Below are 57088 nucleotides of genomic sequence, written 5' to 3' on the forward strand. Positions count from 1 at the left end.
CGCCGACGTCCCGGCCGTCCGACCCGTCCGCGACGACCGCGCTCGACGAGTCCGCGACCGCCACGACCTCGTGGCCGTACTCGCTCGCGAGGTCGACGACCGAGCGCCCGACCGCGCCCGCGCCGACGACGGCGATTCTCACGCCTCCACCCCCGTGAGCGGCTCGACCAGCCGTAGCTCCTTCTGGTCCGCTAACTCGCGGACCGCCGTGAGCGCCGCCTCCGTTTCGCCGGCGCGGGCCTCCAGGCGAAGCCGAGCGCTCGACGACTGCTCGGTCCCCTGCGGCGCCGCCAGCGACACGTCGGCGACCGAGGCCGACTCGCAGGCCTCGATCCGCGAGAGCGTGTCCGACAGGTCGGTGTCGATGAGATGGCCGAAGAGGAGCAGCGTCACCTCCTCGGCGTATCGCTCCGTCCCCGCCTGCATCACGTTCACGCCCTCGGTCCGGAGGGACTCGACGATCCCCTCGAAGTGTTCCTGCGTCGCTTCGAAGTCGACCTCAACCGGGATCCGGCCGCGCGGGGTCTTGTTCCCGCGCTCGTGGTAGATCGAGAGGAGGTTCCCTCCGTTGTCGGCGATCGGGTGGAGGGCCGCGAGCAGCTGTCCGGGCTCGTCGACGAGTTCGAGCCGCACCGTGTGCGTCGACGGCGTCGCCGAGGCGTGGCCGCCGTCCGGGGTCGCGTCCTCGCCGTCTGCCGCCTCCTCGGGAACGCCGTCGCGGTGGTCGCTCACGCCGCCACCTCCGCGAGGTCCACCGGACCGGCGCCGGCGGTGATCGGTGGCAGAGTCGCGGTCGGCACTGTAGTCGCGGTCCGGCACGGCTCTGTCGGCGGCGCGGAGCGACCGCTTGCTGGCTCCGTCGCGATACGCCGAGCGGGAGTCGTGCCCGTCTGCATATCCGAAGCGAATCGTGGGAGCCGGTATAACCCTTCGGCGATGGCAGGCGTTGCCTCGCTTTCGATCGTGTGAACTCGCGGCACGGAACGAATGCGACCGGCAATGCGTCGAGTGGGGGCCGACGGTACGAGAAACGGAAAACGGAGATCGAAGGGAATCCGGCGCAGACGCGACCGGAGCTACGACCGCAGACGCGACCGCAGCGACCGACTCAGAAGTAGTCGATCGACTGCGGCAGTTCCAGCTTCATGCCCTTGCGCTCGCGGATCTCCATGATCTTCTCGCGCTGGAGGTTGTCGACGAGCACGCGGAAGCCCGCGTTCTCGGTGTTCCACGAGGCGCGGCCCTCGGTGGCCGAGCGGATGTCGGAGGAGAACCCGATCATCTCCTCGACGGGCGCGATGCCCTCGACGACCATGAGGTCGCCCTCCTGGTACATGTCGTCGACGCGGCCGCGGCGGCCCTGGATCTCGCCGGACGCCGCGCCCATGTGCTCCGAGGGCACGTCGATCCGGACGTCCTGGATCGGCTCCAGCAGGCGGACCTCGCCGTCGATAAGCGAGCGGTGGACCGCGTCGCGGACCGCGGGGATGACCTGCGCGGGACCGCGGTGGATGGTGTCCTCGTGGAGCTTCGCGTCGTGCAGCCGGAACAGCGACCCCTGGACCGGCTCGGCGGCGAGCGGCCCGTCGTCGAGCGCCTCCTGCAGCCCTTCGAGGACGAGTTCCATCGTCTCGTTGAGGTGCTGGATCCCCTTCGTGTCGTCGATGAGGATGTTGGTCCGGTGGATGTCCTCGACGTTCTGAGAGGTGTCCTTGTCCATGCCGGCCTCCTGGAGCGCCTCGCGGCGCTCCAGTTCGGGCATGTCCATCGAGACCTCGCCGAGCTGGATGGCGTCGACGATGTCCTGGTCCATCGGCTCGACGGTGAGGTAGAACTTGTTGTGGCGGTTCGGCGACTGCCCCTCGACCTCGCGGGACGCCTCCTGGGGCTGCTCGCGGAAGACCACGATCGGCTCGCCGGTGATGACCGGGATGCCCTGGTTGTCGCGGATCCGCTGGGTGATCACTTCGAGGTGGAGCTCGCCCTGCCCGCTGATGAGGTGCTCGCCCGTGTCCTCGTTGATCTCGATCTGGATCGTCGGGTCCTCCTTGGCGACCTGCTGGAGCGTCTCGATGAGCTTCGGCAGGTCGTCCATGTTCTGGGCCTCGACGGACTTCGTGATGACCGGCTCGGAGATGTGCTCGATCGACTCGAACGGCGTCATCTCCACGGAGGAGACGGTGGAGCCGGCGATGGCGTCGCGCAGTCCGGTGACGGACGCGATGTTCCCGGCCGGGACGCGGTCCACCTCCTCGCGTTCGGACCCCATGAAGAGCCCGACGCTCTGGATCCGGTTTTTGCCGGCTGTCCCGGAGACGTACAGCTCCTGGCCCTTCTCCAGCGTCCCGGAGAAGACGCGGCCAGTCGCGATCTCGCCCGCGTGCGGGTCCATGGAGATGTCGGTGACCATGAAGACGACCTCGCCGTCCTCGTTGACCATCCGCATCGTGTCGGCCAGCTCGCTCTCCGCGTCGCCGCGCCAGATGCGCGGGACACGACGGGGCTGGGCGTCGACCGGGTTCGGGAAGTGCTCACAGACCATGTCGAGCACGACGTCCGACAGGGGCGTCCGCTCGTGGAGCTCCTCGCGCTTGTCGTTCCGTTCGAGGTCCATGATGTCGCCGAAGTCCATGCCGGTCCGCTGCATCGACGGCATCGAGACGCCCCACTTGTACAGGGCGGAGCCGAACCCGACCGTGCCGTCCTCGACGGAGACGGTCCAGTCCTCGGGGATGTCGTCCATGTTCTCGGCCATCCCGCGGATGAGCTCGTTGACGTCGGCGATGACGGACATCAGCCGCTCTTGCATCTCCTCGGGGCCCTCCTGAAGCTCGGAGATGAGGCGGTCGACCTTGTTGATGAACAGCGCAGGCTTCACGCCCTCGCGGAGCGCCTGCCGGAGCACCGTCTCCGTCTGGGGCATCGCGCCCTCGACGGCGTCGACGACCACCAGCGCGCCGTCGACCGCGCGCATCGCGCGGGTGACGTCGCCCCCGAAGTCCACGTGGCCCGGAGTGTCGATGAGGTTGATGAGGTGGTTGGTGTCCTCGTACTCGTGGGTCATCGAGACGTTCGCCGCGTCGATGGTGATGCCGCGCTCCTGCTCGTCCTCCTTCGTGTCCATCGCGAGCTGCTCGCCCGCGGTGTCCTCGGAGATCATGCCGGCGCCGGCCAGCAGGTTGTCGGAGAGCGTCGTCTTCCCGTGGTCGACGTGGGCGGCGATGGCGATGTTCCGGATGTGCTCCGGGTTGTCCATCAGCCGCTCACACTCTTGAACGATCTTCTTGCGTCGGCCCATTATACCGCTTGTTACCGATAGGAGGGTCAAAAGGGTAGTGTTTCGTCTCGGCCGTTTCGACCGGATCGGCCCGCGATCGCCGCCGTTTTCGTGCCGATCGGTCGCACGATCGGGGGAGCCCGGCCGGGAACCGATCCTCCGTGCGCATCCGCGCCTATTTAAGTGATCGCTCGGAAACGGGAGCGTATGAACGAGACGCTCTCACGGATCGTCGACAGCGGCGTCGTCGCGGTGCTGCGCGGGGTCGAGGCCGACCAGCTGATCGGGATCACGGAGGCGCTACGCGAGGGCGGCGTCACCGCCGTCGAGATCACCGCGGACACGCCCGACGTCGCGGAGAAGCTCGGCGAGGTCGCCGGCTCCTTCGACGACGAGGTCGTCGTGGGCACCGGAACCGTCCTCGACAGCGAGACCGCCCGGACCACCCTGATGGCCGGCGCGGAGTTCGTCGTCTCGCCGAGCCTCCACGAGGACGTGATCGAGACGTGCAACCGCTACGGCGCCGTCAGCGCGCCCGGCGTGATGACCCCGACCGAGGCGATCCGCGGCTACGAGGCCGGCGCCGACTTCGTGAAGGTGTTCCCCGCGAAGACCGTCGGCCCGGCCCACCTCGGCGCCATGAAGGGGCCGCTCGGCCAGATCCCGATGATGCCGACCGGCGGCGTCGGCCCCGACAACGCAGCGGACTACATCGACGCGGGCGCGTTCGCGGTCGGCGCGGGCGGGGCCCTCGTCGACTACGACGCCGCCGAGCGCGGCGACTACGAGGCGATCACCGAGACCGCCCGCGAGTTCGTGCGGGTGGTCGAGGACGCGCGCGACGACTGAGAGTCGACAGCGACGATCTCCTTCTGAGCCGAAATAGGACGGCAGCAGCGGCGGCGCGCGCCTCCGAGTGGCCGACAGGCCACGAGGAGCGCTGCGCGAGGGACGCGGCGAGCGACCGGGCGACCGAAGGGAGCCCCGAGCGAGCCGCGAGGCTGGGGAGGTGTGAGGCTGCGGTTACGGGGCGGACGGGTGGGACTCAAAGGGGCAGCCGCGAGGACGGCGCAGGCGACGTAAGCACCGCAGCGAAGGAGCGGTAGCGACTGAGTGAGGAGCGCAGCGAGGGTGCGCCGTCCTCGCGGCTGGGGCTTTGGAGGTCGTCACCGCCGTCGATCCGTCCTTCGCCACTTATAAACGAGCGGCTGGGGCTTTGGAGGTCGTCACCGTCAGAACAAGATCGATCACGTATAAACGACCGACGACACCAATTACTACTCAGAAACCCGCAGAAAGCGCCTAGCAAGCCCGATCATCTACATAAAGTCCGCGATGCCGGACTGCTTGTTCGTGTCGTCTTCGAAGATCGACTCCAGCGACTGGTCTAACACCTTCAGCCGCTGTTTCGTGTAGGGCCGACAGCCGAACCGGTCGGCGACCTCGATCGCCGTGTCGACGTACTTGCTCACCGACCCCTCGTGGACGGTGAGGTTCACCCGGCCGCCGCACTCGCGACAGTCGCCCGACAGCGGCATCCGGCGGTACTTCTCGCCACAGTCGAGACACCGCGTCTCCTGTCGGGAGAACGCCCGGAGGTTCCCAATGATGTCCGGCAGGAAGTGGTACTCAATCACGCGCTCGGCCACGTCGGTCTCGTCGACCGCACGGAGTTTCCGGGCGAGTTCCAGTTGGGCGTCCATCTTCTCCATCATGTCGCCGAGCGTCTTGTACGCCGACAGATCGGGTCCCATCGCGATGTCCGTCGTGTCGTGGGTGTGACCGAACCCGTGGTACTCCTCGTCGGTCCCGAGCGTGTCCTCGCCGATCCGGATCAGGTCCTCGACCGACTCCGGATCGGCCATCTCCAGCGTCGCGTCGTAGAACTCGCGCGGGTACTCCCGCGCGATGTCGACGTTGTGCGCCTCGTCGTCGATCTCGGAGGGATCGATCCGCGAGGACATCACGAGCGGCGCGTCCATGCGACCGCCGCGCTGGTCGGGGAGAAACGTTTTCGAGAAGTTGAGAAGTCCGTCCATTAACAGCATCACGCAATCCTCGTCGCCATCACATTGCTTAGAATACAAATTATTCGTAACAAGTGTATGGGTCTCGGCGACAGTCACACAGTACGTGTGGTCAACATCGCTAGCGACGGGTTCGACGGTACTGATCTCGTCAGTCACGACCCCACCGTCAGCGAGAGCAGTCGTCTCGCCCGTAACAGATGACGGATCGGCACTGGCGGGACACGGGATATCGTCTCCAGCAGACAGTTCGCTTGCCCTGACATCCCGGAGCCCATCGGAATCGACTCGGAGCATTGTGTGATCAGGAGTCACGCGGATCGATCTACCACCGGCCGTTCGGACCTCGACGAGGTGATCCTGGCTTCGGTGTTTCGAGACGGCTGTTACGGGCTGTACGGTGGGTTCACCGTGTTCGTCAATCGAGCGGACATAAACGTCCGCGTCAAGTTCGTCGACGAGCGTTCCGAAGTCATCAGTCGCGGGATCGTCCAACCGATCCTGGACGAATTCTTCGATGGTCTCGCGGTGCCAACCCGCGTCGTCTCGGTACTCGATCTCCGTCTCCGGGTGGAAGCAGTTCCGCCGTTTCGCGGCGTGAAAGTACGGATGAGCGTATCCCACGGCGGCCGACGTGAACCCGACCACCCTCCCGACAGTCGCGGCGCTCGTGTGCGGCGCCATCCCGAAGACGAGCTCGCCGACGAGGTCGTCGCGTTCGTTCACCTCGTAGAAGCGGTCGAGCCCGTAGTACTGCTCCAAGAGGTCGTCGACGAAGTCCGCGGTCTTCAGCATGTGCTCCGCGGCGCCGTCGGAGAGGACGATGTCCTGCACCCGGAGCTCCACGAGCTGGTCGTCGTGGCGCAGCGGCTCGCCGTCGATGTCGGTCTCGTAGCCGATCTCCCGGAGGTGGTCCGCGGTGACGTCGAGTTCCTCCGGCCGGACCGACGTGACGGGGAGGTCTGTCATGTCGTACCGGACCGTCCCGTCCTTGAACGACGTGACGCCGTTCTTCGCGCGGAGGATCCCCTTCTCGATCGGCTCGGGGGTCTTGTTCCGCGAGGTGAGCCCCTGGACCCCTTTGAGGATCTCGAAGGAGGCCTCGCGCTCGCCGACGGTCTCCAGCGCGGAGCGGTACGCGTCGTTGAGGTCGACTTCCCGGTAGGTCGCCGCGGTCACCTCCCACTCGCAGCGCGGGCACTCGACGCGGCCGGCCTCGTCGGGCTCGCAGACGGTGCCGCAGTCGCCGCACTCGTAGTGGAGGTCGGTGTGGACCTCGCAGTCCGGGCACTGTGCCCGGTAGGTGTGCTCGCCGCACTCGGGACAGACGCGGTCGGAGACCTCTACCTCCAGCCGGCCTCGATGACCCGAGTCGTCCATGACGCTCGCGGCCTCCGCCACGTCGCGCTGGGGGCCGCCGGCCTCGTTGATCGGGAACAGCGTGTGGACCGCCGGCGAGAGGTCGCGGCTCTCCGACTTCTCCGGGCGGCCCATCCGGTTGCCGATCCGGGTCGGCGCGCGCTCCCGGACTTCGAAGGGAGCGACCTCGTTGACCGCCTTCACCGCGTTCTCGCCGTCGTCCCACCCGCGGGCCGCCGCGGAGAGGTCGTCCGCGCTCCACCCCTTCCGGAGCCCGTCGTCGACCCCGAGCGACCGCGCCAGCGGGCGCCACGTGGGGATCCGGAGCGCGTCGGGCGTCGCGGCGTGTTCGACCAGCAGCGACTCCAGCGCGGTCTGCGTCGTCTCCGTGCGCTCGATCGCGAGGACGCCCTCGACCACGTCCCCGGCGACGACGGCGTCGGCGAGCGCCTCGAACGCGTCGACCGACACGTCGTGCCAGAGGTAGGTGTACTCCGGGTGGAGCGGGCAGTCGTACTCGCGCGCCCACGCGAGCGCCTCGTCGACCTCGGGGCGTTCGAGGTCGACGTGCGGGTCGTCCTCCATGGCCTGCACGTCGGCGCCGGCGGCCTCGAACTCCTGGACCCACCACTCGTAGACGTACGACGCGGGTGCGAGCGGGTGGTTGTTCTCGACGAACTCGCCGTAGTTGACGAGGTACTCGCCCAGATCGAGCACCTTCTCGACGCCGTTCCGGATCTCCTTCGCCTCCTCGGGGTCGTCGATCCGCCGGACCTCGCCGTTCGCGAGCCGGACCGTCGGCCCCTCGATGGAGTCGACGGGGACGACCCCGTGGGCCTTCCCCGGGCGCTCCGTCTTGATCTGGGTGCCCGCCGCGAGGAAGTCGTCGACGAGGTGCATCGTCGCCGGGTGAACCCCGCCGGTCGCGAACCCGTGATTGCGCGCGCGACCGTATCGGAGCCGGAACCCGCCCGCCTCGCTCGGGTGAGTGAAGACGGGACGGCCCGCGATCAGGTCGCGAAGGAACTTCTGGGAGGACTTCGCGCGGAGCGGGCCGTCGAGCTCGGCGGCTCCCGAGTCGTCGTCAGCCGCACCGCTCCCGTCGCTTTCGTCGCCCTCGCCGTCACCGTTCGCTTCCGAGTCACCGCCGTCGCCGTCGTCTCCCTCTCCGTCGGCGCCCTCGGCGTCCTCGTCGCTCGCGCCGCCCCCGTCCTTCCCGATCGTCCCGTCGATCAGGTCCTGGAGCCACGGCCAGTCGACCTCGTCGAGGTCGCGGGTGTACCGCTGGATCTTCGGGGCCTTCAGCGCGATCCCCTCGGCGGCGACGAGACACATCCCGCCGCGCGCGGAGTTGGTGTCGACGCGTTCCAGGTCGCGGAACCCGGAGACCTCCTCGTCGCCCGTCGCCTCCCCGTCGAGCATGACGGGCATGTGCTGGGCGATGAACTTCGACTCCTTGTCCTTCGGCGTGTACTGAAGCCCCGTCTCCTTGTCGTAGAGGGCGATCTCCTCGGCGTACCGCTCGACCTCCACGTCGCGGGGTTTGTACTCGTCGATGCCCAAGAGCGACCGGGCGTAGTCGGCGACGAGCACGGACAGCGCCTGCGCGGTCCCGCCCGCAGACCGGATCGGACCGGCGTAGTAGACGTTGACGAACTCGGTGCCGTCGTCGTTCTCCAACAGCTCCACGCGGTCGATCCCCTCGATCGGCGCGGCGACGACCCCCTCGGTGAGCAGCGCGACCGCGGTCCGGACCGCGCCCTCGACTTTCCCGGCGCGGGAGTCGTAGTCGCCGACGGTCCCCTCGACGAAGTCGGTGACGAGCTCCAAGGCCGCCTCCTCGCGGGACATCTCCCCTTCCAGCTCCCGAACGCGCTCCGCGACGCCGTCGATGCCGAGGATGTTCTCGACGCGGTCGGCCATGTCGCGGGCGATCGGGATCTCGATCTCCGGTTTCGGGTCGTGGCCCTGCTCCTTGGCGGCCTCGGCCACGTCCCACGCCTCGTCGAGCCGGTCTTCGATCCGGGCGAAGTAGCGCTCGTCGTCCGGCCTCATCGCCGCGCGCCCCGCCTCAGAGCCATAAGTCGAGGTCGGTTGCCTCGTCGTGGGAGCGCTCCAGCGGCTCCGCGAACGCCCGCAGGTGGCACTCGCCGGCCCAGACGGTCGCGGAGTCGAGGTGGCCCGCGAGCGCCTGCCCGCTCGGTCGCGACAGCACGACGTGCGTGTGCGCGAACACGTCGCCGTCGAGCAGCGAGACGTTGCCGACGCAGGCCGCGACCTCCAGCGGCTCGTCGAACGTCACCGAGCGATACTCGGTCTCGTCCTGGTCGTAGAACCACACCTCCGCGTCCTGTACGGCCCCGAGCGCCGTGAACCAGCCCGCCTCGACGTCCTCCGCGCGGGCGAGGTCCTCGATCTCCTCGCGCCAGTCGGCTCCCGTCTCGAACCGCGCGACGTACTCCGCCGTCGGCTCGACTTCCCGATGGTGCATAGGAATCGTCCACGACCGCCGGGGGCAAAAAGCCTTCAGTCGCGCCGTGAGAAGAACTTAATATAGCGGTATTTGGTTTAACTATACGCAGCACGGGTCAGCCACGTCGACACGGAATCAGCTATAAACGCCCCAATTCGCGTGATCTCGAGCGAATAGCTATCGAACGTGAAAAACGGAAGAACGGAGCCGCGAGATCGGGAAACTCGGATAAACCGCTCAGAACGGGGCCTGAGGGCCTTCGTCGTCGCCGCCGTCGTCGGTGGTTTCACCGGGGAAGGAGGGAGACATGCCGCCGCTGCTGGTGCCGCCGAGGTCGCCGTCCGCACCTGCGCCGGCGCCCGTGTCGGCGTGAACCGTCTCGATCTCGGGGATCTCCTTGACCATCCGGGACTTGATCGCCTGGATCGTCATCGGGGAGATACCGCAGCCGGAGCAGGCGCCGCCGAGCTGGATCGTGACCTCGCCGTTCTCGCGGTCGAGGTGGCTGATGGCGGCGCTCCCGCCGTGCATCTGGATCTGCGGGAAGTTGCGCCGCAGGAAGTTCGTGATCCGCTCGCGGAGGTCGTTGTCCGCGTCAGTCGTATCCGTGCTCATGCCCGCGAGTTGGCGTCCGGACGGCTTATGCCTTTGGTTCGGCGGGACGCGAGCCGTGAGAACCGTCGTATCTGACGGTGAGACGGGCGGAACGCGGCGGTATCACTCCGGCCGATCAACTCCAAGCGTTCGGTACAGTTCCGTCTCGATCCGGTCGACGTACTCGTCGAGCGTCTCCTCGAACGTCTCGTCGTCGACGGAGACGGCCCCTTGGATGCGCTCGCGGGGGTTCTCGGGGAGCTCGACGCGGAACTCGCCGTCATCGTAGAACGGCTCGGACTCGTTGAGCACCGTCTGGTCGATCCCGTGGATCAGCTCCGAGTCGTACCGGTCGTTCATCTGGTTGAACGCGTTCTTGTACGCCCGCTGGAGCTCGTTGAAGTAGTTCGCGTACTTGTCCTCGAACTTCTCGGGGTCGAACTCGTCGGCCATAGGCGATCCGACGGCACGGCGGGGAAAAAGCCGGTCGATCGTCGCTCACGGGACCGGAACCGACGGGCGAGGCGGTCGTAGCCGTCGATCGGGGGATTGGGGCTCTCTCGAGTGTTTAAATTATATATCGCTATATTAAATGTGCATTCGTGGGCTAGCTGTGCCCCATCGAGAGACTCCCCACAAGACCCTTCACGCGCTGGCGGACAGGGCGAGTATGCATCGACGCCCCCTCCTCGTTGGCCTCTCGGCCGCTCTCGGGGCGTTCGCCGGCTGCAACACGCCGGAAGAAGGATCGAACGAATCGGCAGACGAACCGACGACGGGAAACGAGTCGGCCGACCCGGGAAACACACCGGGACCGACAACCGACTCGGAGTTTGCCGGGATGTCGGTGCCAGACCTTCCAGGCGAGAACGAGGTCACTTGGTACCACGAGTCCGACGAAACGGCTCAGGGATTCGTCCGTCCGAGCGCCGAAAGGACGGAACTGCCTGCTCAGATCGACTTCACGTATCACAATCGGTCGGAGGAGCCGACCAGCTGCGGCCATTGGGACCTCTACAAACTGCGGGGCGACCGATGGTTCCACATCGGACCGTTAGCTCACGACGGCATCTGCTTCAACCTCTCGGCAGGCGAGAGCGAGACGTGGACGATGGCGGCGGCGACCGGTGAGATGGACGACGAAGCGGACGACGAGAGTGCGGAGCGCTATCCCTACCTCGGTGGAGGCCACTACGCCGCCGTCGCGGGATACGGGCACGCGACATCGGAGAGCGCCGCCCTCGTCGAGTTCGACGCGCCGCCGGTCTCCGTCGTGCCGGCGGACGACGCGACGAGCGAGTCGGACGGGACCACGGTAACCGTCACGACAGACGGGTGGCGGGCGGCGTCGGACGGCGACGACGGAGATCGATCCGTCCTCGCGCTAGAGCGAGCGCAGACGGCCGACCGCGCGCTCATCGCCGAGCAGGTGATGCGGTGGCGGAACCGAGGCTACCGAAATCTGCTCGCGTTCGTGGGCGAAGATACCGAGCGGGTGGTCCTTCGGACGGACAGGCGAACGGCCGACCGGGTCGTCGACGACGACGAGACGGTCCGATTCCGGTACGCCGATCGGGCGTACCGCCTAACGAGAGGCGAGCCGTGATCGGAGCGGTCGGCCTCGCTCACCGCAGCCGACCGAGCAGTCGGTAGTCGCGGTCGGGCTCGTACCGGCGGAAGAGCAGGCTGTTGGTGAGCACGCTCACGCTGGACAGCGCCATCGCCCCGGCGGCCAGCGCGGGCTGGAGCAGGCCGAGCGAGGCGAGCGGGATCATCAGCGTGTTGTAGCCGAGCGCCCACACGAGGTTCTGTTTGATCTTCTGGAGCGTCGCGTCCGAGATCCGGATCGCCTTCGCCACGTCGAGCGGGTCGTCGCGCATCAGGGTCACGTCCGCGGCCTCGATGGCCACGTCCGTACCGCTCCCGATGGCGGTCCCGACGTACGCGACCGCGAGCGCGGGCGCGTCGTTGACGCCGTCACCGACCATCATCGCGTGGCGCCCGTCGGCCTGAATCTCCTCGACGGCCGCCGACTTGTCCTCGGGGAGGACCTCGGCGCGGACGTTCTCCGGGTCGATCCCGACCTGCTCGGCGACCGCGCGGGCGGTGCGCTCGTTGTCGCCCGTGATCATCATCACGTCGACGCCGCGGTCGCGGAGGGCGGCGACGGCGTCCGCCGCGCTCGGCTTCACGGTGTCCGCGTCGGCGACGATCCCGGCGAGCCGGCCCTCGTTCGTGCCGGCTGGCACGCGGGCGACGAGCATCGCCGTCTTCCCCTCGCTTTCGAGGCGCTCCATCTCCTCCGTGGCAGGCGAGGGGTCGATCCCGTTGTCGCGCAGCAGTTTCCGATTACCGACCAGCACCTCGCTACCATCGACCGTCGCGCGGACCCCGTGGCCGGGCACGTTCTCGAACTCCTCCGGCGACCCGACCTCGATCCCGCGGGCCTCGGCGCCGTCGACGATCGCGCGGGCGAGCGGGTGTTCGCTCCCGTGTTCGGCGATCGCGGCGAGCCGGAGCACCTCGGCTTCCGCGTCGCGGTCGGCGTCGGGGGCGGCGAGGTCGCCGTCGGATCCCGCCCGCGACGCCGTGCCGCCGTCCGGCGCGGGGTCGCCGTCCGAGACCGGATTGCCGTCGCGGTCGAAGGCGACCACGTCGGTCAGTTCCATCTCGCCTTCGGTGAGGGTGCCGGTCTTGTCGAAGACGACGGTGTCGACGTCCTTGGCGCGTTCGAGCACGTCTCCGCCCTTGAACAGGACGCCGTGTCTGGCGCCGATCGTCGTGCCGACCATCGTCGCGGCGGGCGTCGCCAGCCCGAGCGCGCAGGGACAGGCGATGAGCACGGAGGAGGCGAAGACGACGATCGCGAACTCCGAGACAGAGACTGCACCGCCCGCTGCGCTCGGACCGCCCGCGACGAGGCCCCACAGCGGCAGGGCGTCGACGAACCCGGCGAGCGCCTCCGGGAAGAGGAACCAGACGGTCCCCCACAGCAGGGCGTTGACGATGACCGCGGGGACGAAGTACGCCGAGATCCGGTCGGCGAGGTTCTGGATGTCGGGCTGGCGCGACTGCGCCTCCTTCACGGTGCGGACGATCTGCTTGAGCGCGGTGTCGGCGCCGACCTTCGTCGCCTCGACCACGAGCACGCCGTTCTCGTTCACCGTGGACCCGACGACCTCGTCACCGGCCTCCTTCTCGACGGGAACCGACTCGCCGGTCACCATCGACTCGTCGACCGCGCTCTGGCCGTCGACGACGATCCCGTCCGTCGGGATCTTCTCGCCCGGGCGGACCTTCATCCGGTCGCCGACGGCGACCTCGTCGAGGGAGACCTCCCGCTCGGTCCCGTCTTCGTCGACGGCTTCGCCGTCTGCATGCGGCGTCTCCGACGCCGCTCTGTCGACGAGCGTGGCCGTGTCGGCCTCCATCTCCAACAGCTTCCGGAGCGCCTCGCCGGCCTGTCCCTTCGAGCGGGCCTCGAGGTAGTTGCCCAGCGTGATGAACACGAGGATAAACGCGGCCGTGTCGAAGTAGAGGCTCCCGGCGATCGCGCCCGAGAGCGCCGCGACAGAGTAGACGTACGCGGTCGTGGAGCCGAGCGCGATCAGCACGTCCATGTTGGCGCGCCCGTTCGTCACGAGCGCCTTGTAGGAGTTCCTGTAGAACGGGCGCCCCAAGACGATCTGCACGGGCGTCGCGAGCAGGAACTGGACCCAGCCGAGACGCACGCCGAGGACGCGGTCCGGGAAGATCTCGCCGGCGAACAGCAGGTGATCGGCCATGAACGCCAGCAGGGGCACCGAGAGGACCGCACCGAAGAGGGTCAGTCGGAGCTGCTTGCGGATCTCCTCTTCGCGAGCGGCGTCGCGGGCGTCCTGTCCGGCGTCGCCCGTGCCGGCGCCGTCCCACCCTCGCCGTCCCCGCCGTTTCCCTCCCGGACCGGCGAGTAGCCCGCCGACTCGATCGCGTCGTAGAGGTCGCCGAGCGAGGCGTCGGCGGGGTTGTATCTGACCTGCGCCTCGTCGGTCGCGTAGTTCACGTCGGCCTCGATCACTCCCGGCGTCGATTCGAGGGCGTCGGCGTTGGCCTCCGCGCAGTTCGCACAGGACATGTCCGTGATCGCGACCGTGACGGTCTCGCTCACGGCGCCGTAGCCGGCGGACTCGATCGCGTCGAATATCTCGCCGAGCGACACCTCGTCGGGATCGTACTCGACGGATCCCTCGTCGGTGGCGTAGTTGGCGTTCGCCGACGCCACGCCGTCGAGGTCGTCGAGGGCGTCCTCGATCGACGCCGAACAGTTGGCGCAGGACATCCCCGTGACGTTCAGGTGGGCTGTTCTCGTTGGCATGTCTATTACTACGTGTTCCCCCCTTAGGCGGTTTTCTGCTTCGAGAGTGTACCTCCGTGCAGGTCAAAACCTTCGATTCCAAAGTGGTCGTCGCAGGCGGACGATCTGAGAGACAAGAACACTGGACGGGCGAGGACACCTACTTAAAAAGACGGTGGCGCGTGCCTGTGAGCGGCCGACCTTTGGCGGCCGCGAGCCAGCGCGCGCGAGGGACGCGGTGAGCGCTCGCAGAGCGCGAACCGCGAGGCTGGGGAGGCGTGAGGTGCGGTGCTGTGCGGTCCGGGGTGGGACGCAAAGGGGCATCCGGTGAGGACGACGCAGGCGACGCAAGCACCACGAGGAGCGAGCAACGCGAGCGACTGAGCCATCGGGGAAGTTCACCGACAATCGCTACTCACTGATTTATAAACGAACGGCAGAGTGGTTGGAGGCAGTTACCGACAGAATCGACTTATAAACGACCGGTCCGCCGATTCACACGCCTTCCTCCAATCGCTGGTACCGCTCGCGGAACCGCGACAGGCAGGACGGACAGCAGAAGTGGTACACCTCGCCGTCGATCCGCGCCGTCTCGCCCTCGCTGTCAACCGTGTTCGAGCACTCCGCACACGTCAGCGCGAACTCCACTCCCTCGATCGAGGGCGTCCACTCGAACTCGTCGACCAGCGTGATCGCGTAGTCCTCGACGGCGACCCCCTCGAACAACCCGGTCACCCACTCCCGCGCGTTCCGGCCCTCGACGCGTGCGTACACGCAGAGGTCGCCCTCGGCCGTGACGAAGACGTGCTCGACCGCGTCGGCGTCCCGCACCCGATCTCGCGCCGCGTCGAGCGCCTCGGGGCGGCTCGGCGGCAGCCCCACGTCGATCAACACCGGGACCCCAGCGCGCAGTTTCGTACGGTCGACATCGACCGTGAATCCCTTGATGACGCCGGCCTCCTCCAGCCGCGTGACGCGGTCGGAGACCGCCGGCCCCGACAGCCCCACCCGCTCGCCGATCTCGCTGAAGGGGCGCCGGGCGTCCTCGGCCAGCAGCGACAGGATCTCCAAGTCCGTCTCGTCGAGGTCGCGCATGGGCCCCGGTACGGCTCCGATATATAAGACGGTTGGGCGATCCGGTTCGGATTCCAAAGTCGGACCGGCGTTCGAACCCCGATCGCGAAGCAGAAAACGACAAACCCTCTCCCACCGTACTGTCACCCGTCATGAGCCGGACGATCACGGTCGAGGGAATGTCGTGCGGACACTGCGAACAGAGCGTCACGGACGCGCTCGAAGGCGTCGAGGGCGTCGAGAGCGCGACCGCGGACCGCGAGAGCGAGTCCGCGACCGTCGAGGGCGACGCCGATACGGACGCCTTGGTGAGCGCGGTGAACGAGGCGGGCTACGACGCGTCGGCTTAAAAGGGAGAACGCGGGCACCGGGCCCGCTCCGAGATCCCGTCGCCCTCTACCGATTCAGCGTGTGAATCGCCTGTCCGCGGGCGTTCTCCGCGGCCTCCATCACCGCCTCCGCGAGCGTCGGGTGGGTGTGGACCGTCGCCGCCACGTCCTCCAGCGTCGCGCCCATCTCGATCGCGAGCCCGACCTCGGCGATCAACTCCGAGGCCTCCGGGCCGACGATCTGTGCGCCGAGCACATAGCCGGTCTCGTCGTCGGCGACGAGCCGGACGAACCCCTCGGTGTGGCCGGTCGTCAGCGCGCGGCCGGAGGCGTTGAACGGCATCTCGCCGACGACGGGGTCGAAGCCGTCCGCTTCGGCCTCCTCCTCGGTCAGCCCCACCGTCCCGATCTCGGGGTCGGTGAAGACGGCCGCGGGAATCGCCTGCTGGTCGAGCGCGGCCGGCTCGCCCGCGATCACCTCGGCGGCGACGATCCCCTCCTTCGAGGCCGCGTGCGCGAGCATCGGGTCGCCGGCCACGTCACCGACGGCGTGAACGTGCTCGACCGCGCTCCGCGTCCGATCGTCCGTCTCGATGAACCCGCGGTCGTCCGTCTCGATCCCGGCCTCGTCCAGATCGAGCCCGTCCGTGACCGGCTGGCGGCCGACCGCGACGAGGATCCTGTCGGCGCCGTACGTCGACTCCTCGCCATCCTCGGTCTCCGTGTGGAGGAGGTAGCCGCCGTCGGGAGCCTCGGACCACTCGCTCGCGCCCTCGCCGAAGTGGAACTCGACGCCCAGCTCCTCGGCGCGCTTGCGGATGATCCGCTTCACGTCGTCCTCGTAAGGGTCGAGGATGTCGTCGAGCATCTCGACGACCGTCACGTCGGCGCCGAGTTTCGCGTACGTGGTCGCCAGCTCCATCCCGATGTAGCCGCCGCCGACGATCCCGAGCCGGTCCGGGACCGTATCGGCGTCGAGCGCCTCGGCGGAGCTCCAGACGTGGTCCTCGGCGAAGTCGAAACCGGGGATCTGGATCGGGCGCGAGCCGGTCGCGACGATCGCGTGCTCGAACTCGATCGACTCGGAGCCCTGCCCCTCGCCGCCGTGGGCGACGCGGGCGGTGTGCTCGTCGACGAACGAGGCGGTCCCCTCGATCAGGTTGACGCCGTTGGCCTTACAGAGCTTCTCGACGCCGCTCGTGAGCCGATCGACGACCCCGTCCTTCCACTCGACCATCTTCCCCATGTCGACGGCGGGGTCCGCGTGGATACCCATCGACTCGGCGTTGCCGGCCTCGTGGGCGAGCCCCGACCCCGTGATCAGCGCCTTCGAGGGGATGCAGCCGCGATTGAGACAGGCGCCCCCGTAGGCGTCCTTCTCGACGAGCGTCGTGTCGAGTCCCTTCTGCGCGGCGCGGATGGCAGCGACGTAGCCGCCCGGTCCCGCGCCGATCACCAGTACCTCCGTTCCGGTTGCGATGTCTCCGACGACCATTATTGGGTCAATAGTAACAGCGGGTGTTCAAGGTGTTCCATCACGCTGTTCGCGAACTCGGCCGCGACCGCGCCGTCGATCACGCGGTGGTCGATCGACAGCGACAGCGGCAGGGTCGGCGCCGCGACGACCTCGCCGTCGCGAACGACCGGGCGCTCCTCGACGGCGCCCAGCCCGAGGATCGCGGTCTCGGGGTAGTTGATGATCGGCGTGGCGTACTCCCCGCCGATGGCGCCGAAGTTGGTGATCGAGAACGTGCCGCCCTTCATCTCCGCCGGCTTGAGCTTTCGTTCGCGGGCGCGCGAAGCGAGATCGCTGACCTCTTCGGCCAGTTCGAAGAGCCCCTTCTCGTCGACGTCCTCGACGACCGGCACCATCAGCCCGGCGTCGGTCGCGACGGCGATCCCGAGGTTGTAGTCGCCCTTCAACACGATCTCCTCGTCGTCCTCGCGGAGTTCGCTGTTGAGGGACGGATACTCCTTCAGCCCCGCGACGATCGCCTTCATCACGAACGGCATGTAGGTGAGCGTCACGCCCTCCTCCTCCGCCCGCGGTTTCAGCTCCTCGCGCGCCTCCACGAGGGCGTCGACCTCGGCGGTATCGTGGTGAGTGACGTGCGGGGCGGTGAACTTCGAGCGCTCCATCTGCTTCCCGATGGTGCGCCGCACGCCGCGGTAGGGGACAGTCTCGTCGGTCGAATCGGGCGGGGTCGGCGAGGCGTCGACGGGCTCCGGTTCGGGCGCAGATCCCTCGACAGTCGCTTCCGACGCTTCCGCCTCGGGCGATTCCCCCGACTCCAGCGCCTCCGCGTACGCCCGAACGTCCTCGCCCGTGACGAACGCCTCGCCGTCTCGGGTCTCGTCGGTCGGCACGTCGTCGACGTCGACGCCGAGTTCGCGAGCGACCTTCCGGGTCGCGGGCGTCGCGAGCGTCGTCTCGCGGCCGGCGGGCTCGGGGGCGTCCGACGCGACCGCGGTCGTCGCCGAGCCTTCGGCGGTCCCGTCGCCGCCGCGCTTTTTCACGGCCGACGTGCGGCCGCCGGACCCCACGTCGGTCGGCGTCGGCGCCGGCGCCTCGTCGGAGCCGGAATCGGTGGCGTCGGCGTCCCCAGCACCGCCCTCCGCGTGCGCCCGCACGTCGGCCTCGCCGATCCGACCGCCGGGACCGCTCCCGTCGACCGCCGCGATGTCGACGCCCAACTCGCGGGCCAGCCGGCGAGCGGAGGGCGGCGCGAAGGTCCGGCCGGACGGTGTTGCCGGCTCCCTCGCGTCGGTATCGGGGTCCGCATCGGCCCCGGTACCGGTGTCGACCACCGGCTCCGTCGCGTCGCCTTCCGTCTCCGTCGTATCGGCGTCGCTTTCCGCGGTCGCCTCGCCGCCCTCGTCCCCCTCGCCGACGCGGAACGAGATGATCACGTCGCCGACGGGGACGATGTCCCCCTCCTCGACGAACAGCTCCTCGACGGTCCCGTCGTACCGCGAGGGGACCTCGACGAGCGCCTTGTCGGTCTCGACCTCCGCGACCGGCTGGTCCTCCTCGACGCGGTCGCCCGGGGCGACGAGCCACGAGACCAGCTCGCCCTCCGCGACGCCCTCGCCGACGTCCGGCAGTTTGAACTCTTTGACCGGCATGATCAGAACTCCACCGCCTCCCTGATACCCTCCTCGATGCGGGTCGCGGTCGGGAGGTAGTAGTCTTCCAGCGCGTACAGCGGGTAGGGCACGTCGAACCCGGTGACGCGCTTCACGGGCGCCTCCTGATACAGGAGCGCCTCCTCCTGGATGATCGCCGTGATCTCGGCCGCGAGACCCCCCGTCTTCGGGGCCTCGTGGACGACGACGGCGCGCCCGGTGGCCTCGAACGCCTCGACGATCGCCTCGCGGTCGAGCGGGGAAACGGTGCGGAGGTCGACGACCTCGCAGTCGATCCCCTCCTCGGCGAGGCGCTCGGCGGCCTCCAGCGTCGGGCGCGTCATGGCGCCGTAGGTGAACACCGCCACGTCGCCGCCCTCCCGACGGGTGACCGCCTCGCCGATGGGAACCGCGTACGGCTCCTCGGGCACCTCGTCGCGGAACGCCCGGTAGATGAGCTTCGGTTCGAGGAAGATCACGGGGTCGGGATCGCGGATCGACGCCGCCAACAGCCCCTTCGCGTCGTACGGGGTGGAGGGGATAACGACCTTCAGCCCGGCCTCGTGGACGTAGAACGCCTCCTTCGACTCGGAGTGGTGCTCTGGCGCGCGGATGCCGCCGCCGTAGGGGGCGCGTAAGGTCAATGGGAGCGTGAACCGTCCCCGGCTTCGGGTGCGGAACCGGGCCATGTGGGAGACGATCTGATCGAAGCCGGGGTACATGAACCCGGAGAACTGGATCTCGGGGACGGGTCTGAGCCCCATCGCGGCCATGCCGACCGCGGCGCCGACGATGCCCGACTCCGCGAGCGGGGTGTCGACGACGCGGTCGCCGCCGAACTCGTCGAACAGGCCCTCGGTCGCGCGGAAGACGCCGCCGTTCTTCCCCACGTCCTGGCCCAACACGAGGACGTCGTCGTCCTCGCGCATCTCGGTGTACAATCCGTCTCGGACCGCCTGTACCACGGTGAGGTTCTGTGTCTCGCTCATTTACTCCTCCAGGAAGGCCTCGTCGCCGTGCGCCTCGCGGAACGCCGCGAACTCCTCGTACTGTCGCTCCAGCTCCGGCGGGAGCTCCGCGTACGCGTGTTCGAACATCTCTTCCGGCTTCGGACGCGCCTCCGACTCGGCCGCCTCGATGGCCTCGGCCGCCCGCGTCTCGACGAGGCTCTCGATCTCGGCGACGCGCTCGTCGTCGAGCACGCCCTCGGACCGGAGGTACGCTTCCAAGCGCGGGATCGGGTCCTTCCGTTTCCAGCGTTCGACCTCGTCCTCGTCGCGGTAGACGGTGGGGTCGTCGGCGGTCGTGTGCGCGCCGAACCGGTACTGGACCGCCTCGATCAGCGTCGGGCGCGGCCGGTCCGTCTCGGGGTCTCGCGCCTTCTCGACCGCCGCCTTCGTGACGCTGTACACAGCCAGCGGGTCCATCCCGTCGACCTGCACCCCGTCGATCCCGTACGCCTCCGCCTTCTGGGCCAGCGTCGCGCTCCGCGTCTGCCGCTCGCGGGGCACGGAGATGGCCCACTGGTTGTTGTTACAGAAGAAGACGGTCGGCGTGTCGAACACGCCGGCGAAGTTGACCCCCTCGTGGAAGTCGCCCTCGCTGGTCGCGCCGTCCCCGAAGTAACAGAGGAACGCGTCGTTCTCGCCGCGGAGCTTGGAGGCCCACGCCGCCCCGGTGGCGTGCGGGACCTGCGAGGCGATGGGGACCGCCACCGGGAAGACGTTCACGTCCTCGGGCGTCGCGTTGCCCGCCTCGTGGCCCATCCAGTAGAGCAGGGTCTGTTTCAGCGGGAGCCCGCGGACCAGAGCGGCGCCGTGCTCGCGGTACGACGGGACCATCCAGTCGTCCTCGGCGAGCGCGTGCGCGGAGCCGATCTGCGCGCCCTCCTGTCCCGACAGGGGCGGATACGTCCCCATCCGCCCCTGCCGCTGGAGGCTCACGGCGCGCTCGTCGAAGTGCCGCGCCAGCCGCATGTGCCGGTACATCTCGACGAGCGCCTCGTCCTCGAGGTCGGGCACGTCGCCGACGACCTCGCCGTCCTCGTCGAGCACGCGGACCGGATCGTCGTACGCCCTGTCGAACACGCTCACGGTCGAACCCACCTCTTCATACACGAACGGTTCGTCGCCCGGGTATTATGGTTTTCGTAAATAGTTTATTATAGTCAGAAATCGATAGGAGGGCTGAGGAACTGTCCATCAGATTCGGGGAGAATCGGACGTTTCTGAACAACTCGGGGCACGTCCGGCAATATTTTCACCGGGATCGGCGGTTCCTCGAACAGTACCGAACGATCAGGAGGGTTTCTCCGCCGATCGGAGCCGCGGCTCGATGAAGAGGAAAGCGCCGGGAGAAACCGCGGTGAGCCGCCGGCGACTACCCGAGTCGGAAGGAGGGCTCGTCGGGCTCGCCGTCGAGGTCTTCGAGCTGGATCACCTCTTCGTCGCCGTCTTCCAGCTGCTCGCGGAGGTAGTTGACGTAGCGTTTGTGTTCCTCCAGCTGCTCGCGGAGGTGGTCCGCCTCGAGCTCCAACCGCTCGTGCTCGCGCACGAAGCTCTTCGGCACCTCGATCTTCGGTGGGAACGACTCCACGCTCTCTCCCATGCTGTCGAGCTCCGCCTCCGGGACGACTCGGACCTGTCCGTCGTGGGCAACGAGCGTATCCACGTAGTCCCGGAAGACCGCCGACAGCGAGATGTCCCGCTCCTCGGCGATGTCGCGGAGCGTCTCGAACGCGTCCTCGTTGACGCGGAACGAGATCGTCTTGTTCTTGTTGCCCATTATCTGCCGATCGTCGCGCAATATACTTAAGCGTTTGTCAGACAGTCGCAAGATTGAAAATTTGTCCCGGGATCAAGCCGAGCCTGAACCGGGGCGCGTCGACCGCGTCAGGGCTCCGGCGTGCCGGCCGAATCCGTCCCGTCGGAGGCGGTCTCGTCGCTCGCGGCGTCGCCGGACACGGACTCGTCGGAGGCGACGTCGTCGCCCGCGAGCTCGTCGCCGTCGCCCTCGTCGAGGTCTTCGAGGGCCGACAGCGCGGCGGCCTTGTACGTCTCGGGGTCGATATCGTACTCCTCGCGGGCCATCCGCGCGTACTCGTTGCCCTCGTCGTCGAACGCGGCGACGCGTTCGATCGTTCGCTTGGCCGTCTCGGCGACCCAGCGGTCGCGGGTGTCGGCGTCGACCTCGGTGATCGACTCGGGGCGGACCGAGACCCGGACGGTGCCGTCGTCGGTCTCGTACGTCCGGGGCTTCCCCACGACTGCGACGTAGGCGGGCGGCTCCAGATCGCGGAGCTTCGAGGCGGCCTCGGGCTGGTACTGGCCGGCGTACACGAAGAACGTGCCCGTCGGGTCGACGATGCGGCCGCGCCAGTACTCGGCGTCCTCGCCGACGTCCTCCTTCTCCGTGAGGGTGCCGACGAAGAACACGCGGTTCGAGGACTCGCCAGTCGGCAGCAGCGCGTAGACGGGGGCGCGCTCGTCGTCGGACTCGGTGAACGTGTAGCCGGCGTCGTTGAACTCGCTCGCGAACGCGCGCCGGGCGACCTCTCGGGTGGGTGCGGATTGACTCATTTAAATCGACCTCGCTTCGATCAGCGCGTTTTCAACGTCGACGGCGCCGGGGTCCTCCATCTCGTCGACCAGGACGTACCGGCCGAAGGTGGGGCCGGTGACGCGGTAGTACCGCCCGAGCACGTCGTCGCCCATCTCCTCGGCGACGACGGTGGTGTCGAGCGCGTCCATCGCCATGTCCTTGGCCTCCTCTAAGCCCATCCCGGTGAGCTCCTCGGTGGCCTCGCGGTCGAAGATGACCTCGGTGACGGTCTCGCCGTCGTCGAGGACGCCCTTGATCCGCAGGTCGAACTCGCCCTCGACCTGTCCGTGCTCGGAGCACCGCCCGTTCTGGAGGACGCGCGTGCAGTCGTCCTCGGGGCAGCGCTTGATAAGCCCGGAGCCGGACTGGATGTCCACGAGGGCTCCCTCGACGGTGTCGGCGTTGTCGCCGACCTCGATCTCCTCGTCGATCTCGGTGATACCCGTCGTGCGGTTGAGCTTCACCGAGTAGCTCCCCTCGTACTCGTCGGTGACGACGTTGGAGAGCTCGTACGCCTGTCCCTCCTCCAGTTCGGGGAGGTCGGAGGTCTCGAAGGCGACGAACTTGATCGTGCCCGACTCGTCGCCGAGGAGCCCGACCTGCGAGATCGAGTCGCTGCGGGGCTCCCAGAGGTCGACCAGTTCCACGCGTAAGTCGACCCACTGCTCGTCCTCGTCGATCTCGTTGACGAGCACGGACTCGCTGCCGCCGCGGCCGAGCTCGTCGCGCTCCATCCCGGCGTCTTCGAGGTAGCTGTTAGTCACGCTTCGGCGCGCCTCGTCGAGGGGGACGCGGTACTCGTTGACGAGGTTCTCCAGTCGCTCCTCGATCTCGTCGGCGTCCACGTCGAGGTGGTCCGAGAACTGTTCCGCTATCGCTTCCGCTTCCTGTCGCAGTTCGCTCATGGGGTGTCTCCGCCTCCGGTCGTGTTTCAATGGGAGGCGTACGACGGTTGGTTCCTCACGGTATTAAAACGTGCGTGACCGGGGTGAAAGTGAACGTATCGAGGGTTCTAACGGCCGTACCGCGGTTTTCTTGGATCGGGTCGTCGGTGTCGGCAAAACCGATCCCGGCGGTGTCTGACGCTCGTCAGCCACGCGCGGGCGCCGTTTCAAGTGGAACTGTACCACGCGAAGTGCCCACACGAGCCGAAATGGGTTTCCGCAGGAAAGGTGCTGTGGGCGGTCACGGCGGTACCCGGTAAACTGTCTCAGTCGAATACGACGCTCGCTTATAAACAGACGTGAGGTGGCGCGCCTCCGAGCGGTCGCCAAGGGCGGCCGCGAGGAGCCCGCGAGGGAGTCGGACCGGCGCGATCGCGCCGGTCCGACGAGGCTGGGGAGGCGTGAGGTGCGGTTGCGGTGTCGTCGCGGCTGGGGCTTTGGAAGTGTTCACCGCAGAGTCGACGATTTATAAACATCTCACGCCAATTCTACCATTCGCGATCCGATTATCCTCTTACCGCCAACGGACCTATATCGGACGCGCCGGTACGACCTCCATGGACGACCGACTCGAACGCGTCATCCGCCAGCAGCTCCGCAAGGCGGGCAAGCAGTTCGAGGAGGCCAAGCGGGCGTACTCCGAGGCGAAGGACGACCCCGAGGGCGACGCCGCGGGCGCGGCGCGGTACGACCTCCCGACCGACGACGAGGGGCGCGCCCGGATCGTCTGTCGCCGGCACGCCGAGCGCCGGACCGTTGCGGTCGACGAGGAGGGGCGGCCGTCGTGTTTCGAGGGGGGCCACCCCGACTGCGAGGGGTGCGCGGAGGACGTGCGGGAGGGGTTCGTCGAGACCTGGTGAGCGGGGCGACGCGCGGCGATCGCGGGAGGGCCCCCACCCCACCCAAAGCGGTTTCTCCCCCGGCGTCCTCACACGGTTCATGAAACGGACGACGGTCGTCGTCGCGCTCCTCGTCGCGGTCGGCGTCGGCCTCGCGGCCTCCGGCTTCTTCGCCGGGGCGGGCGACGAGGCGCCGCCGCCGACCGTCGAGGAGCCGGCGCCATCGCCCGTCGACGAGGCGTCGCTCATCGCTGTCGCCGGCGACTACCGTCTCTGGCCGTACACGAGCCGGAGCACCTCGGTCGAGGGCCGGACGCTCGCGATCAACGTCCTCTTTCGCGCCGACGCGGAGGCGACGCGGACGGCGATCGAGGGGGAGTCAGGCGCCGACTGGGAGGAGACCGAGGCGGCCGAGGCGGCGGCGACCGCCGACGCCGAGCGGGTACAGGCGCTCGTCGAGCGCGACTGGGCGGACGCGCACAGCTCGGACCGCTACAGCTACGTCGAGGGGCCGGACGGCGGCGTCTGGCTGAAGGAGACGTTCGAGCTCCACGACGGCGCGTACCTCGGCGTGCGCGACCACCTCCGGGCGTACGAGTCGCCGGACGGCGCCTACACCGCGGTGCAGGCCCACGAGGAGTACTACGACTGGTTCCGGCTCCGCCACACGGTGCCGGGCATCGACGACCCCGCGGTCCGACTCGAAGACGAGTTCATCCATGGCGGCGTCGACGCCGAGGTCAGCCGCGAGTACCGCGGCATCGAGGGCGGATGGAGCGACGGCTGGGTCTCGGTGATCGAGCTGGCGACGCTGGCGACGCTGTCCGGAGCGCTGCTCCGGCGTCGGACCCGGGCCGCGGCCGTCGAACTCGCGCGCCGTGGGCGGCGGGAAGCCGTTCGACACGCCGACGCCGCGCTTCTCGGCGCCGCGCTCGCGGCCCTCATCGTCGGCGTTCGAGTCGCGGGGGTCGCGCTGGAGACCGCGTACCCCGAGGTCGGACCGAAACTCATCGCCGCCCCGCTGTACCTGATCATCGCGGTCGGAATTCCGGCGCTCGTCGTCGTACGAGCGCCTGATTCGGAGTCGGGCGCGGCGCTCATCGGGGTCGTCGTCGGGCTCGGTGCGGGGTTCGTTATCGACTTCGCCGCGCTCGGCGTGGCGGTGCCGCCCGATCTCCTCGTCCACCGAGTCGCCCTGCTCGCCGCACTCGGCGTCGTCGCGATGGGGCGCGCCGCCGCGGACCGCCCGGTGCTCGCGGCGGGGCTGGCGGCGTGGGCGGTCGGACTGGCGCTCCCGCTCGCCGACGTGATCTGAACGGTGATCTGTGTGGCTCTCGCGATCGTTTGAAAGGGATAACGGATGTACTGAGGGTTCGATCCGGCGACGGCACCACAGAAGAGATATACGCGGGGGGCGAAACAGCGACGAACGTATGACGAGGCAGGTCAGTCGGCGAGAGCTGCTCGCCGGAACGGGGATCGCGGCCCTGAGCGCCGGCTGTCTCGGCCGCACGCGGAACATCGCCGGACGCGACCGACCCTCCCAGCTGACCCTCGAGATCAACGCCCCGCCCGCCGACAGGGACCCCAACGCGATCCGGATCGCCAGACATCTCGCGGAGAACCTGGACGCGGTGGGCGTCGACGCCCGGATCAGCACCCTCGGGCAGACCGACCTCCGGCGGAAGGTGCTCATCAACCACAACTTCGACGTGTACGTCGGCCAGTTCCGGGAGGCGGAGCCGTTCGATCCGGACGCGATGTACGGGTTCACTCACTCGCGGTTCGTCGCGGAGGCGGGCTGGCAGAACCCGTTCGGGTTCACCGACATCAACGGCGTCGACGAGCTGCTCGCGAGCCAGCGCCGTGCGGAGGGTGACGATCGACGCGAGGCCGTGGCGGACCTCCAGCGGACTCTCGGCGAGCTGCAGCCGTTCACCGTCGTCGCGTTCCCCGACCCGCTTACGGCGGTCCGCGAGGACCGGTTCGAGAACTGGACGAACCGCCAGCCGCTGTCGGTCGGGGGGCTGCTCGGCTTGGAGCGCTCCGACGCGGCGGGCGGGGACGCGGACGGGAATACGACCGAAAGCGGAGACGAGACCGTCGACGGCGGCACCAACGAGACGGCCGGCAGCGACGGGACTGCAGACGGCGGCAACGAGACCACCGACGGCAACGAGACCGAGGGCGGGCTGATCGACGACAACCCGCTCACGGACGGCGACGAGGCGGGAGACGCCGCGACCCTCCGATTGGTGACGACCGACGAGCGCATCACCCAGAACTGGAACCCGATCGCCGCCGAGTACCGGCGCTACGGCACGTTCACCTCCCTGTTGTACGACCGGCTCGCGCTGGTCGACGACGGGGAGGTGATCCCGTGGCTCGCCGCCGACTGGAAGCGGGTCGGCGACGCGGGGATCGAGATCTCGCTGCGGGAGGCCGACTGGCACGACGGGGAGCCGGTGACGACCGAAGACGTCGCGTTCACCTACGAGTTCCTCAGGGACACCTCGATGGGAACGACCGAGTCGCCGGTGCCGACGCCGACGTTCCGCGGCCGTGTCTCAGCCGTCGAGTCGGCGACCGCCGTCGACGAGACGACCGTCCGACTGACGCTCGACGATGTCAACGGCGCGGTCGGGGTGCGCGCCCTCCAAGTGCCGATCCTCCCGAAGCACGTCTGGGAGGAGCGAACCGGGATGGCGACGATCGCCGGGTTCGAGTTCGACGCGGAGACGACCGAGGCCGTGGTGACGAACAACGAGAACCCGATCGGGAGCGGTCCGGTGCGCTTCGTCGAGGCCTCCCCCGAGGAGTCGGTCGCCTTCGAGCGCAACCCGGACCACTTCCTCGTGCGCTCGGCCGACGGGAATAGGTCGGCCGGTGACACGGCGGATCCGCTCGCGGGGATCCCCGAGCGGTTCCGCGGGAAGCCGGCGTTCGATCGACTGGAGATCGAGGTGATGGGATCGGACGTCGCGGCGGTGCAGGCGGTCGGTGACGGGCGCGCGGACGCGACCGTCTCGAACCTCGGACCGGACTCCGTCCCGCGGATCGGACGCGAGGCCGACGCGCGGCTCGTCACGGGCCAATCCGGCGGATTCTACCACGTCGGGTACAACACCCGTCGGGCACCGCTGTCGAACCCCCGGTTCCGCGCGGTCCTCGCGTCGCTGATCGACAAGCGAACGCTCGTCGACGCCGCGTTCGACGGGTACGCCGAGCCCGCCGCCTCGCCGCTCGCCGCCACCCCGGAGTGGGTCCCCTCGGACCTCCTGTGGGAGGATCGCGAGGCGGATCCCGTCCATCCGTTCGTCGGCGAGTCCGGATCGCTCGACGCCGAGACGGCCCGCGATCGGCTCCGCGAGGCCGGGTACCGGTTCGACGAGGAGGGGCAGCTGCTCGCGCCGGGGAGATGAGCCCGCTCCTGTCGGTCGTGAGTTCGCTCGCGCTGTGGGTGGGCTCGGCCCTGCTCGTCGCGAGCGTCGCCATCATCGGACCCCGGCGGCTGTACGCGCTCTGGGACGACCTCCGCGACCGGCTGTGGGAGATTCGGAAGCCCCTCGCCGCGCTCGTGGTGGTGCTGATCGCGAGCGCGATCGGTCGGGGCTCCCTGCAGACGGTCTCGGAGCTGTTCGGGCTCCAGCTGACGTGGGCCATCTACGCGCTGGAGGGGAACTTCGTCGCGTGGGTGCAGGCGACGTTCGGCTCTCCCCGGCTGACGATGTACTTCTCGTCGGTGTACGTGTACGGGTACGTGTTCCTGCTCGCGTTCCCGTTCCTCGCGTACCTGGCCCTCCCGCGGACGACGACCGTGAAGCGGCTCGTCGTCGCGTACGCGCTCAACTACGCGATCGGGCTCGTGTTGTACACCGTCGTGTTCGCGTACGGACCGCGAAACGTCATGCCCGACATGGTGACGTCGCTGCTTTTCACCCACAACCCGGAGTTCATGGCGCTAACCGGTGAGGTGAACGAGCCCACGAACGTCTTCCCCTCGCTGCACACGTCGCTGTCGGTGACCGTCGGGACGTTCGCGGTCCTGACCCGGCGAGAGTACCCGCTGTGGACGCCGATCGCCGCGTGGCTCGCGACGAGCGTGGTGATCGCGACGATGTACCTCGGGATCCACTGGCTCACGGACGTGATCGCCGGGACCGCGCTCGCGCTCGGCGCGGTGTCCCTGTCGTATCGGCTCGTCGACGGGGAGGGGGAGGTCGAAAACGACGTCGGCAGCGAGGAGTGAGCGGTTCCCAGTTGAAATCGGGGTGACCTACCCCTCGACGAGTCGTTCGAGCTGCTCCGGCGGCACCGCACCGCGCGCGGCGTGGCCGTCGTACGCGAACGTCGGGACGCCGGAGACCCCGCGCTCCCGCGCCGCGGTGAACAGGTCGGTGACGCGGTCGCGGAGGTCGTCGTCCGCGAGCGCCTCGTCGACGACGCCGGGGTCGAGCCCGTCAACGCTCTCCGCGATGTCAGCAAGTACCTCGCCGTCCCCGATGTCGCGGCCGTCCTGCCACAGGGCGGCGAAGATCGCCTCGTCGAACGCGAGCCACGACTCGGGCGCGGTCTCTCGGACGTGCACCGAGACGGTCTGCGCCGGGAGCGAGTCCACGTCGGTTCTGAGCTCCTGTGCCATCTCGGCGTCGTACTCGTCCTGTAAGCGGCGGACGTTCTCGCGGGCCTGCTCGTAGTACTCCTCGTCTTTCCCGTTGTCCACGGAGTCGTCGATCTCGCCGTCCGGACCGCGCTGACCCGCCCGGAGATCGAACGGATGCCAGTCGATCGCGAGCGGCTCCTCGCGCGTCTCCTGATACCGCGCGAGCGACTGCCGGCCCAGGTAGCAGAACGGGCAGACGTAGTCGGAGTAGACGGTGATCGACTCTGTCGCGTCGGAAGCCGGTCCCTCCGCGTCGTCCGCGGCGTCGGTGTTCGACATACCGTCGGTTCGGCCGCGAGGGGCAAAGGCCGTTCGGCGTCGGCGATCGCCACGGTTTAAGATAACTGAGTTATACCACCCAAGTATGACAACCGCTCGAGACCGCGTTTCGCCGCCCGTCGCGCTCGCGATCGCCGGCAGCGACAGCGGCGGCGGGGCGGGGATACAGGCCGATCTGAAGGCGATGACCGCGCACGGCGTCTTCGGCGCGTCGGTCGTGACGGCGACGACCGCCCAGAACACCCGCGGCGTCCGCGACGTGCACGCGGTGCCGCCGGGACACGTCGCGAGCCAGTGCGACGCCGTCGTCGACGACTTCGAGGTGGGCGCGGTCAAGACCGGGATGCTCGCCACGGCCGAGACGGTCGAGACGGTGACCGGGCTGGTCGCTGCGGTCGAGGCCCCGGTCGTCGTCGACCCGGTGATGGTCGCGGCGAGCGGCGACCGCCTGCTGTCGCCCGAGGCGGAGGCCGCCTACGAGGGGCTGATCGAGGCGGCGACGCTCGTCACGCCCAACGCCGACGAGGCCGAGGTGCTGGTCGACGCCCCGGTCGAGACGCCGGCAGACGCCGAGCGCGCGGGGCGAGAGCTGGTCGACGCGGGCGCCGACGCCGCGCTTATAAAAGGCGGTCACATCGACGACGGAGAGCGCGTGACCGACACGCTCGTGGTCGAGAGCGGGAGAGGAGACGGCGGAGCGGGTGACTCCGATTCGGCGATCGCGCTCCGGTTCGAGAACCCCCGCGTCGCGACCGACGCGACCCACGGCTCGGGCTGCGCGCTGTCGAGCGCGATCGCGGCCCGGCTGGCGCGCGGCGAGCCCCTCCGCGAGGCGGTCGCCGCCGCGGTCGACGGGATGGGAGCCGCGATCCGGCGCCGCTACGACGTGGGCGAGGGTCCCGGCGCGGTGAACCCGACCGCGTTCGACGGGGGCGCGTAGCGGTTCCCTCTCCGGTCAGATGAAGTTGAGCGGCGCCATCAGCAGAGCGCCGAGCGCGATCCCGACGGCGAGCACCGGCTTTCCCCCGCCGGGCAGATCCCTCCCGGTTTCGAGCGCCTCGGGGATGAACTCGGAGAGCACGAGGTAGATCATCGCGCCGGCGGCGAAGCCGAAGCCGTACGGGAGGAACTCGCGGGCGTAGCGCACGAACGCGAACGCGACGACCGCGCCGATCGGCTGCGGCAGGCTGGAGAACACCGACCACCACACCATCTTCCACTTCGAGACGCCCATCGACCGCAGCGGGATGGAGATGGCGGTCCCCTCGGGCACGTTGTGGATCGAGATCGCGAGGGTCATGAACACCGCCAGAAGCGGCACGGTGAACCCGAACAGCTGCGTGCCGCCCTCCAGTCCGAGGTCCGCGAACGAGACGCCGACGGCGATTCCCTCCGGGAAGCTGTGGACCGTCAGGACGCCGAGGATCAGGACGAGCTTCTTGAAGTCGGCCTCCTCGTACTCCCGCGGGTCGATCTCGGCGTCCATCAGCACGTCGTGCGCGAGGACGACGAGGACCACCCCGGCGAGCATGCCGATCCCGATCTCCGTGGGCGTCCCCTCGGCGAGCCCCTCGTCGACGAGCCCGAACAGCGACGCCGCCACCATGATTCCGGAAGCGAACCCCCACAGCGCCACGTTGCCGCGGTCGCTGATCGTGTCGAAAAAGAAGAAGGGGAGCGCGCCGACGCCCGTCGCGAGCGCCGTGACGAGCCCCGCGACGAAGACGAAGGCGAACGCGTCGAGCGCGACCATATCGTTTGCCGGTTCGATCGGTCGGCACTTAATAACCGGAGGCGATACCCATCGGGCGACACCCGTAGGGTTTTACCCGCCGACGGCGGGAGTACGGGTATATGCCAACGGGGATCGTCGGGGAGTTCCTCGATCTCAAGGCGGAGACCGACGCGGACGTCCTCGCGATGCAGTGCGGCGACTTCTACGAGTTCTTCGCGGACGACGCCGAACTGGTCGCCGACGAGTTGGACCTCACCGTCTCGCAGAAGTCCTCGCACGGCTCGTCGTACCCGATGGCGGGCGTGCCGCTCTCCGAGCTGACCCCCTACGTGAAGGCGCTCGTCGAGCGCGGCTACCGCGTCGCCGTCGCCGACCAGTACGAGACCGACGACGGCCACGCCCGCGAGATCACCCGGGTCGTCACGCCCGGCACCCTCCTCGAGACCGCCGACGACGACGCGCGATACCTCGCGGCGGTCGTCCGCGAGGGGGACGGGCCGGGCGCTGGCGCGTCGGCGACCGAAGGCGACGAGGCGGGCGGTCCCTACGGGCTCGCGCTCGCCGACGTGACCACGGGCCGGTTCCTCGTCACCGAGGTCGAGACCGCCGGCGACCTCCGTGCGGAGCTGTACCGGTTCGACCCCGCGGAGGTGCTCCCCGGGCCGCGCGTCCGCAACGACGACGGGCTACTCGGGGCGGTCCGGGAGGACCTGTCGGGGTCCGTCTCCGTCTTCGACGCGGAGGCGTTCGCGCCGGGGCGCGCGAACCACGCGGTCCGCGATCAGTTCGGCCGGGAGACCGCCGACAGCGTCGGGATCGACTCCGATCTGGCGCTGCGCGCGGCGGGCGCGGTCCTCGGCTACGTCGAGGAGACCGGCGCGGGCGTGCTGGCGTCGATCACCCGGCTCACCGCCTACGGCGACGACGACCACGTCGCCGTCGACGCCACGACCCAGCGCAACCTCGAACTCACCGAGACGATGCGCGGCGAGGGCGAGGGGTCGCTGTTCGAGACGATCGATCACACCGTCACGGCCGCCGGCGGTCGCCTCCTCCGGGAGTGGCTCACCCGCCCGCGGCGGGATCGCGGGGAGCTCGATCGCCGGCTCGACGCCGTTGAAGCGCTCGCGTCGGCGGCGCTCGCGCGCGATCGCCTGCGCGAGACGCTCGGCGACGCGTACGACCTCGAACGGCTCGCCGCGCGGGCGACGAGCGGGAGCGCGGGCGCGCGAGAACTCCTCTCGGTGCGGGACTCGCTCGCGCTGGTGCCCGCGCTCGTCGACGCCGTGTCCGGGACCGCGCTCGCCGACTCCCCGGTCGCCGCGGTGCTGGAGCGGATCGACCGCGAGCGCGCCGCGACCCTCCACGACGAGCTCGCGGACGCGCTCGCGGAGGACCCGCCGAAGACGAAGACGCAGGGCGGGCTGCTCCGGAAGGGATACGACGACGAGCTCGACGAGCTGATCGCGAGCCACGAGGAGGCGAACGAGTGGCTCGACACGCTCGCGGAGCGCGAGAAGCGGCAGTACGGCCTGAGCCACGTCACCGTCGACCGCAACAAGACGGACGGCTACTACATCCAGGTCGGCAAGTCCGCGGCCGACGGGGTCCCCGAACACTACCGCGAGATCAAGACGCTGAAGAACTCGAAGCGGTTCGTCACCGACGAGTTAGAGGAGCGGGAACGCGAGGTGCTCCGGCTGGAGGAGGCCCGCGGCGACCTGGAGTACGAGCTGTTCGAGGAGCTCCGCGAGCGGGTCGCCGCCGACGCCGAACTCTTACAGGACGTGGGACGGGCGGTCGCCGAGATCGACGCGCTCGCGTCGCTGGCGACCCACGCCGCCGGCAACGACTGGACCCGTCCCGAACTCTCCGACGAGCGCCGGCTCGACGTGGAGGCCGGCCGCCACCCGGTCGTCGAGCGGACGACCGACTTCGTGCCGAACGACCTCCGGCTCGACGGGGAGCGCGGCTTCCTCATCGTCACCGGTCCGAACATGAGCGGGAAGTCGACGTACATGCGGCAGGCGGCGCTGATCCAACTGCTCGCGCAGGCGGGCTCGTTCGTCCCCGCGCGGGCGGCCGCGGTCGGGCTCGTCGACGGGATCTACACCCGCGTGGGCGCGCTCGACGAGCTGGCGCAGGGGCGCTCGACGTTCATGGTCGAGATGCAGGAGCTGTCGAACATCCTCCACTCGGCGACCGCCGACTCCCTCGTCATCCTCGACGAGGTCGGCCGCGGCACCGCCACCTACGACGGGATCTCGATCGCGTGGGCCGCGACCGAGTACCTCCACAACGAGGTGCGCGCGCGCACCCTCTTCGCCACGCACTACCACGAGCTGACGACGCTGGCCGACCACCTCCCCCGGGTCGCCAACGTCCACGTCGCAGTCGACGAGCGCGACGGCGAGGTGACGTTCCTCCGGACCGTCCGCGACGGCCCGACGAACCGGTCGTACGGGGTCCACGTCGCCGACCTCGCGGGCGTGCCGGAGCCAGTCGTCTCCCGCGCCGACACGGTGCTCGACCGGCTCCGCGAGGAGAAGGCGATCGAGGCGAAGGGCGGGTCACGGGGCGGAAGCGGCGAGCGCGGGACCCCCACCGGCGCCGCCGACGGCGACACGCGACAGGTCGTCTTCGACCTCTCGTCGGGATCGTTCGCGCAAGGCGGCGACGCCGGATCGACGGAGGCCGGCGCCCCAGACTCCGAAGGAGGTCGAAACGGAACGGCCCGGGGGGCGGCATCAGACGGCCCCAGCGGGACCGCGGGATCCGCGGGGACCGCAGGGGCCGCGGAAAACGCTGGAACCGCAGAGACCGACCGGCTCGACCCCGAAACCCGCGCCGTGATCGAGGAACTGGCCGACGTCGACGTGGCGGAGACCGCACCGGTGGAGCTGCTGTCGCGGGTCCAGGAGTGGCAAGCGCGGCTCGACGAGAACCGCTGACGACCGGCGCGACGCAGCGTCTGACGTAAGAACTAATGTCCGACCTCGTCGTGTGGTGTGTATGGGCATTATGAGCAAGATCCTCGGCGGTGGCGGAAACCGCTCCGTCGACGACTACGTCGAGCTCGACCTCGACGACTTCGCCGAGGCGCACGCCGACACAGGGATGCAGGTACACATCGCGGAGATCGGTGACCAGGGCGACGTGATCCCGATCAAAGACGCCGTCTACGACGGCGACTTCGTTATCGCCGACATCACCCGTCACTCCACGTCGGACCGGACGATCGAGCACATCATCGACGAGCTGCGGCAGGTCGCCCAAGAGGTCGACGGCGACATCGTCCAGAAGGGCGACGACCAGATCGTCGTCACGCCGACCGGCGTGAGCATCTCGAGAAAGAAACTGTAGGGAAAATCCGGTCCGGCGCCGCACCGCGGGCGAACCGTGTGTTATATGCCCGTCTCGCGCCCACGTACGACCGAATGGACGAGCCGGTCCTGCTGACGGGCGCCGGCGGACGGGTGGGACAAGCCATCCTCCGCGGCATCGGCGACGACTACGAGTGGCGACTCCTCGATAGGGAGCCGCTCCCGGCGGCGAAGGTCCCCGCCGGGATTCCCGACGCCGACCGGTTCGTCGCTGACATCACCAACGCGGACGCCGTCCGGGAGGCGATGGACGGCGTCGGCGCGGTGATTCACCTTGCCGGCGATCCACGGAAGACGGCGCCGTGGGACTCCGTGCTTCGGAACAACATCGACGGGACGCAGGTCGTGATGCGCGCCGCCGTCGACACCGGCGTCGAGAAGTTCGTGTTCGCCTCCTCGAACCACGCCGTCGGCGGCTACGAGACCGAGGATCGCACGCCCGACCTGTACCGACCCAACGACGGCTACCGGCTCGACGGTACCGAGCTCCCTCGGCCCGGGAACCTCTACGGCGTCTCGAAGGCGGCCGGGGAGTCGCTCGGGCGGTTCCACCACGACGAACACGGGATGAGCGTCGTCTGCGTCCGCATCGGGAACCTCACGAAGGACCACCCGCCGCGGGAGTACGAGCGCGGGCAGGCGATGTGGCTCTCGCACCGCGATTGCGCGCACCTCTTCGATCGGTGTCTGCAGGCCGACTACGGCTACGAGATCGTCTACGGCATCTCGAACAACGACCGACGCTACTACTCGATCGAGCGCGCCCGCGAGGCCCTCGGCTACGACCCGGCCGACAACTCCGCCGACTACACGTTCGAGGGGAAACCGAAAGACGAGGGCGATGACTCCGACGGAGACGGCGAACCGGCCGCGGACGACACCGACCTCGGCGACGCTCCGGCCGAACCGAACTTCCCGACGGACCCCGACACGCCCACCGACGGCGCCTGACCGGGAGATCGATCAAAACAGGTCGTCGACGTCCCGCCGCTTCCGCTCGACCAACTCCACGTGGTCCGCGAGCCGCGCTGCCACCTGCGGGCGGGCGTCGGGCGTGCGGAGGAACGCGAACAGCAACTCTGCGAACGTCGTTCGACCGGTGCCGCGCTCCTCGCGCGCGAGCGCCGCCGCGGTCTCGAAGGTCTCCTCGTCGCCGGGAGCGACGGCGTCAGCTAGCGCAGGTGCCGCAAGCAGCGCCGCCGGCAGGTCGAGGTCGCCGAACCGGGGGGCCGCACCCCCGATCCGGATCGTCGGCGGCAGCGTGCGCTCGATCGCTTCGGGATCGGCCGCGAGCCGACGGCACCAGTCGCGGACGGGCTCGACGTCGACCCCTCGGGGCGCCGGTCCGATCCCGTCGAGGTACTTCTCCGCGTTACCCGCACAGCCGACCGCTCCGGACCAGTTTCGGGCTGCGGCGTGGTGGGTCGCCGCCGCGGTCGCAATCAGTCCGTGGAGCAGGCGCTCGTCTTCCCCCCCCTCGAGCGGAAGCCACGCCGCCTCCCACGGGTCGTGCGCCGCGAGGACGTGTCCCTCGTTGAAGAGGGCGACGCCGGCGCGGAGCGCGGCGGGGACGGGCGGACCGGCGTCGGCGGTGTCAGAGCCGCGATCGCGATCGGTCATGCCGATCCGTCGGAGACTCCGACGGATAAGCGATGAGGACGACCGCGGTGACGGCCGGAACCGAAACGAAGGCGGACAAAAGGGGAAAGCGCCAGCGAGGGGGCGAAGAAGGGAGGGGAAAGCGCCAGCGAGGGGCGAAGCGGAGAGGCGGAACGTCAGTGGAGAGTCGGTGAGCCGAAGCGATTCAGCCGTCGGCGGCGCCGGCCCGTTCGTCGCCGGGCGCCGAGCGCGCACGGGCGACTGCGCGATCGACCGCGTCGGGGTACCGGCGCTGGATGGCCACGCCGGCGACGGCGCCGACGACGGCGGCCGCGGCGAACGCGGCCGCGATCGGGAACGCCGCGGCCGCGAGCACCAAGACCGGTAGCGCGGCGAGCGCCGCCGTCGCGCGCCACGAGGGCACGCGGTCGGCGGGCACCGGACCGGTGTAGAGGTCGGGGCGTCTCGTGCGTCTGGAGGGGGAGTCTCGTTTCATCGTCGTGTTGTCGGGTGGGTGGCGCGAGACCTCGCGCCGCGGTCGGAGTCGGTGCGTCGGTCGGGGACCGCGTCGACCGGGGGTCGCCCGGCGGCGTCCGCTACCGGGGACGCGCCTGGTGGACCCCGACGATCTCGGTGAGGTCGGCGACCTCGGTTTCCGGCGCGAGCCGGAGCGAGGCGTCGACCTCGACCGTGAGGTCGTTGAGGCGCGGCCGGAGGGCGACGATGTCGACGGTTTCGACGTCAACGCCGTCGCGCCCGGCGAGCTTGTCGCGGACCCCGGCGTGGAGGTCGCCCGCGGCGTCGCGGGGGACCGCCAGCCGGAGCGCGACATCGATCGCGCGGTGGCAGGGTTGAACTGCCATACGGACCCGGGAGGGAGTCGATTCCTCACTCCGGGGCTCTGCCGCTTGAGCTACCAGGTCCAACTGTCGGAAAGGGCCGGAGAGAAGGCGGCGATCGCTCCGACGGGCGAAGCCGGCCGCCCCCGCGTCGGGGGTTACGCGGAGACGGCGTCGAAGCGAGCGACGACCGTTCCGCAACCCCGATTCCCGACGCTCCGAAGGGGGGCGAGCGTCGGGATGGCGTCGCGGACGGTCATGGTAGGGACGCCCGGCGGGGAGTCCGCTCGGGCGTATTCTCACTGAGAGGAGGAACCGAGTTAATAGTTGCTCGTGTGTGCGAATCAATAGCGTGATTCGTTTCCGCGAGAGTATTCCGTTCAGTTATTTTTCGCGGAGACACATACGGCCCGGACTACCAGTACACTAAGAAGGGCGGCAGTTGTACGGCCCGTAGACGTGTCCAGCCTGTTGCCGGTCATCGCGGCGATCCTCGTGTCGGGACTCGTCGTCCAACTGGTCGCGCACCGTCTGAAAGTGCCGAGCGTCATCTTCTACCTCCTCATCGGGGTCGTGTTGGGACCGGAGGTGTTGGGGCTCGTGACCCTCGAGACGTTCGGGGACGGGCTCGAGATCATCGTGGGGCTCAGCGTCGCGATCATCGTCTTCGAGGGCGCGTTCGCCCTACAGATCGAGCGGATCCGGGGTGCGTCGACGGTGTCGCTCCGACTGGTGACGATCAGCGCCCTCGTGATGTTCCTCGGGACGGCGGCCGCGGTCCGGTTTTTCGAGGGGGCCAACTGGGAGATCGCGCTGCTCATCGGGGCGCTGCTCGTGGCGACGGGACCGACCGTGATCACGCCGATACTCAACGTCGTCCGCGTCCGGGACCACGTCGCGACCGCGCTGGAGACCGAGGGGATCGTCAACGACGTGACGGCCGCGATCGTCGCCGTGGTGATCTTCGAGACGCTGCTGCTCGACGACCTGGGCGTCCCCGCGACTCTCTTCTCGTTCCTCCAGCGGCTCGGCGTCGGCGTGGGCGCCGGAGTGCTCGCGACGGTGATCATCTACTTCCTCTTGGACAGCGAGTTCGTCCCCGAACGCGACGTGCAGGCGTCCCAGTTCCTCGTGTTGGCGGCGGCGGTCGGGGCGTTCGCGGCCGCCGAGGTCGTCGCCGCCGAGGCGGGCATCGCGGCCGCGGCGACGAGCGGGATCCTCCTCGGTAACCTCGACATCGACCACAGAGAGGAGATCGAGCGGTTCGCGGAGAACACGACGCTCGTCGTTCTCTCGTTCGTGTTCATCTCGTTGGCCGCGCTGATCGACGTCGAGGCGATCGCGGCGCTCGGCCTCGGCGCCGTCGGGCTCGTGCTGGTGATCATGCTCGTGCTCCGGCCGCTCGGGGCGATCATCGCCACCGCCGGCGTCGAGCGGTTCACGTGGCCCGAGCGGTTGTTCCTCGCGAGCGTTGGCCCGCGCGGGATCATTCCGGCGAGCGTGGCCACGCTGTTCGCGATCGAACTGGAGCTCGCGGGGAACATAGCGGCGGGCGAACTGCTGGTCGGGACGGTGTTCGCCGTCATCTTCGCGACGGTCGCGATCGAGGCCGGACTGGCGCGGCAGATCGGCGACGTTCTCGGAGTGTCACCAATGCGCACGATAATCATCGGCGGCGGCCGGGTCGGCCGGGCGCTCGCCACACGACTGGAGCGGCGGGGTGAGTACGTCGTCATCGTCGAGAGCGACGACGAGGTAGTCGAGGAGACGCGCTCGGCGGGGTTTACCGTGTACGAGGGCGACGGCAGCGACACGGAGACGCTGCGAGGCGCTGGGATTGGAGACGCCAAACGCGTGATCACGGTGACCGGCGACGACGACATCAACCTCCTCGCGTGTCAGCTCGCGATTACGAAATTCGACATAGAGGCGGTGTACTCGCGGGTGAACGAGCCGGATAACGTCGACGCCTTCGACAGCATCGGCGTGAAAGCGATCGACTCGCCGACGGCGACGGCGGTGGCCATCGACGACGAGATCGAGCGACCGGCGATCACCCACTGGATGAGCGAACTGGGCGACAGCCACGACGTTCAGGAGGTCGAGGTGACTGCAGAGAACCTCGCCGGGAAGACGATCCGCGACCTCAACGCGCAGATCCCCGACGGCACCTTCGTCGCCGTCGTCAGCCGCGACGGCGAGAACCACGTCCCGTCGGCGGACAGCGTGCTGGAGTACGGCGATCACGTCACCTTCATCGGCGACACCGACGCCGTCAAGCGCGCGATGGAGCGGTTCCACCCGCACGACTGATCGGGGCGTTTGCGATTGTCGACACACGCGCACGGCTCGCGATGCTCGCCGTTTGGTGTGTCCGAAAACGTCCTGACGGAGTCTCGCGCGAACGTGGTGAGCACGAGGCGCGTCAGGACCGAACGCCGCGGCTGTCGAACGAAGTGAGACAGCCGCAAAGTGAGCGTCCTGACGGAGATTTGAACTCCGGTCCCTGGCTCCGCAAGCCAAGAGGATAGTCCACTACCCTACCAGGACTCAAATCAATGTACCGCGCTAGTACTTAAGACGGTTACGGTCCGTGAGGCGCGTGGCGAACGGTCGCACACGGCGCGATCGAGGGGCGGTCGCGACCGGTCACCGGAGGGTACGTACCGGGGAGAGGTCAGAGTGGAACCGGCGGAGCGAGGTGAGCCATCTGCGTCGCTCCGGATTGCACACCTTTTGTACCGACGGGACCGATGGACGGGTATGACGAAGTCCCGACCCGCGACGGCGACGCCGCAGCGCCCGCGGAACGAGCGCCCCGATTCGGCCGCGAGACCCCCGCAAGGACAACGCTTATCCGCGGACTCGACAACCGAGGTGGTACGCGTATGGGAGTGATAGAGGACGTCTACGAGGATCTCGACACCGACGTCGAGTTCGAGGAGTTCGAGGCGGCCGTCGAGGACAAGGTCGAGCAGATGGGCGGGCTCGCCGACGAGGAGACCGCGGCGATGCTCATCGCACACGAGCTGCGCGACGAGGAGGCCGACACGATCGCCGACATTGAGCCCGGCATGAACGACGTGAAGTTCCTCGGAAAAGTGACCTCCATCGGCGACATCCGCACGTTCGAGCGGGATGACGAGGACGCCGAGGAGGGCCGCGTCTGCAACGTCGACGTCGCTGACGCCTCCGGTTCCGTGCGGGTCGCGCTGTGGGACGACATGGCCGCCGCGGCCGAAGAGCAGTTGGAGGTCGGACAGGTGCTGCGCGTCATGGGCCGTCCGAAGGAGGGATACAGCGGGCTCGAAGTGAGCGCCGACAAGGTCGAGCCGGACGAGGACGCCGAGGTCGACGTGCAGGTGCTCGACACCTACCGGGTGGAGGACCTCTCGCTCGGCGCCTCCGACGTGGACCTCGTCGGGCAGGTACTCGACACGGACTCGATCCGCACGTTCGACCGCGACGACGGCTCCGAGGGTCGGGTCGCCAACCTCACCGTCGGCGACGAGACGGGTCGCGTGCGCGTGACGCTGTGGGACGACAAGGCCGACCTCACCGAGGAGTTCGAGGCCGGGGAGATCGTCGAGATCGGCGACGGCTACGTCCGCGAGCGCGACGGTGACTTGGAGCTTCACGTCGGCGACCGCGGGACTGTCGAGCGCGTCGACGAAGACGTGGAGTACGTCCCGGAGACCACGAACATCGCGGACGTAGCGATCGACGAGACCGTCGACATCGGCGGGGGCGTCATCGAGACCGACCCGAAGCGCACGTTCGACCGCGACGACGGCTCCGAGGGGCAGGTCCGGAACGTCCGCATCAAGGACGACACCGGCGAGATCCGCGTCGCGCTGTGGGGCGACAAGGCCGACCGCGAGATCGAACTGGCGGACCGCGTCGTCTTCACCGACGTGGAGATACAGGACGGCTGGCAGGACGATCTCGAGGCCTCCGCGAACTGGCGCTCGACGGTCACCGTCCTCGACGAGGGGAGCGATGCGGCGGGCGGCGCCGCGGACGGCGCGTCCGGATCCGGTACCAGTGCCGCCGACGGCGACGAGCGGGGGGCGGGCGACACCGGGCTCGGCGCTTTCGGCGAGGACGGCCAGAAGGCGGCCGCCGAGGCCGTCGCCGGCGAGACCGCAGGAGACGACGGGAACAGGGGGGGAAGCAGCGGAGGCGACGGTGGGAGCGCTGGATCCGGCGGCACCGCGGCCGCAACGGCGGAGCGGTCGGCCGAGGACGTCGAGTTCACCGGGACGGTCGTCCAGACCGGCGACCCCGTCGTGTTGGACGACGGCCAGCGGACGAAAAGCGTCGAAACCGACACGAGCCTCCGGCTGGGCGAGGAGGTTACGGTCCGCGGGACGGAACGCGACGGGACGATCGACGCCGACGACGTGTTCTGATCCGGTGGGGACGACGGGAGCGACGGCGCGAGTAGCGACGACGCAGTCGCTCGGCGGCGGAGAGTGGGTAACGGAAACGTTTTACGGTACACGGACGCGACTGTGTGTATGAGTGTCGAGTTGCCGTTCGCGCCGGTCGACGGGATCATCCGGCGGAACGCCGGGGACCTCCGCGTGAGCGCGGACGCCGCCGAGGAGTTGGCTCGCCGTATCCAAGCGCACGGTGCCGAGCTGGCGATCGACGCGGCCGAACGGGCAACCGAGGACGGACGGAAGACGCTGATGGCGTCCGATTTCGGCGTCGAGCAGGTGATCAGCCGCGAGGACCTCACCCTGCCCGTCGCGCCCATCGACCGGATCGCGCGGCTCCGGATCGACGACCGATACCGAGTCGGCGTCGACGCGCGCATCGCGTTGGCCGATATCTTGGAGGACTACGCCGACAACGTCGCGAGCGCGGCCGCGACGCTTGCGCGGCACGCCGACAGACGGACCGTACAGGCCGAGGACATCGAGACGTATTTCGCGTTGTTCGAGTAGATGCGCTTCGGCTACAACGAGCGGTGTCTCGAACACGACACCGGCGAACGACATCCGGAAAACCCGGACCGGCTGCGCGCGATCCGTCGCGGACTGGCGAAGCGACACGGAGTTGAGTACGCGGAGGCGGACCCCGCGACACGCGAGGAGGTCGCCGCGGTTCACAGCGCGGAGTACGTCGACGAGCTGGAGGCGTTCGTCGCCGACGGCGGGGGGAGCTGGGACCCCGACACCGTGGCGAGCGAGGGGACGTGGGACGCCGCGCTCGCCTCGGCCGGCCTCTCGCAGTGGGCGGCCCGATCCGCGCTCAACGGCGCCGACGGCCGAGACACTCCCTTCGCGCTCGGACGGCCGCCGGGCCACCACGCGGTCACCGACGACGCCATGGGGTTCTGCTTCTTCAACAACGCCGCCGTTGCAGCCCAGACGGTCCTCGACGACGGGGACGCCGATCGGGTCGCGATCTTCGACTGGGACGTGCACCACGGGAACGGGACGCAAGACGTGTTCTACGACCGCGGAGACGTGCTCTACGCGTCGATCCACGAGGAAGGGCTCTACCCGGACACCGGCGCGCTCGACGAGACCGGCCGCGACGAGGGAGAGGGGACGACGGTGAACCTCCCGCTCTCGGCCGGCGCGGGCGACGCCGACTACCTCTACGCCATCGACGAGGCGGTCGCCCCGGCGCTCGAACGGTTCGACCCCGACCTCGTGATCGTCTCGGCCGGGTTCGACGCCCACCGACACGACCCCATCTCGCGGATGCGCGTCTCCTCGGAGGGGTACGCGCTGATGACCGACCGGATCCGCACGGTCACCGACGAGATCGGGGCCGCGAACGCCTACGTCCTCGAAGGCGGCTACGGCCTCGACACGCTGGCCGAAGGCGTCTCGATGGTCCACGAAACGTTCGACGGGCGCACGCCCGTCGGTGACGACGACGGCCCCGACGGGAAGACGGAGACACTGGTGGCCGATCTGCGGTCGCTGATCGACCTGTAACGGCGGACGGTCGCGTTCGGTCGTCTTCGGAGGTGACTTTTAGGAGAGCCCGTCAGCGCCGGGAAGGCTCGCTCCGCTCCTCCTCGTAGTCGGCGTCGACAGAATACGCCCGGAGCGGGATTTGAACCCGCGTCACGACCGTGACAGGGTCGTATGATGGGCCACTACACCATCCGGGCAAACAGCGACAGACCCCGAAGCGTGGGGACGCCCGGAGCGGGATTTGAACCCGCGTCACGACCGTGACAGGGTCGTATGATGGGCCACTACACCATCCGGGCTTGTCGCAGTCATTCGTACCCCTGTCTGGCAAATAAGGCTTGTCATCCCCGACGACGGTGGTGACTGGTGACAGGGAGGGAGGGCGTCGGCGCGGAGGGGACGCGATCCCCGACGAGGCCGGCGCGGCACCGCGATTTCAGACGTGAGCAGTCGATCAGACGGGTCGGGGGCGCGATCGATCGCGGCGGTACCCTTTTGTGTGATACACGCATGAGTAGGAGTATCGCACGCCCCCGTCGCCGTGAGCCGTGCGTGGCGGAGCCGCTTAACAAGCCTTATGACGTTGGCGCATATAGCGATCTGTAGTATCTCGTGATAGCTTCTCTCAATAACCACCACCCATGGTAGACGTAAGCCAACACGAACTCGTCCCGGACCACGTTCTCCTCGAACCCGAAGAGGTCGACGAGGTTCTGGCAGAGTACGACGTGAAACGAACGAACCTACCGAAGATCAAACGCACTGATCCCGCGCTCCCCGACGAGGCAGATGTCGGCGACGTGGTGAAGATCGTTCGAAACTCCCGCACGACCGAGGAAGCGGTCGTGTACCGATTAGTCGTCTCATGAACAGGCAAGACCGACGCGTGGTGTCACGCGAGTATTTCTCGGACGAACGGCTCGCCGAACACCACTTCCGATCGTTCAACAACTTCCTGGACCGCGGCATGCAGGAGGTCGTCGACGAGAAGGAGACGATCGAGACCGACATCGGCGACAAGGAGGGCCAAGAGCCCGTCTACGTCGAACTCGGCGACGTGCGGATGGTCACCCCGCGCGTCCGCGAGGCCGACGGTTCCGAGGAACTGCTGTACCCCCAGGAGGCTCGGCTCCGAAACATCACCTACTCGGCGCCCGTGTTCATGGAGATGTCCATCGTGCGCGGCGGCGAGGACGAGCCCGAGCAGGTCGTCGACACGACCGAGACCAAGGTCGGCCGGATGCCGATCATGGTCGGCTCGGACAAGTGTAACATGGCCGGCTTCTCCGACGAGGAGCTCATCGACATCGGCGAGGACCCGGTCGACCCCGGCGGGTACTTCATCGTCAACGGCTCCGAGCGCGTGCTGATGACCTCGGAGGACCTCGCGCCGAACAAGATTCTCGCCGAGTACGACTCGAAGTACGGCGACGAGATCCAGGTCGCGAAGACGTTCTCCCAGCGCCGCGGGTACCGCGCGCTGGTGCTCTGCGAGCGCAACCGCGAGGGGCTGCTCGAAGTGTCGTTCCCGTCCGTCTCGGGCTCGATCGACTTCGTGACCCTCGTTCGCGCGCTCGGACTCGAGTCGGACGAGGAGATCGTCCACCGCGTCTCGGACGACCCCGAGATCGTGAAGTTCATGCTGGAGAACTTGGAGGAGGCCGACGTGCAGACGACCGAGGAGGCGATCGAGACCCTCGGCGAGCGCGTCGCCTCCGGCCAGGGGAAGAACTACCAGCTCAAGCGGGCGAACTACGTCATCGACCGCTACCTCCTCCCGCACCTCCACGAGGAGGGCGTCGAGGAGGAAGACGTTCGGATCAACAAGGCGTACTACCTCTGCCGGATGGCCGAGGCGTGCTTCGAGCTCGCCCTGGAACGCCGCGAGGCCGACGACAAGGACCACTACGCGAACAAGCGCCTGAAGGTCTCCGGCGACCTGATGCGCGACCTGTTCCGGACCGCGCTGAACAAGCTGGCGCGCGACGTGAAGTACCAGCTCGAGCGCGCGAACATGCGGAACCGCGAACTCACCGTCAACACGGTCGTCCGCTCCGACGTGCTGACCGAGCGGCTCGAACACCCGATCGCGACGGGGAACTGGGTGGGCGGCCGCTCGGGCGTCTCCCAGCTCGTCGACCGGACCGACTACATGGGCGTGCTCTCGCACCTCCGGCGCCTGCGCTCGCCGCTGTCGCGCTCGCAGCCGCACTTCAAGGCGCGAGACCTCCACGCGACCCAGTGGGGTCGCATCTGCCCCTCCGAGACGCCGGAGGGGCCGAACTGCGGACTCGTGAAGAACTTCGCGCAGGCGATGGAGCTCTCACAGACCGTAGACGACGAACAGGGGCTGAAACGAGAACTGGCGTCGATGGGTGTCGAGGGGATCCCCGGCATCGAGGGCGTCGAACGACAGACGGCGGACGACTAACATGGCTCAGGCAGAACGCGAAGCGAAGGTGTACGTCAACGGGAGCCTCGTCGGGACCCACCCGGACCCCGAGGCCCTCGCCGAACAGATCCGCGAGGCCCGCCGACGCGGCGACGTCTCGGAGATGGTGAACGTCTCGGTCAAAGACCGAACCCAGGAAGTGATCGTCAACGCGGACGCGGGGCGCGCCCGTCGCCCGCTGATCGTCGTCGAGAACGGCGAGCCCCTGCTGGGCGACGAGGAGGTCGAGGCCGTCGAACGCGGCGAGGTCGAGTTCGAGGACCTCGTCGAGCGCGGCTACGTCGAGTTCATCGACGCCGAGGAGGAAGAGGACATCCTCGTCGCCGTCGACGAGGAGGACGTGACCGAGGACCACACGCACCTCGAGATCGACCCGCAGCTCGTGTTCGGTATCGGTGCGGGGATGATCCCGTACCCCGAGCACAACGCGAGCCCTCGGATCACGATGGGCGCGGGGATGATGAAGCAGTCGCTCGGACTCCCATCCGCCAACTACCGGATCCGGCCGGACACGCGTCAGCACCTGCTGCACTACCCGCAGCTGGCGATGGTGAAGACGCAGACGTCCGACCAGATCAGCTTCGACAAGCGGCCGGCGGCGCAGAACTTCGTCGTCGCCGTGATGTCCTACGAGGGGTTCAACATCGAGGACGCGCTGGTGATGAACCAGGGCTCCGTCGACCGCGCGCTCACCCGCTCGCACTTCTTCCGGACCTACGAGGGCGAGGAGCGTCGCTACCCCGGCGGTCAGGAAGACCGCTTCGAGATCCCCGATCAGGACGTGCGCGGCGCGCGCGGCGAGGACGCGTACACCCACCTCGACGAGGACGGCCTCGTCAACCCCGAGACGAAGGTGGACGAGTCCTCGGTCCTGCTCGGCAAGACCAGCCCGCCGCGCTTCCTCGAGGAGCCCGACGACATGGGCGGGCTCTCCCCGCAGAAGCGCCGCGAGACGAGCGTGACGATGCGCTCGGGCGAATCCGGCGTGGTCGACACGGTGACGCTGATGGAGGGCGAGGACGGCTCCAAGCTCTCGAAGGTGAAGGTTCGCGACCAGCGCGTCCCCGAGCTGGGCGACAAGTTCGCGTCCCGACACGGTCAGAAGGGCGTCGTGGGCCACCTCGCGCCCCAGGAGGACATGCCGTTCACCGAGGAGGGGGTCGTCCCCGACCTCGTGATGAACCCGCACGCGCTGCCGTCCCGGATGACGGTCGGCCACGTGCTGGAGATGCTCGGCGGGAAGGTCGGCTCGCTGCGCGGCTCGCGGGTCGACGGCACGCCGTTCCAGGGCGAAGACGAGGAGGAGCTCCGCGGCGGGCTGGAGGAACACGGCTTCAAGTCCTCCGGCAAGGAGGTCATGTACTCCGGCGTCACCGGCGAGAAGATCGAGGCGGAGATCTTCGTCGGGACGATCTTCTACCACAAGCTGTACCACATGGTGTCGAACAAGCTCCACGCCCGCTCTCGCGGTCCGGTGCAGGTGCTCACGCGCCAGCCGACCGAGGGGCGCGCCCGCGAGGGCGGCCTGCGCGTCGGGGAGATGGAGCGCGACACGATCATCGGCCACGGCGCGTCGATGGTGCTCAACGAGCGGCTGCTGGAGTCCTCGGACGCCGAGACGGTGCACGTCTCCGCGGAGACCGGGCTCGTCGCCGTTGAGGACCGCGAACAGCGCCGAGTGTACGACCCGGTCACGGGCGACGAGGACGACATCCACGAGCTCGAGGTGAGCTACGCGTTCAAGCTCCTGCTCGACGAGATGATCGCTCTCGGCATCCGACCGAAACTCGAACTGGAGGACGCAATTTAAATGTCAATGCAAACACCGAAAGTGCTCGGCGGCATCGACTTCGGCCTCATGGACCCGGAGACGTACCGGGACATGTCGGCGACGAAGGTGATCACGGCCGACACGTACGACGACGACGGCTACCCGATCGACATGGGTCTGATGGACCCGCGGCTCGGCGTCATCGACCCCGGCCTCGAGTGCCGGACCTGCGGCTCCCACTCCGGCTCCTGTAACGGCCACTTCGGCCACATCGAGCTGGCCGCCCCCGTCATCCACGTGGGCTTCACGAAGCTCATCCGGCGGCTGCTCCGCTCGACGTGTCGAGAGTGTGGCCGGCTCGCCCTCGATGAAGCGCAGCGCGACGAGTTCCGCGACCGCTACGAGCGGGCGAAGGAGCTCGGCGACGACGAGCACGACGTGTTGAAGGCCGCCGTCCGGCAGGCCCGGAAGGCGTCGACGTGCCCGTTCTGCGGCGAGCCGCAGGCGGACATCAAACACGAGAAGCCGACCACTTACTACGAGGTCCAGGACGTGCTCTCGGGCGACTACTCCGAGCGCATCGCGGCCGCGATGCAGCCCGACGAGGAGGAGGACGACCCGGGCACCTCGCCGCAGGAGCTCGCCGAGAAGACGGACATCGCCCTCGACCGGGTCAACGAGATCATGGCCGGCGAGTTCCGCCCGCGCAAGGAGGACCGCCGCGCCATCGAGACGGCGCTCGACGTCGACCTCACCGAGGAGGACATGAACAAGCTGATGCCCTCGGACATCCGCGACTGGTTCGAGGACATCCCGGACGAGGACCTCGAGGTGCTCGGCATCGACTCCGAGCACTCCCGACCGGAGTGGATGATCCTGACGGTCCTCCCCGTCCCGCCGGTCACCACGCGTCCCTCCATCACGCTCGACAACGGCCAGCGCTCCGAGGACGACCTCACGCACAAGCTGGTCGACATCATCCGGATCAATCAGCGGTTCATGGAGAACCGCGAGGCGGGCGCCCCGCAGCTGATCATCGAGGACCTCTGGGAGCTGCTCCAGTACCACGTCACCACGTTCGTCGACAACGAGATCAGCGGGACACCGCCGGCGCGACACCGCTCCGGCCGCCCCCTTAAGACCCTCAGTCAGCGGCTGAAGGGCAAGGAGGGCCGCTTCCGCGGCTCGCTGTCCGGGAAACGCGTCAACTTCTCCGCCCGGACCGTCATCTCGCCGGACCCGACCCTCTCCCTGAACGAGGTCGGCGTCCCGGACCGGGTCGCCATGGAGATGACCCAGACGCTCAACGTCACCGAGCGCAACGTCGACGAGGCGCGTCAGTACGTCCGGAACGGCCCCGAGGCCCACCCCGGCGCCAACTACGTGCGTCGCCCCGACGGTCGCCGACTGAAGGTGACCGAGAAGAACTGCGAGGAGCTCGCCGAGAAGGTCGAGGCCGACTGGGAGGTCAACCGACACCTCGTCGACGGCGACATCGTGATCTTCAACCGGCAGCCCTCGCTGCACCGGATGTCCATCATGGCCCACGAGGTCGTGGTGATGCCGTACAAGACGTTCCGTCTCAACACCGTCGTCTGTCCGCCGTACAACGCCGACTTCGACGGCGACGAGATGAACATGCACGCGCTCCAGAACGAGGAGGCCCGCGCCGAGGCGCGCGTCCTCATGCGCGTCCAAGAGCAGATCCTCTCGCCGCGGTTCGGCGGGAACATCATCGGCGCCATTCAGGACCACATCTCGGGGACCTATCTGCTCACGCACTCGAACCCCGAGTTCACCGAGACGCAGGCGCTGGACCTGCTGCGCGCGACCCGCGTCGACGAGCTGCCAGAGGCGGACGGCGTCGACGACGAGGGGCGCGAGTACTGGACCGGCCGGACGCTGTTCTCGGAGCTGCTCCCCGACGATCTCTCGCTGGACTTCACCTCCTCGACGGGCGACGACGTGCTCATCGAGAACGGCCAGCTGGTCGAGGGGACGATCGACGAGGACGCCGTCGGCGCGTTCGGCGGCGAGGTCGTCGACACCCTCACCAAGGAGTACGGCGAGACGCGCTCGCGCGTGTTCATCAACGAGATCGCCTCGCTGGCGATGCGCGCGATCATGCACTTCGGGTTCTCGATCGGGATCGACGACGAGTCGATCCCGCCGGAGGCCGAAGAACAGGTCGACGACGCCATCGAGAGCGCCTACGACCGCGTCCAGGAGCTGATCGAGACGTACGAGGCCGGCGAGCTGGAGTCGCTCCCGGGCCGCGGCGTCGACGAGACGCTGGAGATGAAGATCATGCAGACGCTCGGAAAGGCGCGCGACTCGGCCGGTGAGATCGCCGACCAGCACTTCGGCGACGACAACCCGGCGGTCGTGATGGCTCGATCCGGCGCGCGTGGGTCGATGCTGAACCTCACGCAGATGGCCGGCTCCGTCGGTCAGCAGGCGGTTCGCGGCGAGCGGATCAACCGCGGCTACGAGGACCGGACGCTCTCCCACTACAAGGAGAACGACCTCTCGTCGGAAGCGCACGGCTTCGTGGAGAACTCCTACCGCGGCGGGCTCACGCCCGAGGAGTTCTTCTTCCACGCGATGGGCGGCCGCGAGGGGCTGGTCGACACGGCGGTCCGGACCTCCAAGTCCGGCTACCTCCAGCGCCGGCTCATCAACGCGCTCTCCGAGTTGGAGGCGCAGTACGACGGCACGGTCCGGGACACCTCGGGCCGGATCGTCCAGTTCGAGTTCGGCGAGGACGGCACTTCGCCGGTGAAGGTCTCGTCCGGCGAGGGAGACGGAATCGACGTCGACGACATCGTCGACCGCGTCGTCGACGCCGAGTTCGAGTCCAGCGACGAGAAGGATCGGTTCCTCGGCGAGCGCGCGCCGCCGACGAATCTCTCTGAGCATTCGGGGCCGGGCCTGAACAAGGCCTCGGGGGTGGAGTCGGATGACTGAGTACGGCTACGTCACCGACGACATCGAGGCGGTCGTGGAGGCCACGGAGCTGCCCACTCGCCTCAAAGACGAGGTGTACGAGGCGATCGATCGAAAGGCCGAGGAGACGGGCGAAGTCACCGTCGAGCAGGCCACCGACATCGCGACCGGCGTCGAGAACCGGTACATCGAGACGCGGGTCGATCCGTTGGACCCCGTCGGCACCGTCTCCGCGCAGTCGATCGGCGAGCCCGGGACGCAGATGACGATGAACACGTTCCACTACGCCGGCGTCGCGGAGATCGACGTCACGCAGGGGCTCCCCCGGCTCATCGAGTTGGTGGACGCCCGGAAGACGCCGGACACGCCGATGATGACGGTCCACCTCGACGGCGAGTACGCCACGGACCGCGAGAAGGCCCACGAGGTCGTCTGGTCCATCGAGGCGACGCGAATCCTCGCGCTCGGCGACGTGTCGACGAACGTCGCTGACATGCTGGTGCGGATCGACCTGAACGACGACACCCTCCTCGAGCGGTGGCCGACCCACACGGACCCGTCCGAAGTCGCCGCGATCATCGCCGAGACGATCGAAGATTCGCTCGGCGTCGACACCCGACAGTCGGGGACCGTCGTGGAGTTCGGCCCCAACGAGCCGAGCTACCGCGAGCTACTCCAGCTCGTCGAGCGGCTCCGAGAGATCGTGTTCAAGGGGATCGAGGAGATCGAACGCGTCGTCATCCGGAAAGAGGAGATCGACGGAGACGAGGAGTTCGTCCTCTACACCGAGGGGTCGGCGTTCGGCGACACCCTCGACATCGAGGGCGTCGACGCCTCGCGCACGACGTGTAACAACATCCACGAGATCTATCGCAACCTCGGGGTCGAGGCGGCCCGCGAGACGATCATCGACGAGACGAAGAACACGCTCGAAGAGCAGGGGCTCGACGACGTGAACGTCCGCCACCTAATGTTAGTGGCCGACATCATGACGAACAACGGCGAGATCGATTCGATCGGTCGTCACGGCATCTCGGGTTCGAAGGACTCCGTGCTCGCGCGCGCGGCGTTCGAGGTGACGGTCAACCACCTGCTCGACGCCGCGATCCACGGCGAGTACGACGAGCTCGACGGCGTCATCGAGAACGTCATCGCCGGCAAGCCGATCTCGCTCGGTACCGGCGACGTCGACCTCCGGATGGGGTCGCGCGTCGTGGGCGACGACTGATGTACGTCGAGCTCTCCGACGAGGCGCGGCGCTACATCGGTCGCTTCGACGAGCTGACCGGGGTCGCGCCGAAGGACTGCCTCGTGGAGGGCGACCGGCTCGTGTTCCTCGTGCCGGCCGGCGAGATGGCCGCCGCGATCGGACAGGCCGGCGAGACCGTCGAAGAGGCGGAACGGCGGCTCGGCAAGTCAGTCGACTTAGTGGAGGACGCGGACACGGCGGAGGCGTTCGTCGCGAGCGCGCTCTCGCCCGCGGCGGTCAACGCCGTGACGATCTCCGAGCAAAACGACCGCGTGGCGTACGTCGAGGTGCCGGAGCCGGACCGGGGCGTCGCCATCGGCGCAGACGGGACCAACATCGAGACGGCGCGGACGTTGGCGAAGCGGCACTACGACATCGACGACATCCAACTGACCTGAGGACGGAACCCCACGCCCTTTTGTCGCCGCGTTCGTTTGTCGCCGCATGGATCGCAGACGCTTCCTCACCGGGGTCGGGACCGGAGTCGCCGTCGGAATCGCCGGCTGTCTCGGCGGCGACGACGGGCCGGACCGGCCGTTCCCCGACGCGGAGTGGCGCGACGAAGACGGGATCGACGTGGCGGCCCTCTCCGAAAGCCACGTCGGGGCGATCGTCGACGCCGGAGGCGCCACGCTGTTCTCGATCGCGGAGACGACCCACGACGACGACGCGGAGCCGAGCCCGTGGCTCCCCTCGCAGGAGTACGAGTCCGCGTACGACATCGAGAACGGGCGCCAGTACGTGCGACAGGAAATGACGGAGACAGAGGAGACCGACGTGTCGGAGCTGTACGTCGCCGACGGCGAGGCGCTGGTCCGTCAGCGGGTCGGCGACGAGACGCAGTACGGTCGGCAGTCGGTCGACCGATCGGCGGACGACCTCGAAACGGCGATGGAGGCGGAGGTCGTAACGGGGATCCGCGTCGAAGGAGAGACCGCGGGCGGCGAGACGGAGTACGAGGGACTGAACCTGTGGAACCCGACGAGCGACGGCGAGGACGAGGTGCGCGGCGAGCCGACCGCGCGGTTCACCGCCGACGCCTTCGAGGGCGACCGGAACGTTCCCGAGACGGTCGAGACGGCGTCGGCGACGGTCCACGTGTACGAGTCCGGCGTCGTCCCGCGGCTCGAACAGTCGTGGGCGGGCCCGCACGACGACCAAGAGGCGACCGTCGACGTCGACATCGACTACCGCGACCTCGGCGCGACGGTGTCGGAACCGGAGTGGGCCGCGGAGGCGCGCGAGGAGACGAGCGCCTGACTCGGGGACGCGTTTCTCCGGCACGTTTCCAGACGAAACGACGGGCGCTCGCCACCGTTGAGCCGGTAAGCCGTCGAGAGCGCCCGTCGTTTTCGATCCGATCGCTCCGAGAAACACCCTCAGAACGGACGAGAGGTACCGTTCGAGCGATCTGAGGGCGTTTCTCCGCGTCGAAAGACGACGCTTAAGTAGCTCCGTTCGGAAGTGGATGTACGATGGCGAACGGCAAATACGCGGCCCGTAAGCTCAAACAGGACCGGCAGAAGCGACGCTGGTCCGACTCCGAGTACGCTCGGCGAGAGCGCGGGCTCAAGAAGAAGTCCGACCCCCTCGAAGGCGCCCCGCAGGCCCGCGGGATCGTGCTGGAGAAGGTCGGGATCGAGGCAAAGCAGCCGAACTCGGCGATCCGAAAGTGCGTCCGCGTTCAGCTCATCAAGAACGGGAAACAGGTCACCGCGTTCTGTCCCGGCGACGGCGCCATCTCGTTCATCGACGAGCACGACGAGGTCACGATCGCCGGGATCGGCGGCGCGAAGGGTCGCGCGATGGGCGACCTTTCGGGTGTCAACTACAAGGTCGAGAAGGTCAACGGAGTCTCCATGATCGAACTGGTTCGCGGAAACGCGGAGAAGCCCGTCAGATGAGCGGGGAGGAGACCGAGGCGCCGTCCGACGAGGACGTCGCCGCCGACGAGCCGGATCCGGACGCGCCCGCGTCCAGCGAGGCCGCCAACGAGAACGCCAAGCTGTTCGACGTCTGGGACGTCACCGAGATCGCCTACGAGGACCCCTCGACGAAGCGCTACATGACCGTGACGCCGATCGCGCACACCATGGGCCGTCACGCGTCCAAGCAGTTCAAGAAAAGCGAAATCTCCCTGGTCGAGCGGCTGATCAACCGCCTGATGCAGACCGACGAGAACACGGGCAAGAAACAGCAGGCGACGCGGATCGTCCGCGACGCCTTCGACATCATCCACGAGCGGACCGAGGAGAACCCGGTCCAGATCCTCGTGACGGCCGTCGAGAACGCCGCGCCCCGCGAGGAGACCGTCCGCCTGAAGTACGGCGGCATCTCCGTCCCGAAGGCGGTCGACGTCGCGCCCCAGCGCCGCGTCGATCAGGCGCTGCTGTTCATCTCCGACGGCGTCGCCAGCGCGACGTACAAGTCGACGACCTCCGCCGCCGAGGCGCTCGCCAACGAGCTCGTCACGGCCGCGGACTACGACCCCGAGCGCTCCTACTCCATCTCGCAGAAGGAGGAGCGCGAGCGTGTCGCCGCCGCAGCCCGCTAACGTCGGCCGACGACGACGCTGCCGTTCTGTTTTCTCTCTTTCCGCCGTCGCGACCGGCGGGAATCTCCGACCGGAAGGCTTGATCGGCCGGACTCTCCGATTCAAAAGCTCCGTATCACCGAGTACGCCGAACACACGGTGGCGGCGATACTTACTTAGATACCAGTTGACAATAGCGAGTGTATGTCAACCACAGCCATGGGATCGTGGCAGCGGTACCGCGCGATACCGATCGTCTATCGGATCGGGGTGGCGTTCGTGCTCGGCTCGGTGTTCGGGCTCGTCGTCGGCCAGCCGGCGACGGCGCTCCAACCGCTCGGAGACATTTTCGTGAGTCTGTTGAGCATGCTGATCGTTCCGATCGTCCTGTTCACGCTGCTGATGGGGGCGCGTCGGCTCTCGCCGAGCAACCTCGGCAAGATCGGCGGACAGGTGGTCGGGCTGTACGCCCTCACCTCGGCCGTAGCGGTGGGCTTCGGACTGCTGGTCGCGAACCTCATCGATCCGGGAGCCAACCTCGAACTGGGCGACGCGGAGGCCCAGACCGCCGAGGCGCCCGACATCGTCGAGGTGATCTTGGGGATCGTCCCCGAGAACCCGATCGGGGCGATGGCGTCGGGCGACATCCTCCCGATCATCTTCTTCGTCATCGTGTTCGGACTCGCGTTGGCGCTCGTCGAACAGTCGACCGACTCGACGGACATCCAGAACGGCGTCGAGTCGTTCTACAATCTGGCAGAGGCGGGCGCGGAAGCGATGTTCAAGGTCGTCTGGGGCGTGATGGAGTACGGCGTGATCGGCGTGTTCGCGCTGATGGCGGCGGTGTTCGGCGAGGCCGGCGTGGACGCGATCGTCCCGTTCGCGCTGCTCATCGCGACGCTCGTGATCGCCGTCGTCGCGCATATCGCGGTCGTCCACCTCGGAATCATCGTGCGGCTGCTCGCCGGGCAGTCGCCGATCGGGTTCCTGACCGGCGGGCGCGACGCGCTGATCACCGCGCTGTCGATCCGCTCGTCGAGCGGGACGCTCCCGGTGACGATGGCGAACGCCGACAACAACTTCCACATCGACGAGGGGGTCTACAGCTTCTCGCTGCCGCTGGGCGCGACGATCAACATGGACGGCACCGCCCTCTATCAGGGCGTGGCGGCGGTGTTCGCCGCGAACCTCGTCGGCGTCCAGCTGTCGATCGCCGAGCAGGTGACGGTCGTCCTCGTCGCGGTGCTGGCGAGCGTCGGGGCCGCGGGCGTGCCGGGGACCGGGCTCATCATGTTGACGCTCGTGTTGACGCAGCTCGGGCTGCCGCTGGAAGTCGTCGGGTTCGTCGCGGGCGTCGACCCGATCCTGGACCGCCTGCGGACGATGACCAACATCAGCGGGGACCTCGCGGTCACCACGATCGTGGCGAAGTGGAACGGCGCGATCGACTTCACGCAGGGTGCATGGGTCGGCGAGAGCGGCGAGCCCGACGTCGCCGCTGGCGACGATTGAAAAAAGCGGAGCAGAATCGGAGCCGACCGAGCGGTCGGCGTCGGCGGTCGCCTCAGTCGTCGGCCGGCGCCGCACCGGATCCGTCGTCGGCGTGCTGCTGTTTGACCCACGCGAGCTTGCCGCCGGCCGCGAGGATGTCGCGCTCGCGCTCGGAGGCGTCGAGGTCGGCGGTGAACTCCCACTCGCCGTTGACGCTCACGGTGAACTCCTCCTGCCCGGAGCGGACGCCCGCGGGCACGTCGTCGACGATTTCGAGGTCGTCGCCCTGCTCGATCTTGTCGTACGTCTCCGAGTCGATCGCCAGAGGGACAATACCGAAGTTGAACAGGTTCGCCTTGTGGATGCGGGCGAAGCTCTGCGCGAAGACGGCCTCGATGCCGAGGTACATCGGACAGAGGGCCGCGTGCTCACGCGAGGAGCCCTGCCCGTAGTTCTCCCCGGCCACGAGGACGCCGCCGTCGGCGTCGAGCGCGCGCTGCGCGAACGTATCGTCGACGCGCGAGAGCGTGAACTCGGAGAGCTTCTCGATGTTCGAGCGGAATTTCAGGATGTCCGCCGTCGCCGGGATGATGTGGTCGGTGGTGATATTGTCCTTCATCTTGAGAAGGGCTTCACCGCCGTCCACGTCGATCCCGTCTTTGAGCGGCACGTCGCCGATGTTCGGGCCCTTGACGAGGCCGTCGTCGATCGCCTCGTCGGGCGAGATGATGTCGGAGTCGGACTCACCCATGCCGGGGCCGTACTTCGTCCCCATCTCGAGGCCGGGCGCCTCGAGGTCGCCGAGGTCGTCGGCGAGATCGCGCGGATCGACGATCTCGCCGGTGATGGCCGCCGCGGTGGCGACCTCGGGCGAGCAGAGGAAGACGGAGTCGTCTTCGATGCCGGAGCGACCCTCGAAGTTGCGGTTGAAGGTGCGCAGCGAGACGGAGTCGGAGGCGGGCACGTGGCCGATACCGATACACGCGCCACACGTCGCCTCGGAGAAGTTGACGCCGGCCGCCATCATCTCCGCGGTCCAACCTTCGCGGGCCAGCATCTCGGAGGCCTGCTTGGAGCCGGGCGCGACGATCATCTCGGTTCCCTTCGAGACCTCGCGGCCCTCCAGCATCTTCGCGCTGGGGAGGATGTCCTCGTAGGCGCCGTTGGTACAGGAGCCGACGATGACCTGCTCGACGTCGGTTCCCTCGTACTCGCTGACGGGGGCGACGTTGTCGGGCATCGAGGGGGCGGCCACGAGCGGCTCGAGCTCGCCGAGGTCGACCTCGATGGTCTCCGCGTACTCCGCGTCGTCGTCGGGCTGGAGGTCGACGTACTCCTCCTCGCGGTCCTGGCGCGCGAGCCAGTCTTTGGTCTTCTCGTCGGTCGCGAAGATCGAGGAGGTGGCGCCGAGCTCGGTGCCGAGGTTCGTGATCGTGGTGCGCTCGGGGATCGTGAGCTTCTCGGCGCCGGGGCCGGTGTACTCGAAGATCTTGCCGACGCCGCCCTTGACGGTCAGCTCGCCGAGCAGGTGGAGCGCGATGTCCTTGGCGGTCGCCCACTCGGGCAGCTCGCCTTCGAGGTGGACGTTGACGACTTCCGGCATCTCGACGTAGTAGGGGCCGCCGCCCATCGCGACGGCGATGTCGAGGCCGCCGGCGCCGATCGCGAGCTGGCCGAGCCCGCCGGGGGTCGGCGTGTGCGAGTCGGAGCCGAGCAGCGTCTTGCCGGGCGCCGCGAAGTTCTCCTTGTGGACCTGGTGGCAGATCCCGTTACCGGGCCGAGAGAAGTACGCGCCGTACGTGCCGGCTGCAGAGCGGAGGAAGCGGTGGTCGTCGGTGTTCTTGAAGTCGAACTGGTACGTCTGGTGGTCGCAGTACTGCGCGGCCAGCTCCGTCTGGACCTCGTCCAGATCGAGCGCCTCGAACTGGAGCCACACCATCGTCCCCGTGGTGTCCTGCGTCAGCACCTGGTCGATCTCGATACCGATCTCCTCGCCGGGCGTCAGCTCGCCCTCGACGAGATGGTTATCGAGGATCTTCTCCGTAATCGTCTGTCCCATATCACGCGAAGATGGCTCTCCCGTGGATATAAAACCCGCGAGTTTTTTGCAAGATCGACCGTGTTAGATCGGTAAAGGAAGCAAATATTGCGGAATAGTACTCGTGGTATCATTTACCACGTGAGAAATAGGCGTAACGAGTATATAAGGCCGATAAAGGCCTATATCCGCTGAA

Annotated in this window: 47 protein-coding genes, 3 tRNA genes and 1 pseudogene; 25 read left to right on the top strand and 26 right to left on the bottom strand. The window is 68.4% G+C overall.

Annotated elements, in window-relative coordinates:
* From FGL94_RS14885 to FGL94_RS14895, 3 genes and pseudogenes are all read right to left on the bottom strand, one after another.
* Positions 1–142 (bottom strand): annotated as a pseudogene (locus FGL94_RS14885) (homoserine dehydrogenase); the annotation flags it as partial.
* Entirely contained in the window at positions 139–732 is a 594-nt protein-coding gene (locus FGL94_RS14890; RefSeq protein ID WP_144927032.1) for an amino acid-binding protein, read from the bottom strand. The pseudogene FGL94_RS14885 and the gene FGL94_RS14890, both read right to left, overlap by 4 nt.
* A gap of 376 nt (positions 733–1108) precedes the next feature.
* Positions 1109–3298, bottom strand: a complete 2190-nt coding sequence (locus FGL94_RS14895) for an elongation factor EF-2 (RefSeq protein WP_144927035.1) — start codon at positions 3296–3298, stop codon at positions 1109–1111.
* Positions 3299–3484: 186 nt separating this feature from the next.
* On the opposite strand from FGL94_RS14895, the gene FGL94_RS14900 reads away from it, so the two are divergent.
* The gene (locus FGL94_RS14900; RefSeq protein ID WP_144927038.1) at positions 3485–4126 is read left to right on the top strand and encodes a bifunctional 4-hydroxy-2-oxoglutarate aldolase/2-dehydro-3-deoxy-phosphogluconate aldolase; all 642 of its coding nucleotides are present in this window, start codon (positions 3485–3487) and stop codon (positions 4124–4126) included.
* Positions 4127–4596: 470 nt separating this feature from the next.
* Here the strand turns inward: FGL94_RS14900 and FGL94_RS14905 are convergent, their stop codons facing one another.
* The 4 genes from FGL94_RS14905 to FGL94_RS14920 all read right to left on the bottom strand — a co-directional run bounded on the left by FGL94_RS14905 (position 4597) and on the right by FGL94_RS14920 (position 10183).
* Positions 4597–8718: a DNA-directed DNA polymerase II large subunit gene (locus FGL94_RS14905; protein WP_144927041.1), complete on the bottom strand. Its 4122-nt coding sequence runs from the start codon at positions 8716–8718 to the stop codon at positions 4597–4599.
* A gap of 16 nt (positions 8719–8734) precedes the next feature.
* The gene (locus FGL94_RS14910) at positions 8735–9154 is read right to left on the bottom strand and encodes a PPC domain-containing DNA-binding protein (protein ID WP_144927044.1); all 420 of its coding nucleotides are present in this window, start codon (positions 9152–9154) and stop codon (positions 8735–8737) included.
* 219 nt (positions 9155–9373) lie between these two features.
* Positions 9374–9751 (bottom strand): NifU family protein, encoded by a 378-nt coding sequence (locus tag FGL94_RS14915; protein WP_144927047.1) that lies wholly within the window; start codon positions 9749–9751, stop codon positions 9374–9376.
* Between the two features lie 102 nt (positions 9752–9853).
* Positions 9854–10183, bottom strand: coding sequence for a DUF5783 family protein (locus tag FGL94_RS14920; protein ID WP_144927050.1), 330 nt, complete (start codon positions 10181–10183; stop codon positions 9854–9856).
* Between the two features lie 217 nt (positions 10184–10400).
* Here FGL94_RS14920 and FGL94_RS14925 point away from each other — a divergent pair, with 217 nt between their 5' ends.
* Complete coding sequence (locus FGL94_RS14925) at positions 10401–11336, top strand: hypothetical protein (protein WP_144927053.1); 936 nt, start codon at positions 10401–10403, stop codon at positions 11334–11336.
* 19 nt (positions 11337–11355) lie between these two features.
* Here the strand turns inward: FGL94_RS14925 and FGL94_RS14930 are convergent, their stop codons facing one another.
* The 3 genes from FGL94_RS14930 to FGL94_RS14935 all read right to left on the bottom strand — a co-directional run bounded on the left by FGL94_RS14930 (position 11356) and on the right by FGL94_RS14935 (position 15158).
* Positions 11356–13533: a copper-translocating P-type ATPase gene (locus FGL94_RS14930; protein WP_394348601.1), complete on the bottom strand. Its 2178-nt coding sequence runs from the start codon at positions 13531–13533 to the stop codon at positions 11356–11358.
* Positions 13534–13556: 23 nt separating this feature from the next.
* The gene (locus tag FGL94_RS18995) at positions 13557–14084 is read right to left on the bottom strand and encodes a heavy-metal-associated domain-containing protein (protein WP_394348602.1); all 528 of its coding nucleotides are present in this window, start codon (positions 14082–14084) and stop codon (positions 13557–13559) included.
* 474 nt (positions 14085–14558) lie between these two features.
* Positions 14559–15158 (bottom strand): AsnC family transcriptional regulator, encoded by a 600-nt coding sequence (locus FGL94_RS14935; protein ID WP_144927056.1) that lies wholly within the window; start codon positions 15156–15158, stop codon positions 14559–14561.
* A 131-nt stretch (positions 15159–15289) separates the two neighbouring features.
* On the opposite strand from FGL94_RS14935, the gene FGL94_RS14940 reads away from it, so the two are divergent.
* Positions 15290–15487: a heavy-metal-associated domain-containing protein gene (locus FGL94_RS14940; RefSeq protein WP_144927059.1), complete on the top strand. Its 198-nt coding sequence runs from the start codon at positions 15290–15292 to the stop codon at positions 15485–15487.
* Positions 15488–15533: 46 nt separating this feature from the next.
* Here the strand turns inward: FGL94_RS14940 and lpdA are convergent, their stop codons facing one another.
* The 7 genes from lpdA to FGL94_RS14975 all read right to left on the bottom strand — a co-directional run bounded on the left by lpdA (position 15534) and on the right by FGL94_RS14975 (position 23097).
* Positions 15534–16961 carry a dihydrolipoyl dehydrogenase gene (lpdA, locus tag FGL94_RS14945; RefSeq protein ID WP_144927061.1) on the bottom strand — a complete coding sequence of 476 codons (1428 nt, stop codon included), beginning with the start codon at positions 16959–16961 and terminating at the stop codon, positions 15534–15536.
* Positions 16961–18592 carry a dihydrolipoamide acetyltransferase family protein gene (locus FGL94_RS14950; protein WP_144927063.1) on the bottom strand — a complete coding sequence of 544 codons (1632 nt, stop codon included), beginning with the start codon at positions 18590–18592 and terminating at the stop codon, positions 16961–16963. The genes lpdA and FGL94_RS14950 overlap by 1 nt, the downstream gene beginning before the upstream one ends.
* Before the next feature lie 2 nt (positions 18593–18594).
* On the bottom strand, positions 18595–19581 hold the full coding sequence (locus FGL94_RS14955) for an alpha-ketoacid dehydrogenase subunit beta (RefSeq protein WP_144927066.1): 987 nt from the start codon (positions 19579–19581) through the stop codon (positions 18595–18597).
* Positions 19582–20685: a pyruvate dehydrogenase (acetyl-transferring) E1 component subunit alpha gene (gene pdhA, locus FGL94_RS14960; protein WP_144927069.1), complete on the bottom strand. Its 1104-nt coding sequence runs from the start codon at positions 20683–20685 to the stop codon at positions 19582–19584.
* Between the two features lie 286 nt (positions 20686–20971).
* Complete coding sequence (locus tag FGL94_RS14965) at positions 20972–21376, bottom strand: CopG family transcriptional regulator (protein ID WP_144927072.1); 405 nt, start codon at positions 21374–21376, stop codon at positions 20972–20974.
* Positions 21377–21483: 107 nt separating this feature from the next.
* Complete coding sequence (locus FGL94_RS14970) at positions 21484–22170, bottom strand: RPA family protein (protein WP_144927075.1); 687 nt, start codon at positions 22168–22170, stop codon at positions 21484–21486.
* Positions 22171–23097 (bottom strand): replication factor A, encoded by a 927-nt coding sequence (locus FGL94_RS14975; protein ID WP_144927078.1) that lies wholly within the window; start codon positions 23095–23097, stop codon positions 22171–22173. It lies immediately after the preceding gene.
* Positions 23098–23693: 596 nt separating this feature from the next.
* On the opposite strand from FGL94_RS14975, the gene FGL94_RS14980 reads away from it, so the two are divergent.
* The 4 genes from FGL94_RS14980 to FGL94_RS14995 all read left to right on the top strand — a co-directional run bounded on the left by FGL94_RS14980 (position 23694) and on the right by FGL94_RS14995 (position 28224).
* Entirely contained in the window at positions 23694–23996 is a 303-nt protein-coding gene (locus FGL94_RS14980) for a DUF7091 family protein (RefSeq protein ID WP_144927081.1), read from the top strand.
* A gap of 79 nt (positions 23997–24075) precedes the next feature.
* A complete protein-coding gene (locus tag FGL94_RS14985; protein WP_144927084.1) occupies positions 24076–25290 on the top strand; it encodes a hypothetical protein in 1215 nt (404 codons plus the stop codon).
* 118 nt (positions 25291–25408) lie between these two features.
* Positions 25409–27397, top strand: a complete 1989-nt coding sequence (locus FGL94_RS14990) for an ABC transporter substrate-binding protein (protein ID WP_144927087.1) — start codon at positions 25409–25411, stop codon at positions 27395–27397.
* Positions 27394–28224: a phosphatase PAP2 family protein gene (locus FGL94_RS14995; protein ID WP_144927090.1), complete on the top strand. Its 831-nt coding sequence runs from the start codon at positions 27394–27396 to the stop codon at positions 28222–28224. Before FGL94_RS14990 ends, FGL94_RS14995 begins: the two co-directional genes overlap by 4 nt.
* A 27-nt stretch (positions 28225–28251) precedes the next feature.
* On the opposite strand, the gene FGL94_RS15000 is transcribed toward FGL94_RS14995, so the two are convergent.
* Positions 28252–28917 (bottom strand): DsbA family oxidoreductase, encoded by a 666-nt coding sequence (locus FGL94_RS15000; RefSeq protein ID WP_144927095.1) that lies wholly within the window; start codon positions 28915–28917, stop codon positions 28252–28254.
* Positions 28918–29002: 85 nt separating this feature from the next.
* Between FGL94_RS15000 and thiD the strand changes: the two genes are divergently transcribed.
* Positions 29003–29857: a bifunctional hydroxymethylpyrimidine kinase/phosphomethylpyrimidine kinase gene (thiD, locus tag FGL94_RS15005; RefSeq protein WP_144927098.1), complete on the top strand. Its 855-nt coding sequence runs from the start codon at positions 29003–29005 to the stop codon at positions 29855–29857.
* 15 nt (positions 29858–29872) lie between these two features.
* Here the strand turns inward: thiD and FGL94_RS15010 are convergent, their stop codons facing one another.
* A complete protein-coding gene (locus FGL94_RS15010) occupies positions 29873–30670 on the bottom strand; it encodes a ZIP family metal transporter (protein ID WP_144927101.1) in 798 nt (265 codons plus the stop codon).
* Positions 30671–30771: 101 nt separating this feature from the next.
* On the opposite strand from FGL94_RS15010, the gene mutS reads away from it, so the two are divergent.
* From mutS to azf, 3 genes are all read left to right on the top strand, one after another.
* Positions 30772–33603, top strand: coding sequence for a DNA mismatch repair protein MutS (gene mutS, locus FGL94_RS15015; RefSeq protein WP_144927104.1), 2832 nt, complete (start codon positions 30772–30774; stop codon positions 33601–33603).
* A gap of 61 nt (positions 33604–33664) precedes the next feature.
* Positions 33665–34015: a cell division protein SepF gene (locus tag FGL94_RS15020; protein ID WP_123623856.1), complete on the top strand. Its 351-nt coding sequence runs from the start codon at positions 33665–33667 to the stop codon at positions 34013–34015.
* Positions 34016–34089: 74 nt separating this feature from the next.
* On the top strand, positions 34090–34986 hold the full coding sequence (gene azf, locus FGL94_RS15025) for an NAD-dependent glucose-6-phosphate dehydrogenase Azf (RefSeq protein ID WP_144927107.1): 897 nt from the start codon (positions 34090–34092) through the stop codon (positions 34984–34986).
* Positions 34987–34998: 12 nt separating this feature from the next.
* Here azf and FGL94_RS15030 read toward each other — a convergent pair whose 3' ends face one another.
* The 3 genes from FGL94_RS15030 to FGL94_RS15040 all read right to left on the bottom strand — a co-directional run bounded on the left by FGL94_RS15030 (position 34999) and on the right by FGL94_RS15040 (position 36497).
* Positions 34999–35655 carry a DUF309 domain-containing protein gene (locus FGL94_RS15030; protein ID WP_144927110.1) on the bottom strand — a complete coding sequence of 219 codons (657 nt, stop codon included), beginning with the start codon at positions 35653–35655 and terminating at the stop codon, positions 34999–35001.
* Positions 35656–35839: 184 nt separating this feature from the next.
* The gene (locus tag FGL94_RS15035; protein WP_186313430.1) at positions 35840–36130 is read right to left on the bottom strand and encodes a hypothetical protein; all 291 of its coding nucleotides are present in this window, start codon (positions 36128–36130) and stop codon (positions 35840–35842) included.
* A 100-nt stretch (positions 36131–36230) separates the two neighbouring features.
* Positions 36231–36497, bottom strand: coding sequence for a hypothetical protein (locus FGL94_RS15040; RefSeq protein WP_144927113.1), 267 nt, complete (start codon positions 36495–36497; stop codon positions 36231–36233).
* Positions 36498–36944: 447 nt separating this feature from the next.
* Here FGL94_RS15040 and FGL94_RS15045 point away from each other — a divergent pair, with 447 nt between their 5' ends.
* Positions 36945–38786: a cation:proton antiporter domain-containing protein gene (locus tag FGL94_RS15045; protein WP_144927337.1), complete on the top strand. Its 1842-nt coding sequence runs from the start codon at positions 36945–36947 to the stop codon at positions 38784–38786.
* Between the two features lie 164 nt (positions 38787–38950).
* Here the strand turns inward: FGL94_RS15045 and FGL94_RS15050 are convergent.
* Positions 38951–39023, bottom strand: a tRNA-Arg gene (locus tag FGL94_RS15050).
* 338 nt (positions 39024–39361) lie between these two features.
* Between FGL94_RS15050 and FGL94_RS15055 the strand changes: the two genes are divergently transcribed.
* The 3 genes from FGL94_RS15055 (at position 39362) to FGL94_RS15065 (ending at position 42430) form a co-directional block, all read left to right on the top strand.
* The gene (locus FGL94_RS15055) at positions 39362–40885 is read left to right on the top strand and encodes a single-stranded DNA binding protein (RefSeq protein ID WP_144927116.1); all 1524 of its coding nucleotides are present in this window, start codon (positions 39362–39364) and stop codon (positions 40883–40885) included.
* Between the two features lie 108 nt (positions 40886–40993).
* Positions 40994–41425, top strand: coding sequence for a histone (locus tag FGL94_RS15060; protein WP_095635603.1), 432 nt, complete (start codon positions 40994–40996; stop codon positions 41423–41425).
* Positions 41426–42430, top strand: coding sequence for a histone deacetylase family protein (locus FGL94_RS15065; RefSeq protein WP_144927119.1), 1005 nt, complete (start codon positions 41426–41428; stop codon positions 42428–42430).
* Between the two features lie 106 nt (positions 42431–42536).
* Here the strand turns inward: FGL94_RS15065 and FGL94_RS15070 are convergent.
* A tRNA-Asp gene (locus FGL94_RS15070) sits at positions 42537–42609 on the bottom strand.
* Between the two features lie 29 nt (positions 42610–42638).
* Positions 42639–42711: transfer RNA gene (locus FGL94_RS15075), tRNA-Asp, on the bottom strand.
* A 342-nt stretch (positions 42712–43053) separates the two neighbouring features.
* On the opposite strand from FGL94_RS15075, the gene FGL94_RS15080 reads away from it, so the two are divergent.
* The 10 genes from FGL94_RS15080 (at position 43054) to FGL94_RS15125 (ending at position 54875) form a co-directional block, all read left to right on the top strand.
* Positions 43054–43281 carry a DNA-directed RNA polymerase subunit H gene (locus tag FGL94_RS15080; protein ID WP_144927122.1) on the top strand — a complete coding sequence of 76 codons (228 nt, stop codon included), beginning with the start codon at positions 43054–43056 and terminating at the stop codon, positions 43279–43281.
* The gene (locus FGL94_RS15085) at positions 43278–44843 is read left to right on the top strand and encodes a DNA-directed RNA polymerase subunit B'' (RefSeq protein WP_144927125.1); all 1566 of its coding nucleotides are present in this window, start codon (positions 43278–43280) and stop codon (positions 44841–44843) included. Before FGL94_RS15080 ends, FGL94_RS15085 begins: the two co-directional genes overlap by 4 nt.
* Position 44844: 1 nt before the next feature.
* A complete protein-coding gene (gene rpoB, locus FGL94_RS15090; RefSeq protein ID WP_008848690.1) occupies positions 44845–46674 on the top strand; it encodes a DNA-directed RNA polymerase subunit B in 1830 nt (609 codons plus the stop codon).
* Between the two features lie 6 nt (positions 46675–46680).
* Complete coding sequence (locus tag FGL94_RS15095) at positions 46681–49602, top strand: DNA-directed RNA polymerase subunit A' (protein WP_144927128.1); 2922 nt, start codon at positions 46681–46683, stop codon at positions 49600–49602.
* Positions 49595–50809, top strand: coding sequence for a DNA-directed RNA polymerase subunit A'' (gene rpoA2, locus FGL94_RS15100; protein ID WP_144927131.1), 1215 nt, complete (start codon positions 49595–49597; stop codon positions 50807–50809). The genes FGL94_RS15095 and rpoA2 overlap by 8 nt, the downstream gene beginning before the upstream one ends.
* Positions 50809–51228 (top strand): NusA-like transcription termination signal-binding factor, encoded by a 420-nt coding sequence (locus FGL94_RS15105; protein WP_144927134.1) that lies wholly within the window; start codon positions 50809–50811, stop codon positions 51226–51228. The genes rpoA2 and FGL94_RS15105 overlap by 1 nt, the downstream gene beginning before the upstream one ends.
* Before the next feature lie 46 nt (positions 51229–51274).
* Entirely contained in the window at positions 51275–52090 is an 816-nt protein-coding gene (locus tag FGL94_RS15110; protein ID WP_144927137.1) for a DUF7537 family lipoprotein, read from the top strand.
* A gap of 215 nt (positions 52091–52305) precedes the next feature.
* Positions 52306–52734 (top strand): 30S ribosomal protein S12, encoded by a 429-nt coding sequence (locus tag FGL94_RS15115; protein WP_004048726.1) that lies wholly within the window; start codon positions 52306–52308, stop codon positions 52732–52734.
* Positions 52731–53384, top strand: a complete 654-nt coding sequence (locus FGL94_RS15120; protein ID WP_144927140.1) for a 30S ribosomal protein S7 — start codon at positions 52731–52733, stop codon at positions 53382–53384. Before FGL94_RS15115 ends, FGL94_RS15120 begins: the two co-directional genes overlap by 4 nt.
* 183 nt (positions 53385–53567) lie before the next feature.
* A complete protein-coding gene (locus FGL94_RS15125; RefSeq protein WP_206664944.1) occupies positions 53568–54875 on the top strand; it encodes a dicarboxylate/amino acid:cation symporter in 1308 nt (435 codons plus the stop codon).
* 52 nt (positions 54876–54927) lie between these two features.
* Here FGL94_RS15125 and FGL94_RS15130 read toward each other — a convergent pair whose 3' ends face one another.
* Positions 54928–56913: an aconitate hydratase gene (locus FGL94_RS15130; RefSeq protein WP_144927144.1), complete on the bottom strand. Its 1986-nt coding sequence runs from the start codon at positions 56911–56913 to the stop codon at positions 54928–54930.
* Positions 56914–57088: the final 175 nt, after the last annotated feature.

Source organism: Halorubrum salsamenti, assembly GCF_007671685.1.
Classification (GTDB): domain Archaea; phylum Halobacteriota; class Halobacteria; order Halobacteriales; family Haloferacaceae; genus Halorubrum; species Halorubrum salsamenti.

Excerpts from the sequence above, each read along its gene's own strand:
- FGL94_RS15040 (WP_144927113.1), bottom strand. The coding sequence starts at position 36,497 with ATGGCAGTTCAACCCTGCCACCGCGCGATCGATGTCGCGCTCCGGCTG.
- FGL94_RS14975 (WP_144927078.1), bottom strand. The coding sequence starts at position 23,097 with ATGAGCGAACTGCGACAGGAAGCGGAAGCGATAGCGGAACAGTTCTCG.
- FGL94_RS15095 (WP_144927128.1), top strand. The coding sequence starts at position 46,681 with ATGCAAACACCGAAAGTGCTCGGCGGCATCGACTTCGGCCTCATGGAC.
- FGL94_RS15000 (WP_144927095.1), bottom strand. The coding sequence starts at position 28,917 with ATGTCGAACACCGACGCCGCGGACGACGCGGAGGGACCGGCTTCCGAC.
- FGL94_RS15120 (WP_144927140.1), top strand. The coding sequence starts at position 52,731 with ATGAGCGGGGAGGAGACCGAGGCGCCGTCCGACGAGGACGTCGCCGCC.
- FGL94_RS15130 (WP_144927144.1), bottom strand. The coding sequence starts at position 56,913 with ATGGGACAGACGATTACGGAGAAGATCCTCGATAACCATCTCGTCGAG.
- FGL94_RS15030 (WP_144927110.1), bottom strand. The coding sequence starts at position 35,655 with ATGACCGATCGCGATCGCGGCTCTGACACCGCCGACGCCGGTCCGCCC.
- FGL94_RS15060 (WP_095635603.1), top strand. The coding sequence starts at position 40,994 with ATGAGTGTCGAGTTGCCGTTCGCGCCGGTCGACGGGATCATCCGGCGG.
- FGL94_RS14920 (WP_144927050.1), bottom strand. The coding sequence starts at position 10,183 with ATGGCCGACGAGTTCGACCCCGAGAAGTTCGAGGACAAGTACGCGAAC.
- FGL94_RS14955 (WP_144927066.1), bottom strand. The coding sequence starts at position 19,581 with ATGAGCGAGACACAGAACCTCACCGTGGTACAGGCGGTCCGAGACGGA.
- FGL94_RS15125 (WP_206664944.1), top strand. The coding sequence starts at position 53,568 with ATGTCAACCACAGCCATGGGATCGTGGCAGCGGTACCGCGCGATACCG.
- FGL94_RS18995 (WP_394348602.1), bottom strand. The coding sequence starts at position 14,084 with ATGCCAACGAGAACAGCCCACCTGAACGTCACGGGGATGTCCTGCGCC.
- FGL94_RS15080 (WP_144927122.1), top strand. The coding sequence starts at position 43,054 with ATGGTAGACGTAAGCCAACACGAACTCGTCCCGGACCACGTTCTCCTC.
- FGL94_RS15065 (WP_144927119.1), top strand. The coding sequence starts at position 41,426 with ATGCGCTTCGGCTACAACGAGCGGTGTCTCGAACACGACACCGGCGAA.
- FGL94_RS15115 (WP_004048726.1), top strand. The coding sequence starts at position 52,306 with ATGGCGAACGGCAAATACGCGGCCCGTAAGCTCAAACAGGACCGGCAG.
- thiD (WP_144927098.1), top strand. The coding sequence starts at position 29,003 with ATGACAACCGCTCGAGACCGCGTTTCGCCGCCCGTCGCGCTCGCGATC.
- FGL94_RS14940 (WP_144927059.1), top strand. The coding sequence starts at position 15,290 with ATGAGCCGGACGATCACGGTCGAGGGAATGTCGTGCGGACACTGCGAA.
- FGL94_RS14935 (WP_144927056.1), bottom strand. The coding sequence starts at position 15,158 with ATGCGCGACCTCGACGAGACGGACTTGGAGATCCTGTCGCTGCTGGCC.
- FGL94_RS14980 (WP_144927081.1), top strand. The coding sequence starts at position 23,694 with ATGGACGACCGACTCGAACGCGTCATCCGCCAGCAGCTCCGCAAGGCG.
- FGL94_RS14995 (WP_144927090.1), top strand. The coding sequence starts at position 27,394 with ATGAGCCCGCTCCTGTCGGTCGTGAGTTCGCTCGCGCTGTGGGTGGGC.
- FGL94_RS15020 (WP_123623856.1), top strand. The coding sequence starts at position 33,665 with ATGGGCATTATGAGCAAGATCCTCGGCGGTGGCGGAAACCGCTCCGTC.
- FGL94_RS14905 (WP_144927041.1), bottom strand. The coding sequence starts at position 8,718 with ATGAGGCCGGACGACGAGCGCTACTTCGCCCGGATCGAAGACCGGCTC.
- rpoA2 (WP_144927131.1), top strand. The coding sequence starts at position 49,595 with ATGACTGAGTACGGCTACGTCACCGACGACATCGAGGCGGTCGTGGAG.
- FGL94_RS14965 (WP_144927072.1), bottom strand. The coding sequence starts at position 21,376 with ATGGGCAACAAGAACAAGACGATCTCGTTCCGCGTCAACGAGGACGCG.
- FGL94_RS14900 (WP_144927038.1), top strand. The coding sequence starts at position 3,485 with ATGAACGAGACGCTCTCACGGATCGTCGACAGCGGCGTCGTCGCGGTG.
- FGL94_RS15035 (WP_186313430.1), bottom strand. The coding sequence starts at position 36,130 with ATGAAACGAGACTCCCCCTCCAGACGCACGAGACGCCCCGACCTCTAC.
- FGL94_RS14970 (WP_144927075.1), bottom strand. The coding sequence starts at position 22,170 with ATGAGTCAATCCGCACCCACCCGAGAGGTCGCCCGGCGCGCGTTCGCG.
- FGL94_RS15055 (WP_144927116.1), top strand. The coding sequence starts at position 39,362 with ATGGGAGTGATAGAGGACGTCTACGAGGATCTCGACACCGACGTCGAG.
- FGL94_RS15110 (WP_144927137.1), top strand. The coding sequence starts at position 51,275 with ATGGATCGCAGACGCTTCCTCACCGGGGTCGGGACCGGAGTCGCCGTC.
- FGL94_RS14925 (WP_144927053.1), top strand. The coding sequence starts at position 10,401 with ATGCATCGACGCCCCCTCCTCGTTGGCCTCTCGGCCGCTCTCGGGGCG.
- FGL94_RS15010 (WP_144927101.1), bottom strand. The coding sequence starts at position 30,670 with ATGGTCGCGCTCGACGCGTTCGCCTTCGTCTTCGTCGCGGGGCTCGTC.
- lpdA (WP_144927061.1), bottom strand. The coding sequence starts at position 16,961 with ATGGTCGTCGGAGACATCGCAACCGGAACGGAGGTACTGGTGATCGGC.
- FGL94_RS15085 (WP_144927125.1), top strand. The coding sequence starts at position 43,278 with ATGAACAGGCAAGACCGACGCGTGGTGTCACGCGAGTATTTCTCGGAC.
- FGL94_RS14910 (WP_144927044.1), bottom strand. The coding sequence starts at position 9,154 with ATGCACCATCGGGAAGTCGAGCCGACGGCGGAGTACGTCGCGCGGTTC.
- FGL94_RS14950 (WP_144927063.1), bottom strand. The coding sequence starts at position 18,592 with ATGCCGGTCAAAGAGTTCAAACTGCCGGACGTCGGCGAGGGCGTCGCG.
- FGL94_RS14895 (WP_144927035.1), bottom strand. The coding sequence starts at position 3,298 with ATGGGCCGACGCAAGAAGATCGTTCAAGAGTGTGAGCGGCTGATGGAC.
- azf (WP_144927107.1), top strand. The coding sequence starts at position 34,090 with ATGGACGAGCCGGTCCTGCTGACGGGCGCCGGCGGACGGGTGGGACAA.
- mutS (WP_144927104.1), top strand. The coding sequence starts at position 30,772 with ATGCCAACGGGGATCGTCGGGGAGTTCCTCGATCTCAAGGCGGAGACC.
- FGL94_RS14915 (WP_144927047.1), bottom strand. The coding sequence starts at position 9,751 with ATGAGCACGGATACGACTGACGCGGACAACGACCTCCGCGAGCGGATC.
- FGL94_RS15105 (WP_144927134.1), top strand. The coding sequence starts at position 50,809 with ATGTACGTCGAGCTCTCCGACGAGGCGCGGCGCTACATCGGTCGCTTC.
- FGL94_RS14985 (WP_144927084.1), top strand. The coding sequence starts at position 24,076 with ATGAAACGGACGACGGTCGTCGTCGCGCTCCTCGTCGCGGTCGGCGTC.
- rpoB (WP_008848690.1), top strand. The coding sequence starts at position 44,845 with ATGGCTCAGGCAGAACGCGAAGCGAAGGTGTACGTCAACGGGAGCCTC.
- FGL94_RS14990 (WP_144927087.1), top strand. The coding sequence starts at position 25,409 with ATGACGAGGCAGGTCAGTCGGCGAGAGCTGCTCGCCGGAACGGGGATC.